Origin of the sequence: Maribacter sp. TH_r10 (assembly GCF_033101095.1) — a bacterium.
Lineage (GTDB): Bacteria > Bacteroidota > Bacteroidia > Flavobacteriales > Flavobacteriaceae > Maribacter_A > Maribacter_A luteus.
Genome location: NZ_JAWMPY010000011.1, coordinates 57,672 through 99,517 on the forward strand (window position 1 = coordinate 57,672; position 41,846 = coordinate 99,517).

General features: G+C 39.8%; 32 protein-coding genes and 1 other RNA gene (1 of these 33 only partly in view). 12 read left to right on the forward strand and 21 right to left on the reverse strand.

The genetic code is table 11. The annotated features are described in order from the left end of the window. The 6 genes from R3X28_RS18315 to R3X28_RS18340 all read right to left on the reverse strand — a co-directional run. Positions 1 to 540: the beginning of a hypothetical protein gene (locus tag R3X28_RS18315; protein ID WP_317666293.1), read on the reverse strand. The gene continues 699 nt to the left of window position 1, outside the view; 540 of the gene's 1,239 nt are visible here — the first part of the coding sequence; the start codon lies at positions 538 to 540; its stop codon lies off the left edge, out of view. Positions 541 to 543: 3 nt separating this feature from the next. Then, entirely contained in the window at positions 544 to 1,818 is a 1,275-nt protein-coding gene (locus R3X28_RS18320; protein ID WP_317666294.1) for an OmpA family protein, read from the reverse strand. Between the two features lie 139 nt (positions 1,819 to 1,957). Next, positions 1,958 to 3,514 (reverse strand): tetratricopeptide repeat protein, encoded by a 1,557-nt coding sequence (locus tag R3X28_RS18325; protein ID WP_317666295.1) that lies wholly within the window; start codon positions 3,512 to 3,514, stop codon positions 1,958 to 1,960. Between the two features lie 160 nt (positions 3,515 to 3,674). Then, positions 3,675 to 4,733, reverse strand: a complete 1,059-nt coding sequence (locus R3X28_RS18330; protein ID WP_317666296.1) for an OmpA family protein — start codon at positions 4,731 to 4,733, stop codon at positions 3,675 to 3,677. 177 nt (positions 4,734 to 4,910) lie between these two features. Then, the gene (locus R3X28_RS18335) at positions 4,911 to 6,659 is read right to left on the reverse strand and encodes a TonB-dependent receptor (protein ID WP_317666298.1); all 1,749 of its coding nucleotides are present in this window, start codon (positions 6,657 to 6,659) and stop codon (positions 4,911 to 4,913) included. A gap of 21 nt (positions 6,660 to 6,680) precedes the next feature. After that, positions 6,681 to 9,704 carry a tetratricopeptide repeat protein gene (locus R3X28_RS18340; RefSeq protein WP_317666300.1) on the reverse strand — a complete coding sequence of 1,008 codons (3,024 nt, stop codon included), beginning with the start codon at positions 9,702 to 9,704 and terminating at the stop codon, positions 6,681 to 6,683. Positions 9,705 to 9,977: 273 nt separating this feature from the next. On the opposite strand from R3X28_RS18340, the gene R3X28_RS18345 reads away from it, so the two are divergent. Continuing rightward, a complete protein-coding gene (locus R3X28_RS18345) occupies positions 9,978 to 10,661 on the forward strand; it encodes a cell division ATP-binding protein FtsE (RefSeq protein WP_154367414.1) in 684 nt (227 codons plus the stop codon). A gap of 28 nt (positions 10,662 to 10,689) precedes the next feature. Here R3X28_RS18345 and R3X28_RS18350 read toward each other — a convergent pair whose 3' ends face one another. Then, a complete protein-coding gene (locus tag R3X28_RS18350; protein ID WP_317666301.1) occupies positions 10,690 to 11,883 on the reverse strand; it encodes a DUF1343 domain-containing protein in 1,194 nt (397 codons plus the stop codon). A gap of 268 nt (positions 11,884 to 12,151) precedes the next feature. On the opposite strand from R3X28_RS18350, the gene R3X28_RS18355 reads away from it, so the two are divergent. Further along, the gene (locus R3X28_RS18355) at positions 12,152 to 13,660 is read left to right on the forward strand and encodes a ComEC/Rec2 family competence protein (protein WP_154367396.1); all 1,509 of its coding nucleotides are present in this window, start codon (positions 12,152 to 12,154) and stop codon (positions 13,658 to 13,660) included. 2 nt (positions 13,661 to 13,662) lie between these two features. Then, positions 13,663 to 14,085 (forward strand): hypothetical protein, encoded by a 423-nt coding sequence (locus R3X28_RS18360; protein WP_179955119.1) that lies wholly within the window; start codon positions 13,663 to 13,665, stop codon positions 14,083 to 14,085. A 10-nt stretch (positions 14,086 to 14,095) separates the two neighbouring features. Here R3X28_RS18360 and R3X28_RS18365 read toward each other — a convergent pair whose 3' ends face one another. From R3X28_RS18365 to R3X28_RS18385, 5 genes are read right to left on the reverse strand one after another with little or no spacing between them, the layout of a single operon-like run. Continuing rightward, positions 14,096 to 15,157: a mandelate racemase/muconate lactonizing enzyme family protein gene (locus R3X28_RS18365; protein WP_154367394.1), complete on the reverse strand. Its 1,062-nt coding sequence runs from the start codon at positions 15,155 to 15,157 to the stop codon at positions 14,096 to 14,098. Continuing rightward, positions 15,157 to 15,957, reverse strand: a complete 801-nt coding sequence (locus tag R3X28_RS18370) for a creatininase family protein (RefSeq protein WP_154367392.1) — start codon at positions 15,955 to 15,957, stop codon at positions 15,157 to 15,159. The genes R3X28_RS18365 and R3X28_RS18370 overlap by 1 nt, the downstream gene beginning before the upstream one ends. A 2-nt stretch (positions 15,958 to 15,959) precedes the next feature. After that, the gene (locus tag R3X28_RS18375) at positions 15,960 to 17,465 is read right to left on the reverse strand and encodes a hypothetical protein (RefSeq protein WP_317666303.1); all 1,506 of its coding nucleotides are present in this window, start codon (positions 17,463 to 17,465) and stop codon (positions 15,960 to 15,962) included. Next, a complete protein-coding gene (locus R3X28_RS18380) occupies positions 17,462 to 18,535 on the reverse strand; it encodes a DUF1611 domain-containing protein (protein ID WP_317666305.1) in 1,074 nt (357 codons plus the stop codon). Before R3X28_RS18380 ends, R3X28_RS18375 begins: the two co-directional genes overlap by 4 nt. A gap of 6 nt (positions 18,536 to 18,541) precedes the next feature. Continuing rightward, the gene (locus R3X28_RS18385) at positions 18,542 to 19,603 is read right to left on the reverse strand and encodes a pyridoxal-phosphate dependent enzyme (protein WP_154367386.1); all 1,062 of its coding nucleotides are present in this window, start codon (positions 19,601 to 19,603) and stop codon (positions 18,542 to 18,544) included. Positions 19,604 to 19,870: 267 nt separating this feature from the next. Between R3X28_RS18385 and R3X28_RS18390 the strand changes: the two genes are divergently transcribed. Next, on the forward strand, positions 19,871 to 20,788 hold the full coding sequence (locus R3X28_RS18390; protein ID WP_317666307.1) for a serine hydrolase: 918 nt from the start codon (positions 19,871 to 19,873) through the stop codon (positions 20,786 to 20,788). Positions 20,789 to 20,806: 18 nt separating this feature from the next. Next, positions 20,807 to 23,626, forward strand: a complete 2,820-nt coding sequence (locus R3X28_RS18395; RefSeq protein WP_317666309.1) for an Npt1/Npt2 family nucleotide transporter — start codon at positions 20,807 to 20,809, stop codon at positions 23,624 to 23,626. Positions 23,627 to 23,633: 7 nt separating this feature from the next. On the opposite strand, the gene R3X28_RS18400 is transcribed toward R3X28_RS18395, so the two are convergent. Both R3X28_RS18400 and R3X28_RS18405 read right to left on the reverse strand, forming a co-directional pair. Continuing rightward, positions 23,634 to 24,896, reverse strand: a complete 1,263-nt coding sequence (locus R3X28_RS18400) for a serine hydrolase (RefSeq protein WP_282054487.1) — start codon at positions 24,894 to 24,896, stop codon at positions 23,634 to 23,636. After that, a complete protein-coding gene (locus R3X28_RS18405) occupies positions 24,896 to 27,808 on the reverse strand; it encodes a PEP/pyruvate-binding domain-containing protein (RefSeq protein ID WP_317666313.1) in 2,913 nt (970 codons plus the stop codon). The genes R3X28_RS18400 and R3X28_RS18405 overlap by 1 nt, the downstream gene beginning before the upstream one ends. Positions 27,809 to 28,273: 465 nt before the next feature. Between R3X28_RS18405 and R3X28_RS18410 the strand changes: the two genes are divergently transcribed. Continuing rightward, on the forward strand, positions 28,274 to 28,582 hold the full coding sequence (locus tag R3X28_RS18410) for a hypothetical protein (protein WP_154367376.1): 309 nt from the start codon (positions 28,274 to 28,276) through the stop codon (positions 28,580 to 28,582). Positions 28,583 to 28,709: 127 nt separating this feature from the next. Continuing rightward, a complete protein-coding gene (gene ppgK, locus R3X28_RS18415) occupies positions 28,710 to 29,471 on the forward strand; it encodes a polyphosphate--glucose phosphotransferase (protein WP_154367374.1) in 762 nt (253 codons plus the stop codon). Between the two features lie 31 nt (positions 29,472 to 29,502). On the opposite strand, the gene R3X28_RS18420 is transcribed toward ppgK, so the two are convergent. The 3 genes from R3X28_RS18420 to R3X28_RS18430 form a co-directional block, all read right to left on the reverse strand. Continuing rightward, complete coding sequence (locus R3X28_RS18420) at positions 29,503 to 30,408, reverse strand: hypothetical protein (RefSeq protein ID WP_154367372.1); 906 nt, start codon at positions 30,406 to 30,408, stop codon at positions 29,503 to 29,505. 120 nt (positions 30,409 to 30,528) lie between these two features. Then, positions 30,529 to 32,325, reverse strand: coding sequence for a translational GTPase TypA (gene typA, locus R3X28_RS18425; protein WP_154367370.1), 1,797 nt, complete (start codon positions 32,323 to 32,325; stop codon positions 30,529 to 30,531). Positions 32,326 to 32,436: 111 nt separating this feature from the next. Further along, positions 32,437 to 32,979, reverse strand: coding sequence for a hypothetical protein (locus R3X28_RS18430; protein ID WP_154367368.1), 543 nt, complete (start codon positions 32,977 to 32,979; stop codon positions 32,437 to 32,439). A gap of 74 nt (positions 32,980 to 33,053) precedes the next feature. Between R3X28_RS18430 and kdsA the strand changes: the two genes are divergently transcribed. Further along, on the forward strand, positions 33,054 to 33,875 hold the full coding sequence (gene kdsA / locus R3X28_RS18435) for a 3-deoxy-8-phosphooctulonate synthase (protein WP_317666330.1): 822 nt from the start codon (positions 33,054 to 33,056) through the stop codon (positions 33,873 to 33,875). A gap of 11 nt (positions 33,876 to 33,886) precedes the next feature. On the opposite strand, the gene R3X28_RS18440 is transcribed toward kdsA, so the two are convergent. Together R3X28_RS18440 and R3X28_RS18445 are read right to left on the reverse strand one after the other, a co-directional pair. Continuing rightward, entirely contained in the window at positions 33,887 to 34,246 is a 360-nt protein-coding gene (locus tag R3X28_RS18440; protein WP_282054495.1) for a DUF1801 domain-containing protein, read from the reverse strand. Between the two features lie 111 nt (positions 34,247 to 34,357). Continuing rightward, the gene (locus R3X28_RS18445; RefSeq protein WP_317666319.1) at positions 34,358 to 35,689 is read right to left on the reverse strand and encodes a sensor histidine kinase; all 1,332 of its coding nucleotides are present in this window, start codon (positions 35,687 to 35,689) and stop codon (positions 34,358 to 34,360) included. A 222-nt stretch (positions 35,690 to 35,911) separates the two neighbouring features. Between R3X28_RS18445 and R3X28_RS18450 the strand changes: the two genes are divergently transcribed. From R3X28_RS18450 to creD, 3 genes are read left to right on the forward strand one after another with little or no spacing between them, the layout of a single operon-like run. Next, positions 35,912 to 36,520, forward strand: a complete 609-nt coding sequence (locus R3X28_RS18450) for a hypothetical protein (RefSeq protein WP_317666321.1) — start codon at positions 35,912 to 35,914, stop codon at positions 36,518 to 36,520. After that, positions 36,521 to 36,817, forward strand: coding sequence for a winged helix-turn-helix domain-containing protein (locus R3X28_RS18455; RefSeq protein ID WP_154367362.1), 297 nt, complete (start codon positions 36,521 to 36,523; stop codon positions 36,815 to 36,817). 47 nt (positions 36,818 to 36,864) lie between these two features. Continuing rightward, positions 36,865 to 38,208: a cell envelope integrity protein CreD gene (creD, locus tag R3X28_RS18460; protein WP_317666324.1), complete on the forward strand. Its 1,344-nt coding sequence runs from the start codon at positions 36,865 to 36,867 to the stop codon at positions 38,206 to 38,208. A gap of 66 nt (positions 38,209 to 38,274) precedes the next feature. Here creD and R3X28_RS18465 read toward each other — a convergent pair whose 3' ends face one another. Next, positions 38,275 to 39,480: an NAD(P)-dependent oxidoreductase gene (locus R3X28_RS18465; RefSeq protein ID WP_317666326.1), complete on the reverse strand. Its 1,206-nt coding sequence runs from the start codon at positions 39,478 to 39,480 to the stop codon at positions 38,275 to 38,277. Between the two features lie 413 nt (positions 39,481 to 39,893). Here R3X28_RS18465 and ssrA point away from each other — a divergent pair. After that, positions 39,894 to 40,292: a transfer-messenger RNA gene (ssrA, locus tag R3X28_RS18470) on the forward strand. 242 nt (positions 40,293 to 40,534) lie between these two features. Here ssrA and R3X28_RS18475 read toward each other — a convergent pair. Further along, entirely contained in the window at positions 40,535 to 41,725 is a 1,191-nt protein-coding gene (locus R3X28_RS18475) for a leucine-rich repeat domain-containing protein (protein WP_317666328.1), read from the reverse strand. Positions 41,726 to 41,846: the final 121 nt, after the last annotated feature.

The following is a 41,846-nucleotide window of genomic DNA, read 5'->3' on the forward strand; positions in this document are numbered from 1 at the left end:
AAGAATCACTGAACGTTTCTTTTTATCAAAAATCCAGGTGCCATTTATGTTGGTTTCATGGTATTCTTCTTTTTGAACAAAAGTGAATACATCAGGTTCTTCAAAAGTCATAACCGAATTAGTATCTTGGTATGGCATATTCTTGAATTCCCATATTCCCAGTAGTCCGGAGTTTTTGTTCTCTTCCATGATTTTATTCAAGTCCAGTTTGTCATAAAAAACTTTTGCCCCGTCTTTTAGAACGATCAACTCACGATCGTCCAATTCCAAAATCTTTCCTTCACCATTGAAATCTTTATCAAACCCTGATTTCATTACGACGGAATGCTCTTTCTTGTTGTAATCCCAAGTACCGACTTCCACTCCCATCATAACCATTTTGCCATCACCCATAAAATCAGCGACCATATAAGGTTCTTCTACCTTATTATCGACTTCAACTTTTTGTACCAGCCAATTTCCTACGATTTGTGATTTTTGTGCATTGGCAAATTCTACCAAAATTGAAAAGACCATTAGTAATAGATATACTTTTTTCATGTTTTAAAATTTTACAAACTCTACACGTCTATTATTTGCTTTTCCTTCTGGGGTACTATTATTATCAATGGGCTTAGACTCTCCAAAACCGTCTGATTTAAGTCTGTTCGGAGCAATTCCCATTTCAATTAATTTATCCATGACTGTTTTTCCCCTTGCCTTGGATAAGGTCATATTTGAAGTCTCACTGCCATCACTGTCCGTATGGCCTTCTACACTAAAGTTAAGATCGGGTTGTTTTTGCATTAGCTGGAATATCTTGTTGATCGGCCCCATACTTTCAGCTTTAAGTGTTGCTTTATTCACATCGAACTTGATTCCGTTTACAATAATCTTCCCTTCAGAAAGTACCCTGTCGTAATATTTTACACCACCTTTGGCAATACGAATGTTTTTAAAATAAAAAGCCTTGTCTTCCCCTAAATCAGCCCAATAGGCTTGTAAAGTAAGACCCGACGGATTTCCTGAATAATGGGGAATATTTATAAGGCGTGTATCATCCATATACACTTTTAGTTTGCCTTTTGTGAACGCAATAGAAATATGTATCCAACGAGCATCGTCAGAATTGGTATGATCTATACCGGGCATTTCCCCATTTACCCCTGCCAATTTTTCAGTCACTCGACCAGAACCTATATCCATATACATAGCGGAAGGGGCATCCTTCTGATTCTTATCATCAAATAAACTCACAGATATTCTATTTCCATTTACAGGTTTGTAGAAATCAAATTCTATGGTAAAAACTTCTGGTAAGTAATCTTCTTTTGAATTTTTCAAGTATGGAACAATCGTAGGGTTTCCATCAATAAACATCATTACATTTTCACCATCGATATTAGCGATTTCAACTTGCCCTTTTACTAAATCCCATCGACTTGGAAATTCCCCGTTTTCTTCATCGATACTTGGGCCGTCTTCAAAAATCACGGTATCACCGGGAATAAAGTCAAATTTGCTCCAAACCACATTAGGTCCTTTTTGCCTTTGCGAATCGGAAGTTTCTGTACCATTTTCTGTTGAGCCGGACTGATTTCCCTTCTGTTCGCTCCCTTTGGCCGTACTATCTTTTTCCTTTCCATCGATGGCATCCTCTGCCTTATCGAATTCTTCATCGATCTTGTCGTTGACCCTTTTTTCCGAACGGTTTTCAGCTTCCTGTTCTATTTTGGCCTTCGCTTTTTTAGTGAGTTTTTTTAAAAATTGACCATGGGAAACTTGCGGCGCAAACAAGAAAATGGCCAATAAGACAGATAATCTTAAGAGTGATTTCATAGTTTAGGTTTTATATTAATTTAAGGTTGAAATTACCTTACCCTATACTATGGATCGTCATCAAAAAGTGTGATTTATATCACCCGAAAGGATGATTTAAAGGTGTAAGCTTCAAGTAAATAAGGGGATACTGAACAAATTATACGATAGCGACCTTCTTCATGGCCTGAACCCTGTTTTTTACATCCAATTTGGAATAGATATGTTGAATATGTGTTTTAACCGTATTTTTTGAAACAAATAATTGCTCCGCTATTTCATCATTATTAAAACCATCTGAGATCAACTGAAGTACTTCTATCTCTCTTTTGGATAGATCGAATTGATCCAAGTTCGATATCCATTCATTTTCATCTTCATCACTTTTAGATTGCATTTGTGCACGTAGATCGTTTATTTGCCCCATATATTTTTTAAGCTCAATATTTTTCCTTTCCAAATCCAACGCCCTGTTTTTGCGCAATAAATTAATGAACACTAATAAAAGTGATATAATCAAGGCACTGACGATAGCACCTATCCATAATGAAAGTGACCTTCTTCTGGTCTTTTCCAAACTCAATTTATTCGCTTCTGCCAAATTTTTGATCTGAGCATCTTTCTTTGCACTTTCATATTGTATTTGCGCGGCGATCATATTCTTCTTTGATACCACATTCACTATACTATCATGGTATTTAGTAGCTTTTTTATACGCCTGTAGGGCCTCTTTGTAATTATTGGTTTTCGTATGGTAAGTTGCCAACGCATCATAACCCAACTCAATATTCTGTCGAGATTGTATTTTTAAGGCATTTTGCAATCCGGCATTAATAAATTCCAATGCTTGGGGATATTCTTCTGTGAAGGTTTTATTTATTCCGATATTAATTTGGGTGTTGCTTAAATATCGTGTGTTATTGAATTTTTTCAATAACGGAATCGCCTTCTCATAATTTCTGGTAGATTCCTTGAAATTCCCTTCTTTTTGGGATAACAGGCCCTGATAATTATATATCAAAGCTACTCCTTCTTTCCTTGGGTGGTCAACGGCAAGCTTCAAGGCCCTATTGAAATAAACCCGGGCCGAATCGAATTTTTTCAGATTAAGATACACCTCCCCTATATTGGCAAAAGCATACTCTTGTCCCCTAAAATTATCGCTTTCCCTTTCAATCATCAAGGCCCTTTTGAAAATGGGAAGCGCTTGATCGTATTCTTCGGTATCTAAAAAAACATTGCCTATACCGCTTAGTGCTATAGCAATGCTTTTGTCATCATTTGTTGCTTCTGAAAGCCGTAAAGCATTTAAGTAATTATCGTAAGCCTCACTCTCTAAATTCAATTTTCTATAAGATACCCCTATACTGTTCAGACATTTGATCTTTGACAAGGTATCCGTACTTTTCTCAAAATAACTCAATGCACGTTTGTGATACGTAATTGACTGAATATAATCATGCTCATACCGTGCCGTGATGCCCAATCTATTGTAGCATTTACCTATTCCATTTATATAAAATATGGACTCGGATATGAGCAGGGCTTCGTCTAGAATATCTTTTCGTATAGCACCCTGATAGATGGAAGTTTTATACAGATCGATTAGTTTCTCGACCTTCAAGGTATCATTTACCTGACTTTTCAGTACACTGAACTCGTTGGAAATATCGACAAGGGATTTGCTATTCTGGCCATATGATTTTCCTAGAAGCAAAAACCAGAATACTAAAACAAAAAGGAAATCTTTAAAACGAATTAACGACAATGGTAAACTACATTTTAAGGTGTAACCAAAGTTAACGAATTAACATTTGTTTCTTTAGGTTTTTATTAACATTTGTTACATAAAAAAGGTAGCCCCCAAAGATGACAATTCACTTTCTTTCAGTGATTATGAACTCTACCCTGCGGTTCTGTTTTCTTCCATCTTCAGATGCATTACTGACAATGGGTTTGGCTCCACCATGGCCCTGCCATAAAATGCGGTTTTCTGCGAGCCCTAAGGCAATTAAATACGCTGCAACTGCTTTTGCCCTAGATTCTGACAAGGTTAGATTGTATTCTTCTGAACCAATAGAATCGGTGTGCCCATGAATTTGGATATCCAAAGTGGGATCCAGTTGTAAGACATCATAAATATGTTCTATTTCTTTAGAGGATTCCGGCAATAACCCTGCTTTATCAAAATGAAAGAAAACATTTTCAAAGACATGGTTTTGATCCAATGTGATTTTCCCTTTTTCCGGTACATTCACAATAGTCCTCGGCTTTTCGGCAAAATCGGTTTTTTCGGCCGACTCCAATAATACCATATCAATATAATAGTATGCCCCTTGTTTGGCATTTCGTTTGGTTTTGAACAATCGGGTGCGCTTATTGTTCTTGAAATTCCCGAAAGTCAGGAACCGCTCATTACCTTTTGCCACGAATTGGGAATGGACCAAGATCCAATCCTTGGTATCATCCAAAAAGTTCGAATACCCTATTTCCATGTAGTGATATTCATTTTCTGTGTCTTTGTACAAATGCATTTTCGAAAGCTCTTTCCTAATGGGAAAATCCAACTTGTTCTTTGAAAAAAGAAGTCCGAATTCCTTTATGGCAAAATCCGATCTCTCAGCAAGACTTACATAAAATGAGATCTTATATTTTTTCCCTTTTTTAAGAGGTTGCAATAACCCAGCTTGAATATACTCCCGATAATCCCCCGGCGCATACAGATACAACCCTGCATACCCTATACCGAAATCCGCGGGCTGTGAACCGTTAAAATTTTCGGGGGTTCCCATTGCGGTACTACAACCATTGAAATAATCAGTGGAACCGGTTGTCGGGGTAGACCAACCTTCAACATCTTCATTAAAACTGCCCAATGTCTGAGGGCAACCAACATGCGCCTCAAAACTAGGATTTACGATCAGGTTTTGAGTCATACCCAAAGCCACGCAAAAGATGCATGCTACCCAAGAGATATGTTTTTGAAAGGGAGACAATAGAAATACCACTATTTACGACACCTCTAAAGTAGTAAATTCTTACGTATTACATCATTTTGACACGGGTTGCAAATGACCGTTTATCGATTATCAAAGAGCTGTGCTCACCAACTCTCAAAAATCGAATTTATAGGTGGCACCCCCAAGAATCTGAAATCCCTGAACGGCAAAATTCGCCCATTTTTGATAGTCATTATTGGTCAGGTTCGCCCCTTTTACAAAAAAGGACAATTGATCGTTAACCCGATACCCTATATGGGCATTGGCATCAAAATAACTATCCAAGGTTATTAAAGTAGCATTGATCTCCCCTGGTATTGGATCTTGAATGGCAACTGTTGAGAAATCTTCCCGCTCGCCCACAAAAAACAGATTTATACCCATATACCATTTTTCATCAATCTGATAATCCATGAACAAAGATCCTTTTAGCTCTGGAAGGTTCCAAGCCGGATTGTCCGTTTCGGTGTCATAATCATATACTTCAGCATTTACACCAAGAGTAAAATTTCGATTTACATCAACATTCAGTTCTGCGAACAAACCTATGGTTTTTATATCATCATAAAACAATTGGAAAGAGTTGCCGTAATAATACCCTTTTTCATCATCCCTAAAACTGTTTTCTGGATTCAAAATGAACAATGGGGTCCGATTTTCAGCAGTATACGATCCTTTCACATTATAACTTAAGTTGGGCAATAACTGCCCTTTGAACCCCACATAGGCATTATATTGCGAATCGGTTGGTTGAATGGCCAAGGTTGGCGACACGTAAGGGTTCTCTTCTACAAAACCATAATATGAATTTTGTTTCAACTCCCCTTTCACCCCTCCGTAGACAATAACATTGTCCTCTAACAGGCGATATGATGCGGCAACTGCCGGATAGATATAAAAGTTGTTTTCACTTGCTTCCATATCCATACCATAGACAATGTTAAGACCCAAATCTACCGTAAGATCATCCCTGAGCATACGTATTGTAGGGTTTACCCCTATCTGGAAATTACTATAATCTATTCCCTGCTCGTTATCGGTATCATCTACATCGGCATTGGCAAAACTACCACCAACATAGTCGAGATTTACATTAATACCCAAAACTTCTTCCCCAACAGGGAATTCAAGACCGCCACCAACGATAAACCTATTTTCCCCGGATTCAACAGCATCCCAGAAACGTCTATATTTAATATCGGCATTTTTAAAATAGGAATCTTCCACGTTTACATAAACACCGACCTCGCCCATAAAGTAATTCTGTTTTGAATCTATATCATTTATGGTTTCAGCATCATAGGTATCTTCCGGCAATCCGTACCAATTGTACATTTGATGTTGTAGACCCACATCGGCACCCCAGTTAATATCACGGTCCCTTTTTGAGTAAGAAGCATCAATTTCAGTGTTCGCATACTTACTGTCCAGGTCAACATTATCTATATTGGCCAAAGATGAATAATGATCAAAACCAACATCCAGTCTTTCATCCCTATTGATTGCCCTACTGGTGTAAAATTTGGCCATTAGGTTGCCTGGGTTCCCAATACCTGCCGAAGCATAAGAATTATATAGTTCAGGAGGAGGTAATTTCTGTACCGCCGAAGCCTTCCCTTTTGCAGGAGTAAAAGTGGAAGCCACAGGTACCGAAAATATACTGTATTCTATTTCCTTTTTCTGAAGCACGATCGAATCGTTCAGATTGGGAACGGATTTAATCTTAAATGCGTCGGATATGGTGGGTGAATACGCCTTGGTCACCGTAACCGTTTCCGTACCGATATTATCTTCCTCTTCTTGGGCCTGGACCATTTGGGAAAGCCCTAAAAATATAATGATCAAATATAAATGCTTAAACATAATGTGTTCTTTATAGGGATATTAATTTCCGTTGGGGTCTACTGATGAGTTTCGCTGGGCTTCCTTGGATTTAATAATGGCCAACTCCCCTTTTGCCTCAGCAACGATTTCCGGATATTGACTAAAATTAGTGATCACACTTTCGAGAATATAAGTGGCTTGGTACGCATCATCCAAAGCATAAAAATTCTTGGCCATAAGCACAAGACCTTTACCTCCCCATTCTTTATAGCTCGAAAAATCCTTGGCCAATTTCTGTACCGAAGTGTTGGAAGCTTCATGTTGCCCTGCCTCATTCTTAAAATAAGCATCATAATAAAGAGCCTCTGCGGCAGTCTCACCACTGGCAATTTTCAATACTTCGGCATAGGCAGTTTCCGCCTTGGCCATATCATTGGTCTGAACTGCAGAACGGGCAATCATAATATGGGCATCACTTCTTATACGATCATCGATACTTGAGGTAGCCAAAACTTTTTCGGCATACGCCAATGTTTGTGCGTAATTACCTTGTTCGTAATACCCTTTCATCAAGTTAGATTGGGCGAAGGTCCTATTCTGTTGAATATCGGCCTGTTCTTCCAATCGTTGTAAATAAGGCAATGCGTTATTATAATCGTTCTTACCAATGTAAATCTCACAAACCCTTGTAAGCGCTTGTTCCGTATACTCGCTACCACCTAAATCGGCGACCTTCTTAAAATATGGCAATGCCTTATCCCTTTCATCTTTGGCGAAATATAATTGAGCCAAATTAAAGTTGGCTTTAACGGCATGCATTCCATTCGGAAATTGTTTTAAATAACTTTCATAACCCCTAATGGCCGCATTGGTATTGCCCTCCATATGTTGTTTATCGGCAGACTCAAAACTTGCATTGTCCAATTCGGTATCGGTAACCTCAACAAAATCCAAATCACGTACCCATGCCGCATATTCGTCAACACGTCCCAAATCAACGTACACCAATTTGGCGGTTGCCACGGCTTGGATGGCCTCTTGGGTATTGGGAAAATCACGAACTACCTGCTTAAATTCCTCCAATGCCTTTACATTTCTGTTGGCATTGTAATGAACCAATCCTTGCCGCATAATAGCTTGGGGCACCAATGAACTTCCCTTATAGCCTTCGATTAGACGGTCATAAGTGACCAATCCTTTATTTTCCTGACCTGCGGAAATGTACGAATTACCCAGTTCAAAAAGGGCATCATCCTTTAAAGTGGATTTTGGATATTTTGAGACAAATTTATCCAGCTCCTCGATTTTCGATTCACTCTTACCCACGAAGCCATAGCTCAGGGCTTTTTGGAATGCAGCGTAATCCTTTTCAGGACCGGTAAGTGCCAATGACTTATTATATGTTTCTATAGCCGGCCAATATTTACTGGTCACAAAATAGCTGTCGCCCAATCGCAGATAAGCATCATTCAGTTTATCTTGATCGGTTACACCAGATTTGGAAAAAGCATCAAAGTATGTAATGGCATTGTTATACTCCTTCAATTTAAAATAAGTGTACCCCAAATTATAATCCACATCCTTTGACTCCTCAGTTAGTGAAGCATTGGAATTCTCTTTAAAATCCTTGAAATTGGACAAGGCCTCATCAAAACGGTTCATTACATACAATGATTCCGCATTCCAGTAATTTGCCCTTGCTTTAAATAACGCGTCCTGGGCACTTGACAAAGACTTACTGAAATTCTCATGGGCAGCCGCATAATCCCCATCTATGAACAATTCAACCCCACGATAAAAGGCCACCTTTTGATAGGTTGTCTTACTAGCGTAGTTTTTATTCTTTTCAAGGAGTTCCATAGCACCTTCAAAGTTCTTCGAGGTAATATAGGAATCTACCAACAAGCCTTGCATTTCCTGAGTGTGGGCATCATTGGGATATTTCTCCAAATAATCCAAAATTACTTTTGGAACCGGCTCATAGGCATTACCTATTTCATAGCTTAAACGAGCATAATTCAAATAGGCATCCTTTTGTATTTCTTGGGAAAAATCCATTTGGGAAGCATTTCGAAACGCATTCAAGGATTCCTGTTTCTTATCCAATTTTAAATAACATTCCGCCAAATGGTAATAGGCGTTTTGGGAAACACTGTTGGTGCCACCTATAATTTTATTGAATTGCTGAATGGCATTGGCGAAATCACCTTGCTTGTAAAAACAATATCCCAACAAGTAATAATCCGTATTGTTCCATTTTCCCCTTTTTCCTTTATACGCTTCCAAATAGGGAATGGCATTCGCATATTGCCCTAGATTAAAGTAACTCTCCCCAATGATCTTGTTGAGTTCGGAAACCTCATTCCTATCCGATTTGGGCAATTGTTTTTTGGCCAAGGCAATGGCCTCTTCAAATTTTCCCAGTTTAAAATTCATATCGGCCTGGTAGTACGATAATTTCTCATCTAACAATTCTGGATCGGTGATTTGGTCAAAACGTTCATTGGCCCCTTCATAATCATCCTGCTGATAGGCGATATACCCAAGGTAATATTTCGCTTGGGAACCATAAACCGGTGAACTGACCACCTTGTTCAGATAGCTTTCGGCCTGTTTGCCCTTTGCGGAAGAAAATAATGAATATCCATAATTGAAATTGAACTTGTCCATCTCCTTTCGAGATAAGGCACTTTGATCCACTTTATTGTACCATTTTAAGGCATACGGATATTTACCGGTTTCAAAATAATAGTCGGCAACATCAGAATAGGCCGAATTACGTTTTGTGGAAGTCGGGTACGTTGCCACAAAATCTTCCATTAGGCGGTCGGCACCCAATTGGTTCAGCCTTACCGCGGCATTTGCAGCATAATAAGCACTGTTCGCTTCGGTCTCATAATCTTTAGTAGATAGTTTAACCTTCTCGAAAATAGTCTGGGCTGCTTGGTACTGCTCATTATTGTACAGTGCCAGGGCATCTTGGTAGTCTTTTTGTTCGTGGGTGTAGATTTTGGTTTCTTGGGCGGTTCCCAAGTAAAACATTCCCATGAAAATGGGAATAAAAACGGTGATTCTTTTCAGCATAGTGTTCTAACTATTTTAAAAAATTCCGTGATGGAATTCAATAACTCCTTATACGAATTTCGCCTTGCCGGCAACAACTTTTAAGATATACTCAAACAAAAAAGAATTTCTTGTTACGAAATTCCGTATTCTTATCGTCTAAAGACAATAACGGCAAATATTATACCTAAGTATAACCTTAACATAAATGTAACAAGGACAAAGTAAAATATTTTACTTGGGGCTCCTTTGATTTCATCCAGAACTTATTACTTTTATATCAACAAAGTTACTATGTCAGAATCAATTTTAGCATTAAAAGATGTCGGAGTTTTCCAAAAGGAAAATATGGTATTGAACGAGATTAGCCTCGACATTAAAAAAGGTGAGTTCGTCTACTTGATCGGAAAGACCGGAAGTGGAAAAAGTAGCTTTATGAAAACCCTGTACGGGGATCTTCCCCTTCGACATGGGGAAGGGAATATCGTTGGTTTTGACCTTAAGACCCTAAAAGAAAAGGACATACCTTTCTTACGAAGGAAACTGGGAATCGTTTTCCAGGATTTTAAATTGTTGCCGGATAGGAATATCAACAACAACTTACAATTTGTACTCAAGGCCACCGGCTGGAAAGACCAGGCCAAGATGGACACGCAAATTACAGAAGTGCTGGACAAGGTCGGTATGAAAACCAAAGGATTCAAATTTCCTCACGAACTATCCGGGGGGGAACAACAACGTATTGCCATTGCTCGTGCCTTATTGAACGACCCCGAGCTTATTTTGGCCGATGAGCCAACAGGTAACCTTGATCCCCAAACCAGTGTGGAAGTGATGAAGGTTCTTCAGGAAATCAACAAATCGGGACGCACCATTTTAATGGCCACCCATGATTATGCCTTGATCTTGAAATACCCTTCAAAAACGCTCAAATGTGACGGCAGCAAAGTCTTTGAAGTGGTTCAAAACGCTGTATAACTGACCAGAAACACCCTGCTATTTCAAATTACGACCAATAGATTTGAATGGCACGAAACTTGGGTTCGTAGTCACTGTAATTTTCCAAGGACCCTAGCATTTGCAGGCTTCCTTTCTGCTCAACCCAACACCTTAATCTATCCGTCCCGTTAATGATATCAATGGGCATATTCGTATAATCATATTCGTACGGTGGTTGCAACCATTTAAAATCCCCTTCCATAAGATGGTATAACTCCCGCAACAACCATTGACCAACACGCCAAGGCTGAAAAACGTTTCTATCGGTTACATGAATTTGAAATCCACCACAGACGCTATCAGCATGTTTATTGAATGTCGGCAAAAAGGTTATCGGTCTTATGGCAACACCTTTTAATCCCGACTTTTCCAAAGCTTGCTTCAAATGCCGATCATACCAACCAAAAGGTTCTATTGATGGATGACCCACCAACTCCAAGGATTGTGTAGTCCCCCTTCCCTCGCTAAGTTGGGTACCCTCAAAAAGGACAATCCCAGGAAAAGTCATGGCACTTTCATATCTGGATAAATTTGGTGAAGGCAATAACCACGATAAACCCGTATCTTCAAAATACATGTTCCGTTCCCAGTTACGCATTTTTATCACTCTATAATTCATTGGTTTATCGGCCCAGTACTTTTGATGCATTAGCCCAACTTCCCCAATGGTCATTCCATGCCGTACCGGAATAGGGTGCCGGCCAATGAAGGAAGCGTATTTGGGATCCAGAACATTGCCTTCCAAAGTTATGCCGTTCAATGGATTTGGCCGATCCAAAACAATGACCTCAATATCCCTGTCGATACACTTTTCCAATAAAAGCGTCAAAGAGTATATGTAGGTATACATACGGCAACCCACATCTTGTAGGTCTACAAAAAAATGATCTATACCATTGAGCATTTCATCGGTTGGGACACGAGTTTCCGAGTAAAGTGAATATACCGGAAACTTAAAATGTGGGTGTACATAGTGGTCCGTTTCGATCATATTATCCTGTGCATCCGTAGAAAAGCCATGTTGCGGACCGAATAGCTTAATGAACCTGGATCCGAACAATTCTTTAAAGCGTACTGCCGCAGGTACAAAACCCTTGTCGACCGAGGCATTATGACAAAGTAACGCTACGTTTCCTTTGAATTCCTTTTGAAGATGGAAATCATTACATAAAACATCCAACCCTGTAGCTACCTTGACCATTTCTTTAAAATTTCAATCGATACTGTAATTGATAAAACAAGGCTTTAAAAACCTCTCTTCTTCTTTTATAAAATTACGGATTTAAAAGAAAGGAAGGGTTTCAAAATGAAAAGTAAGAGCCTTTTTGGAAGGTTCCAAAAAATTCAATTATCCACAAAACCAAAATCATGTAAAACTGGTCCACACCTACAAAAATCAGGTAACTTCTTACAATAAAACCTTTTACCGACCTAATTATTCAATAACTTTAAGAAAAACCATAAAAGTTATGCCTCGATTTGAATATACAGGGTTTAAATATGCCCAATATCCTTTTGCATACCTCTATAAAGATGACAATGGAAATAAGGGCGAAAAAAAGATACACCAGATCATCTTTGGGGATTGGGTCGGTATTCTTAAACCCGAAAAGACCAATGGCGATTATTTATTCGTTCGCGTACGTGGGGAAAATGGTTGGATGCATAAAGACGACCTTCGCGATGACCGTGTTCTGGAAATTGTTTTCTTGGATGTTGGCCAAGGTGATGGGGCATTGGTCGTAACCCCGGATGATGAACATATCATAATCGATGCCGGATTGGGCGACAATATGTGGCGCTTTCTCAAATGGCGTTACAATGAATTCAAAACTGAATGGACTTTTAAATACGCGATTGCCAGTCACCCTGATCAGGACCATTATGGGGGCTATCATTTTCTGGCAGGCGAACCCAATGTGTTCTTCAATGAATTTTTACATAATGGGTTACTCGAATATCAAAAAAACATTAAACCTTCCTACTTCGGGGAAACGGAAAAAACAGATCGTACGTACTACACAGAACTGTTCGATAGCAAACAAAAAGTCATCGATTATCTAGCCCATGAACCCAATTGGAAGCATCCTTCCGGCAACGAACAATGGGATAAGAATTACGCCAAGCTTCTAAAGCGCATGTTAGACAACAACAAAATCAATGGGGAAATCCGCATGCTCAGTGAAGCTGATAAATATCTTGATGGGTTTGAAAAGGACAAAACACTTAATATACAAGTCCTTGGACCGGTGACCGAAACGGTCAACGGTAAAAAGGCATTGCGTTCCTTAGGGAATAAGGGCAAAACCAAAAACGGACATTCCATTGTCTTTAAACTGAATTATAAGGACATCAATATCTTTCTTGGTGGTGACCTGAACATCAAGGCCGAAGAGTTTTTAATGGAAAAACATACGGGAATGAAATTGGACTTCAACTCTGCCACGGAGGAAAACGAATTCATTGAAAATGCGCGTCGTTTTTTCGAGACCGACGTTTCAAAAGCCTGCCATCATGGTAGTGCGGATTTCACCAGTTTGTTCCTTAGATGCTTAAACTCAGTGGCCACGGTAATATCTAGCGGTGATGAAGAACAACACTCCCACCCCAGACCGGATACCTTGGGTGCCATAGGTGTAAACGGGCGAGGGGACAGGCCTTTGATCTTTAGTACGGAGTTGGCCCGATCACACAGGGAAGATGAAAGAAAAACCCTTTCAGAAATCAATGAACTAGAAATTAAATTGGCAACCGCGACCACAAATGCCCGAAGACTTAAACTCATCGACCAAATCCAAGAAAAGAACGAAAAGCTTAAGGAACGTAACGTCACGGTATACGGCTCAATAAATCTCCGCACCGATGGGGAACGGTGTATCATTGCCCAGAAGTTGGAAAAAGGTGGCGGAAGCAAAGTTTGGGATATTTATAAATTGGAAAAAAACAATATGGGACGTTTCAAATACGTTCCTAAATAATTATGATAAAAAAACAAAAAGACGCCCGACCCGATAAGAAAGTAAGTCCGTTAATAGGACTATTACTATTCTGTATCTCAATCATTTTAATGCTCGTTACCGGCCCACTGGGTTTCATTTATGGGATTTTCCATTCTTTATTCACTCAAGGATTTTCAGGTATTGGGGAATTCCTTTTGAAAATCGCCATATCAATAGACCAGTTGGGAAATGTAATGATGCAGCATTTATTGAACCAACTTTGGATTAAAAAAGCAGGTTATCGATTTGGTAATCGGGATGAAACCATTTCCAGCGTACTCGGAAAGAACAAACAAAGTGATACATTGACCGGTTTCGGAAAAGCCATTGATAAGATCTTGGATATCATTGACCCCAATCATTCCTTGAATTCCATTGATTATTACGTGGAACCGAACCATTAAGAAAATGGCATTAAAAATCTATCACACCTAAACCTGGTCTATCAGTTGGGTACAACACCCCTTTCTCAAGGCGAAATATATCCTTATAAGGGTCTGAAACCAGCTCTAAATGTCCGTCAAGATCCGCATACTTCACATTTTGTCTCGACAAAGCAAAATGTAAACCTGCCGCTATACCGAGTCCACATTCATCAATACACCCGACCATGGCCTCCAACCGTGCCGCTTTGGCAACGGAATCAATGTGGGTTCCGACCATAATACCCCCTACTTTCTGCAGTTTTATATTCACCATATCCACCCGTTCATTCTGTGCCAAACGAAAAGCGTCGGTCAAAGTCTTTAAGCTTTCGTCAGCCATCACAGGAATATGCACCTGATCTGTAACCTGTCCCAAACGCTCTTCCACTTCCTGCTTGGTAGGTTGTTCAAAGATCTCTATTCCTATATCCTTTGTGGCCTTTACAAAAGCGACCGAATCCTTTACCGAGTACCCCTGATTCCCATCAAAACGAAGGGCAATCTGCGGAAATTTTTCATGGATTTTGGTCATTTTATCAATATCATCCTGAAGGTTGTCCCCTCCCTTTACCTTTAAGATTGTAAAACCTTGCTGCACATATTCCCGTGCATGCCTTAAGGTCTCTTCCACAGGCAAAATACCAATGGTAATACTTGTGGCAATACTATTGCGATATCCTCCCAAAAATTTATACAAAGGCACTTCGGCCTTTTTGGAAATCAAATCGTACAACGCCATATCTACCATGGCCAATGCAGAAGATCGCTTACCCAGCAATTGCTTTAACTCCATCAATACAAAAGCATAGGAAAAAGGATCTTTACCAACTAAATATGGAGCTATTATGGTGGTAATGGCATGTTCAACATCCTTAGGGTTCTCTCCTGTCACCACCAAATCGGGTGCGGCACAACCAAAGCCCAGCCATTTGCCATCGGTCTCCAATTTCAGGATAAAATTGGTCGTCTTGCTAATGGTCTCGTAGGCAATGGTATAAGGCACGGATAAATCAATATCCAACCGTTCGTATGAAACCGCCGTGATTCTCATCAATATCTTTTTTGATACAATTCGTCCAATGGGGTATTCTTGATCGATTCAACAAAACGCACCATATTCTTGATCATGACCTCCCACATTTTCTCTCCTTTCTCCTTTGATGCTTTTGTGGCATCTCCCATGATTCCACTTTCAGAGATCTTATCGGTACGTACATACCAGCTTATACTACGGTCATCATCAAAATCGAGGTAATCGCTACCGAATTTAAGGGTCGATTCCAAGGCTTTATCCATTTGCACCATTTCTGGACGTATGGCCAAGGTGGTACTTGTTTCAATTTCCCCTGCATGGGCATCGTTAGGGGTCTCTACCATACCCGCCAAATCCACATCACTGGTTTCGCCGGTATCCACACCCACGAAAATCTTTGCATCGCGGTTGATCATTTGGGCGGCATAGCTTAAGGTCGGGGCGTTATCCCCATGGCCGTTTAGAATAATTATCTTCTTTACGCCGTTCTTCGCCAAACTCATTCCCAAATCGTAAACGAATTTGGACAAGGCATCATTTGTTACGCTCAACGTTCCCTTAAAACCATCATGATGGTAAGATACGCCAAAGGGTATAGGAGGCAACACCAAAGGTTTAGGGTCTTTACAGGCCTCGGCCACTTTAAAGGCCATGTATTTGGCATCAAAGTAATCTACATCCAATGGTAAATGTGGGCCATGTTGTTCAATGGCCCCACAGGGTAGGATAACCGTATCAACCGTTTTTAAATAAGCTTCAATTTCTGGCCAGGTAAATTCTTCCCATAAAAAACCGGACCTTTTATTATTTGTCTTCATTGTTATTTTGTTAGAAAATAAGGGGTTTCATAATCCTCATTTTGCAAGGTGAAGGTATGCCATTTTCTATCACGCAAGCGCACTGTCCCATCAGAATATTGTGCTAAAATTTTAAAGAGCGGTTTTCGGATATACACAGGCAGGTCACTCATCATACTTCGCTCATTATCAAAGCGTAACTTCACGATTTCAGGATGCTCCTTGGCTAATTTCAACGTGTGGTCGGTTTTCTGGATCAACCCTTTCCCCATTAATAAGTAATACAAGTGGGATGCATCGCTACCGATTTGTTTTATACTCCGGGCCGACAATGCTTTTAAGCCTTTTTCAATCTGCTCCTCAGTGTACCCACATCGTTTGGGATCTTCATCCAATGCCTTCAACATTCCCACTATACGCCTACACTTTTCACAGTTACCGCAGGGCATCATTCTACCATTTTCCTCATGGGCGGCATGACAAGAGACTTGATGGGTCTGCAGTTCGGGATATCGTTTTACCAACACTTTCAAGATCAATAGTTCCGAGGTGCTTCTTAAGATTGAATATTGATACAGGTCCCAACCCTTCTTTTTATAATACCTCGTAAGTGCATTGTCAAAATATTTGCTTTGATCGTACAGGGAATTATAGTGGGATATTCCCTCATGGTTTCCCTTGACCGTAGTATCATATTCGTTCCCGATAAGTACGTTCCCGATATTTCGCTTTCGCACGATCGGTAGCGTTCCAAAAAGAAAAACAGCGACGGTCCATAAACGAATGGGATAGATATCGGCCCTGATGTTCTGAAAGTTCTCTTTGATGAAGGGCATTTGTTTTACCATCCAATTAAAGATACGATCGCTATTGCACCAAGGTTTTGCCGTATTGGGTTCAATTTCCTTGTAGTATTTGTGTGAATTTATTGCGGTAAACCAATGCCTGCCGGATTCATTAATGAAAATTGGATGGGCTTCACCGATTTCCTTTATAATACCGTAAGTCAAAAGACTATCCTTGCCCCCACTACTTAGAATCGCATATTTATTTTTATCCGTTTCATTGATTCTCCCTTCAACCTTCAAATGGGCATATTCGGTATTTATGAATTCGATTTTTGCAGCGGTATACCGCTTTAATTTCTCGACCTTCAAACTATCAAAGGGTGGTTTTAAAAATTCATTTTTATGGTAGAATTTATTCACCAATATTTCCCTAGAGGTGTTCTCCATCATATCCTTAAGGAAGCTTTTATCGGTATCGTCGAACAAACCATCAAATTGAATGGTTTCGAAAAAGAGTCCATAATTCAACGCGACCTGTGCCAACATCATGGAGGCCAAGTTAACGTCCTCGGCATTCTTCCTATCAAAATACACTTGGTCATAGGAATAAATCAATTCATTCGAAACTTGGGAACCATCTTCCTTATCAAGGGTATAAACCGCTTTAACCCTTTTGGGCTCAACAGTAATGTGATGAACCGAAAGCTTGGGAAAAACAACAAGAGACCTTATCGAAGTCATTTTAAATGTTCCTTTAATAATGAAATAAGGGGTTCCGCACTGAACCTAAGCACATCGAAAGCCGGTAATTTGGTCTCCAAGGTAATGTTCTTGCAGGCTTCCAAAATTTCCTCGTCACTTTCCATCAACTCGTGGTTAACGGTTACTGCAATTACTTTTTTACCGGAAATAACTTCCACGGCATTGATCTGTTCTTTTAGGGAATGCAGTTTATAGCCTGGAAAACCATCGTACTCCTCCCTTTTTGGGGCATGTTGCATGATCACAAAGTCGGGACGCCCGGCAGCCAATATCTCGAATCCGCCAGGATATGCGGGATTCATAAGACTCCCCTGCCCTTCGATCACAATCACATCCGGATTTTCATTTTCATACGCACTAACGACAGCATGTTCAATTTCGCCAGAAACAAAATCGTTGATACAACTGTCCATGACCATACTGTACTTAGCACCCTGCATCCATGCAGTTTGCCCCGTACCGACCATTTCTGCCTTGAGGCCTGCATTGCGGAAAGCATGTACAATGATCCATGCCGTGGTACGCTTGCCCAACGCGGAATCGGTACCCAAGATGGCCAGTTTTAAGCAATCGACCTTTTCAATATCACCAGTGAAAAAATGAAGCTTATCCCTGTCCGGAGTTTTTCTTACATCACGGATCCTACTCCCTTTCTCTTTCGCCAATGCTACCATTTCGGGGTCATTGGTCAAAAAATCGTGCAATCCGCTATCTACGTTCCACCCCATTCGTAATGCCTTTTTAATCGTTCCTTTTGCTTCAAAAGGCAAACGCCCCCCATCAGGTGCCAAACCTATCACCAGTGTTAAAGGGGTATTATCTATGGAAAGTTCCGCAACGGCCTCATCCATATTCCCGAAAATAGGAATACCGTTCGCTTTTCCATCCAAAACAAGACCAGCATCTTTCCCAGCATATTTTGTATCCAAGACGCCGATTACTTCGTAACGTTCCGTAAAGCGCACCAAACCATGGGCAGTTTTGCCATTTGGGGTATTAAAAGCATCCTCGCAATATACAAGTGCCTTACCATCAATTGTTTTTTTCATGTTCTTTTAATTTTTTGCCGTTAAAACCGCCACAAAACGGCCTGGTTCAAAATTCATTTTTTCGTCCAATTCCAAAAGTGCTATGAGTCCGGCCGTAGCTGCAGGTAATATTTTAAACCCTTCCTTTTTAGCCAGCAACGATGTCATTTCCTTCATTTTCCTATCGCTGATATTAAAGGCCTCACCATTGGATTCTTTCAACGCATAAAGTGCCTCTTCCCCATCAAAACTATGCCAGTTGATCAATGGCTCGTTGTATTTGGTCTCTTTAATGGCTACTGGATTCAAATCCTTACAGTAATCCAATCCTAAAATAAAGGATTGCACGATCGGATTCTTATGACTGGATGAAGCCGCTATCATTTTCGGTATTTGGGAAGTTTTCCCCCTTTTATATAGACTTACGAACCCCCTATAGATACCGGCGAACAATGTTCCGTTAGAAACAGGAACCGCACAATATTTTGGGGCATCGCCCAAATCCTCATAAATTTCCGTTGCTATTTGCGAATAGGCCGAAATCTGAAGTGGTGTATTGGAGCCTCCGGGATTAGCATCATACCAACCGTTTTCCGTTGCAAGCTTGCTACTTTTAACCACCACATCTTCATAACTCCCCGGCAATCTTATAATATGTGCCCCCAAGGCTTTCATTTCCTCAATACGGTCTGTATGGTAAGTCTCCGGAATATAGATTTTACATTCCACACCGGCTAAATTCGCCGCCAAGGCCACCGACACCCCATAATTGCCACATGTAGCTAAGGAAACCACCCCAAAATCCCTTCGCAGGGCATCGTAAATCTGAGCAAAGGCGATTCGATCTTTTTGGGTCCCTGTAGGGTTATCCCCTTCATATTTAATATACAATTGCCGTATACCGAATTCCCGCTCCATGGTCTTGGCTCGGTTGAGCCCCGTATCCCCAACTTCCAAATTGATGATGTCCTCGAACGACTCTAGACGATCAACCAAAGATTTGGTCTTATCCTTTACAAAAGCACTCAATTCCCTAGCTTCCCCGGAAACATTATTTTCCGAGGTTTTAACTCCGTCTTTAAGGTTCATTTTGCATTGTTCATTTATCTAATTAAGATAAGTAATTTATTTAAGCGATCTCCATATTAATTTTAATGGAACCCTATCGTCAAAACCGGTACATAGGTAATATATTTATACAATGTTAATTGAAATTTTAACACACCTTTTTATCAAAACATAGGAAAGAAGCCATTTTATCAAGAATACCGCCAGCCGTTGAAATAAAAATTTTAACATAGTGCAGACCAGCCAATTGTATACTTTTGGGTACATTTTAAAAACTAGTAGCAAACAATGAAGAACACCTTTTCTTTTTTCGCTTTTCTAATGCTGGCCACTTTAGGTTTACATGCCCAAGACAAATTACCCATTAAGATAGACGACACGAAAATAAAACCCTTGAACAGTTTATTTGAAATTTCGTTTCAGACTGAATTGGAAAAAGAACTACTGGCCAATACCAAATGGAAAGAGTTGATTTCCCAAAAGAAAATGGCCGTTGGGATCGTGGACCTACACGATCCAGAGCAAGTGAAGTTCGCCCGAATAAACGGCAACCATATGATGTATGCAGCCAGCTTACCCAAAATAGCCATTCTATTGTCCGCGATGGATGCAATTGAAAAAGGGGAATTAAAGGAAACCACAGAAGTAAGAAAGGACATGCGCCTAATGATCAGCAAATCTAACAATGCCGCATCGACCAGAATGATAGACCGCATTGGTTATAACAAAATCGAAGCGGTAATGACCGACCCAAAGTACGAATTCTATAATGAGAACAAAGGTGGCGGACTATGGGTAGGTAAACGTTATGGTGGTGGTGGAGATACAAACAGAGAGCCTTTGAAGAACCTTAGCCATGCAGCAACCGTAACCCAAGTCTGTAGATATTATTACTTATTGGCAAACGGAAAATTGGTCAATGAAAACCGTTCAAAACAAATGTTGTCGATAATGGAAAACCCGGAACTGCACCATAAGTTCGTCAATACCCTTGATAAGATCGCCCCCAATGCGCGATTGTTCCGCAAATCCGGTTCTTGGAAGACCTATCATTCCGATTCTATATTAGTTTGGGGAGAAAATCCGAACAGGCGTTATATCCTAGTAGCGCTAGTAGACGACCCAAGTGGGGAACAAATTATAAGGGATTTGGTGAAACCCGTAGAAAAAGTATTAATGAAGCGTATATCTTTGGCCAAAAACTAGGACAAGGTACTTTAGCAAATGATAATCCAAAAATTAATCAAAAAAGTATTTGATGTACGTGAAGGGGAATTCAAGGTTTCCCTATTGATGTTATCCTTTATATTTTTGATCATAGCCGTTTTACTGATTATAAAACCTACGGTAAACGCACTTTTCTTATCGGAATTAGGCGTTGAACAATTGCCTTATGCTTTTCTATGGGTTTCTATCGCGGCGGTCATAAGCTCTTTTTTCTATTCAAAAGCCTTGGCCAAATTTTCCCTTCATAAAATAGTTAAATTCACCCTCATTATTTCGGTTTCTGTCTTAATGGGATTGGGCATTCTATTAAAATTGGGCATCGTGAGTGGATGGCTATTGTATTTCTTTTATGTCTGGGTGGCCATTTACGCTGTTTTGTCCGCATCACAATTTTGGGTATTGGCAAATTTGGTTTATAATGTAAGGGAGGCGAAAAGACTATTCGGTTTCATTGGATCCGGGGCGATTCTTGGAGGAATCTTCGGAGGTTACCTAACCTCTATCCTTGCCTCTTTAATAGGAAATGAGAATCTAATATTTTTGGCAGCCTTTCTTCTTTTGACATGTATTCCGTTACTCAACAGGATTTGGAAGTCCAGGGTTAAAAAGTTAGGCAAATTCAAAGAAAAAAAAAGGACGGCCACAATTCCCGAAAGACCTTTAAAACTAATTCGGCAATCCAAACATCTTACCTATATAGCCTTAATCATTGCAGTAAGTGTTCTTGTAGCCAAACTTGTAGACTATCTGTTCAGTGATTTTGCGGCCGCAGCGATTACCGATGCGGATGAACTTACATCTTTCTTCGCTTTTTGGTTTTCAACCTTCAACCTACTTTCCTTGGTGATCCAATTGTTTTTCACCCACCGTATTGTAGGTATATGGGGCGTCGGTTTCTCTCTACTCTTATTGCCATTGGGCATTTTTGGTGGATCACTACTTTTCATTATTCTTCCGGAACTTTCCGCGGTAGTAGTCATAAAGGCAATGGACGGGATCTTGAAACAATCCGTGAACAAAAGTGCTACAGAGCTTTTAACCCTGCCATTACCTTTTGATTTGAAAAACAGAACCAAATCCTTTATAGATGTTGTGGTCGATAGTATTGCCACGGGAATTGCAGGGTTTCTTCTGATTTTCGTTGTTCGGGGCCTTGACCTGCCCTCATTTTATATTGCAATTCTCATCATTGTTTTAGTGGCATTGTGGCTTTACTTTATCCTCCAGGTACGTAAAGAATATTACAAGACTTTTCGAAACAATTTGGAACTTATAACAGAGCGGATCGGAAAAACCAATAAGCGTGTGAAACGTACTTCCGTTATTGCCGGTATGCGTGCGGTTTTCAAGAACGGATCAGAGGGACAAATCCTATTCATGCTTGAAAAATTAATGGAAATCAATGACAAAAGATTTGAAAATGATGTACAAGAACTTCTTTCACACCCATCGACCAAAGTACGTACGGCGGCCATACAAAACCTGTATTTTTTAAATAGTTCAACAGTCGTAACCGAAATATCAGACCTTTTGAACACTGATGACGAAGCTTTGACATTAGCTACTTTGGAGTACCTTTTATTGCATGCTGAAAAAAATAGCAAAATGGTCTATGACCGATATTTGGACCATGACAACCCTCAGATCGCTACTGCCGCCCTTTACTGTCTCGCTAGGGAGGCGCACGACAATAATTCACTGAAGCAGTCTTACGATTTAAAGAATAGGATAAAAAAAGAAATTACTAAACTTAAATCGGCCGACAATCATAAAAACAATTTGACCATTCTTATTAAAACCATTGGTGCATCGAATATTCCAGAATTCTACCCTTTTATTTCCGATCATTTCAATAATGAGGATAGCACCATTGTACTAACAGCGATTGAAGCATCTGGAAAGACCATGCATCCTGCGTTCATTCCCGATTTAATAGATTTATTACCGAGTAAGTTATTTCGCGCCCAGACCATTGATTCATTAAAAAATTATGGATCGAATATTTTGGTTGTGCTTGCTTCCACAATCAGGCAACGTTCAGCACCTCTGGCAACATGCCGTTTTATCCCAATGGTCATCAAATCATTCAAAACCCAAGAATGCGTTCATACCCTTTTACAACTTTTGGAAGATACCGATTTAGGTATACGGTTGGAAACGATACGGGCCTTGAGTGACATTAGAAAGACAAACCCGGAATTAAGGTTCAACCGAAATAAAGTCGTTACACAAATTTTTGAGGAATGTAAACTATACCACCATACTTTATCGGCCATGCATACCCAAATCATAATTTCTTATCGGAACCGTAAAAAGTCACGAAAGGAAATCAGCGATCAAGAAAGAGATGCACGTACCAGCTTGCTAGACCTTTTGGAAAGGAGATTGGATGCAGGCCTAGAACGCATATTCAAACTCCTAGGGTTACGCTATCAACAAAAAGATGTTGAAATTGCCTACGAAGGACTTCTCAGCAATAAACAAGAAGCGCAAACCAATGCCATTGAATTTTTAGACAATCTTCTCACCGGTGAATTAAAAAGAAAATTATTACCCATCATCGAGGATTCTGCCTTGGAAATATCATCTGAGGAAGAGCTACGGAAAATAAAACACAAAATACCTACGGAAATAGAGTGTTTTCAATCCCTTCTTCAAGGAAAGGACCAAAGGATAAAACTTGCCGTCCTTTATCTGATCAAATACCAAAAAGACAAAAAATACCTGGCTATGGCCGAAGAGGAAACCAAAAGCGATGATTTTAAAATACGAACATTCGCGAAAGATGCGGTCGAGGCGCTGCAGGGCTTACCTTAGTCCACCCTTACTCCATTCGTATCAATTTATCAATATTACCTGCTAAATACATATGATCGGAAGCTGAATTTTTCCTAAGTACATTCGTCATGAGCACAACCAAATAATTGCAATTGTCAGGATGTTCAACTATGGCAACCGAATTCATATAATTGGAGACATTCCCCATATATTTTCCACATTCCTCTCCTTTACTTCGGTCACATTTATAAAGGCTTCCTGATTTAAAATAGACCGCTGCTTCTTTCAAGGCAGGTGCTTGGGCATATCGTATTCTACGGTCTGTCATATACATTAACCGCTTCATTTCCAGACTACTATTCTCATCAACAACTTTTCCTTGCTCTAATTGTACCAAAAATTTCATTAGCCCGTAAGGGGTACCTATACTGCCCCCTTTGTCTCCTACATAGGTATTGGCCCCTCTGGTGAAAAAACTGCCCAATCGCCATTCATCCGCTGAAATCCCCAAATCGCGCAAAGGAAGATTCACTACGTCATTCCCTAAATCGGTCAATTCCTTTTTTGGGGTTCCCTTAAAATAGGCTTCGCTTTCTTCTTGGGTTAAATCAGGGTACTTATCACCGAAAGCGGCCATCAACATTACTTCGCGCCAAACAATACTCGCCGCGCCGTTATTACTGACCGAAAGCATATGATCTACCCATTCGTACAAATTAAAAACATCACTGGCAACGACTTGCCTTTTTACCAATGTATTCTTTTCAATATTGTAAATGGGTATGGTATGTTCGTCGGTTAACCCCCACACACCTGCTTTTACCGACTTATTCCTTAAAAGTTGCGTACGCTTTTCCCATGAATCGGGATATATTTTAGCGAGTTGTACAAATAACCCATTCAATACGGCCAATTTACCCACACTCCCTGGTTGGTAACCTGCAGTTTCATTTCGTTCGGCATATCTAATATGGTCAACATCGGAAATATCCAAGACCGTTAGGGAATAACTTTTATCAAGACCTCGGAATAGATTGTTTATTTCTTTTTGAAAATCGGCATCAGTCGACATTAAAGCCGTTGCACTATCCTGGTTTCTGGAAAGCAGGTTCAGGTGAATTTCATCGTAAGTTTTGAACGCACCTGCCGGTAACGGCGTTGTACTTTTGACCTCACCACTTTTTATGAGTTCCAAGCGTTTCAATCTTTTAATTCCCGTATGTTCAAAACCATCAATGGGGTAATAGTGCAATGTGGTGAATGCTGAACAGGAAATAAATAAAATCAGGTATAATATTGGCTTTTTCATTAGATTTTTTTCGAAAGTGAAACTTCTTTGTTTAGATCGATTATCGGAGTTATGGATTGCAGGTAATCAGAGCTCAATGCCTTTTTGTTTTCGACAAATGGACGAATCTGGAACAACCAAAGTTTATCATCCTTAAATCCCAATTCCACATCATAGGCACCGCTGTAATCCGATTTTGTTTCTTTGGGTATGGTCGTACGAATGACCTGTGCCAGTTCTTGAATGTCATTTCTATTGTTATCATTGACAATCGGTTTTTCAAAAGTGGCCGAACGCTTAGTTGTTCCCCCATTATTTGGCAGTCGGTTAAAATATAACTCACGCGAAGGGGCCAAAAGACGATAACCCCCATTATGAAATAGGGTATAGGTTTCGGCCGATTGGCCATCGACAGCACCACCGGCCCCACGACTGAAAGCAATGGTAAGATCCATATCATCTCCCGAATTAATACCTTTAGTGATCAACACTCCCGAATAATCAACATCAACCGAAGGGATAACCAAAATAGAAGGGAAAACGTTTTCCGGGTTCAATAAATATTTTTGACGCCATTTAAAGCTGCGCTCGGTATAGGGAGAAGCCCAAACATCCTTTATCCCGTTCAAGATCCTTTCCTTGTCCAGAACATTGAACAAGGTGAGGTTAAGCCCCGCACCCGTAAATTCCTTAAGATCTTCCATGTTGGTATCACTTCTAAGAAATACGGGGATTTCACCTAAGGGTTGCCCCAATACTTTTTTGAAATCGGTTTCCAATTGGGTTAAGAAGTCTTGTTTTAAGGGCATTTTACCAATGGCCTCCCGCAAGATACCCAATTGTCCCAATTGATATTTCTCCACTTCCAACTCCGGTATCTGGTTGGCATGCATTCTTTCCGCTTCCGCGAACATATCATTCAAAAACGCCCAATACGATGTAGATCGCCCCGGCATTTGCTGATCCATATGATCCCTGAATACCCCAAATGGTATAACCAGACCTTCAACTACCTTATCTGGGAACATTTTCTTTAATTGCCCTAAGTTGGCCGCCTTAGGTCCGCACAACTTACCGGAATCGTTGGCATCAACACTACGAAGGTCCAAAATTAGGTTCTGGTCCAATCTTATCTGCCCTACTGGAATCTCAATTTTACCGGCACTTCGTTCTTTTTTAACAAAAAGAGCCCGCTCTTGGTCCGTCATGTTTTTTTCCAGTTTCATTATGATATTTCCCTTATCGGAAACAGCATAAAAAACCAATTGGCCATTATATTGTTTAAGGCTTTGTAAGTTATCATCCGACAGGGCAGCATTGGGTATTCCTAAATTTCGTGCAAGTAATTGTACATGTGACACCATGTTCCCCTCAGCAACAGTCACAATCCCCGCTACCGGTTTCAAGTCTGATGGGGATCTTTGAAAAACATAGATCTTATCCGAAGTCACTTCCACCTCTTCCGGTGAACCGGATACCACCACCAGCTCTCCAAAAGCATACCCTGGATTAAGTCCACGTAAGGTACTTTGGTTGGGAATATCCAAAACCATATTGGTAAGGGCCGACTCCCGGGCTATAAAATCTCCCAACTCCCCTACACTCTTCCCTAGGTATAAAGCAATTGAGCCACGTATGCGATCATCTATAAATCCATATGCCAAGGGTTCAAATTGCCCATAGGTGTTGGTTACTTCTTGATAATTGGCTTTGACCATGGCCGCACTCCATTCAACCGCACCCCTTGCTTTTTCCATAAAGGTAGTCAATTCGGCAAGGGTCATCGATTCGTTTTCAGATTGGCTCAATGTGTTTTCTATCTGCGACCATTCCCAGAGCTCCAAAAATCCGGCACCGGTAGACGCCGATCCGAGATAACAGATTTTTTCCAACTGATCCTTTACACTTTGGGGCTGCCATTGTTGTGCGTTCTTAAAAATGATTTCCTCCAACTTCAATGAAACATCAAGCAATTGAAGTCTGGCTAATGGTCGTTTTTCATTTAAAATTCCTTCGCGTATCCCTAACAACAATTGGGAAGCTTCGGAAATCAGGATTGATGGACGCGACTCGGAACCAAAATCGCCAATGAACCGCTCAATGGAATTGCCCAAAGTTGTCCCCTTTAACAAAGGGGCTTTCTGTAACAGTTTGGTCACATCTACCGGCTTGAAAAAAACAGTCATTGTAGCGATCAGCCCATCTATCTTTTTGTTGAGGTCAGAACTTAGTTCGGCAGCATGTTTCTGGCGAAAATTTTTAACCTTTACTATATCGGAAAACTCAGGCTGCCCATGTATTTTCACTCTTAAATCCATAAAAGGCAAAAATTCATCTGAAATCACTTTGGACTGGCTTCGCATTTTCTGTGCAACATCATCGTCACCAGTATGAGGAATATCCTTTAACGATTGGCGTATTAAAAAATAATTCCCTTTTAAGAATTCGTCCTTAGTTAAAAGCCATTTATAAAAATTAATCCCCCAAGCTTCTTCATCCTCTACCTGAACGGAGCCCCTGTAATATTGACCTTTTTGAAGTATCCATCCATTATCTACGGATTTTAAGTACTTTTCGAGTTGGTACTGTATTAATCGGGAATGGTTAAAATCGGCGTCCCAGAGCGCCTCAACATCAGTAAATGCCAATATTTGACCCAAATAAATATGATGCTCCTTACCTAGAGCGACCACCTCATCTTTGTATCTTGCATGTTGTACCCCTGGACCAATATTATCAGGGCAGGGATCCTTAGGTGCCCGTATACTCCCATCGGTACAAAACCAGCGTATATCTTTATAAGGACCCCTTAAATCATTTTTATACCGAGCTACATTCTCGATTATGGTGTTTACCGGAATCTCTTTTTGTGACAAAACGGAATTCATGGTTCCAACAACAAAAACAAAATAGAAAACAATCTTTAATTTCATCGATTTCATATTAAAAGCAACCAAAGATAATGTCTATTTTAACGCATAAGCCAATAATAATCACATGCAATTAAAAAAAGACAATAAACCACTCTACGACAATAATTTACATTGATATTCCAATGTATAAAAAAAAGCCAAAAATTAGTGTAAATTCAAAAAAATGTATTTCATTTGTCGTGTAAAAGCAATACTAATTTTGCTTTATCAACAGTATGAAATCATTTGGGCCAAACCTATCTTCGGGTTGTTCGATTTGTGCTTTAAAAGCTTCCGATTTTATTCAAAAAAATCGGGTGACATCCATTTTTATTTTTGATTTTCCGCTCTTCATTTCTTCTTTACTTTTTAATTACTCGATGAGGTAAACCTTACTTTTTTGGAGCTGGACTCCCGGAATGGAGTTTAGCACCTTATAGACCCGTAGTACCATTTTTTTAAATCATTAATTAAATACCATTTATTATGAAAACACTTTTTATATCCTTGTTTTTAATCGTTAACGGCCTTGGAGGGGCAATTGTGCAAGAATCAGAAAAAATAACCGCTACTTACGAGGGGTTTGAAGACGGCACGTATTATTTTACCGATAATGACGGATTTTCAAATGAATTTCAACATGTTACTGAAGGAGTACTTGAAAGTTACGACCTGACCGATGAAATGTACAAAGGAAAATTATTTATAGTAACTTATATTTCCGAAGTTGAGACCGATGATCTTGATGAGGAAATCACCGTAAATACCATAACCGAATTAAAGATTAAAGAATAACCGTCAAAAGGGGCTACGCGCCCCTTTTTTATTTAAAAGTGGTTTCACATGAGTCAATTTCAGGACAACCTCTTGTCCTATAGCCAATTCTTTTTGTTACTTTGCGTCCGTAACATAAACAAAAAAAATGGTAGTTCTTGGTATTGATATTGGAGGTTCTGGAATGAAAGGGGCGTTAGTAGACTCGCTAACAGGTGAAATGTTGACCGAAAGACACCGGATTCCGACCCCTGAATCAAGGAAACCTGCAGAAATGGCCCAGGTCGTAAAGGAAATCGTTGAACATTTCAATCACAAAGGCCCAATAGGTGTCGGGTTTCCTACCGTTATAAAGAACGGTATCTGTAAATCGCCGGGCAACCTACACAAAAAATGGTTAGGAGTAAATGTTCAGGAATTATTCGCAGAGGCTACCGGACTTCCGGTAACGGTCATTAATGATGCAGATGCCGCAGGGTACGCCACAATGAATTACGGAATAGGTAAAGGTAAATTGGGTTTAGTTCTGATGATCACCATTGGAACGGGTCTTGGAAGTGGGGCTTTTTTAGATGGGGAACTTATCCCTAATTTCGAACTGGGCCAAATACCTTATAAAAAATTTAAAAAAATTGAATCATGGGCTTCTGCCGGAGCCAAGGAACGTGAGGACCTCAGCTATGAAAAATGGGGAAAACGCTTCAATACTTTTTTGGAACTGGTAGAACTGATTGTTTCGCCAGACCTGATTATCCTTGGCGGAGGCACCTCGAAAAAGTACAATCAATTTAAAAAATGCATCACCATCGACACCCCTGTTGTACCGGCAGAATTAAGGAATGAAGCTGGCATCATTGGAGCCGCAGCTTCAGCCATGCACCAGGCCCCGAAAGATTTCGTAAAGGAATAAAGAACTTATCAATCTATACTAAAAGGCTTATTTAAAGGCCTTTTAGTATAGTCGCATTTTCAGGGACCGCAAAGAAATCATCGTTTATATCTTTCACAAACTGCATATCGGTAATATCTATTTGGGTAATATATTCACCTTGCTTACCTTCATTTGTCGTCCAATGGGTCTTTAGCTCTTTTGGTAATAGAACCCCACTTACATTCAACAATTCTCCTACTTCCATGAATTTTTCTGGATTGTGTCCGCCATTTTTAAAATATTCTGGATAAGAAACAATGTACCTAGTTGCTGTCAACAAATGGGTTTCTTTGTCAAATTGTAATATATAATAATCATCCGGGGCATCACCGGTACCAGCAGCAAAAGTTACTTTTACCACATCATTGACCTTGTTCTTATACACTACCTCAGGTAATAATTCCAGATGAACACCTTCTCCATCCAAAACAAATGGGTGCCCCATTAAATAAAGAGGAGTCAATGCCCAGAATTTGGTATCATAAGCAAAGGCCGTGGAATCTTTGGCCTTTACCCAAGCCGTTTTGCCATCCCAGCCATATTTAGCTGTACTATCGGTAACACTCGTATGAACGGCCTTATTGCGCCATACATCGACTACCTGATAGCTATCGCGTTGAGTTTTACCCTCTAAAGGCTGATAATTGAATCGAAAAGATAACGCCCCATTACTAAACCATTTACCTAATCCGCCATGTGCTTCCATTCCTGCCCAAACTATTTTTCCTGCATCGGACTTCCCCAGTCTTTCTTTCGCTTTTGAAACACGTTTTTTAACCCAAGATTCAGGAATAGAATAATCTTGAACCATTACCTTATGGGTTTCTTGTTCTTCTGGTTTATTTTCTTTGGGTTGTTCCTTACACGAAGACAATAAAATTACCATTGTGAACATACCGATTATCATTACTTTCATAGAAATCATTTTATATTTAAGGCAAACAGTCGCAACCAACCTTACAACCTTTCATAATATTGAAATAAAAAGGCCCTGACAGTATCGTCAGGGCCTTTATAAATTTGAGTACGAGTGATTTTAAGCTATTTTATTTCGCTTACGATCCACTTCGGTCAAGTGTATTTTACGCAATCTCAAGAATTTTGGAGTTACCTCTACATATTCATCTTTCTGAATGTATTCCAAAGCTTCTTCCAATGAGAATTTGATAGCGGGCACGATCTTTGCCTTATCATCAGCTCCGGAAGAACGTACGTTGGATAGTTTCTTGGTCTTTGTGATATTAATGGTCATATCATCACCTCTAGAATTTTCACCGATAACCTGTCCTTCATAAATATCCTCTCCCGGGTCTACGAAGAACTTACCTCTATCCTGTAATTTATCGATGGAATAAGGTATGGCCTTTCCGGTTTCCATAGAAACCAAAGAACCATTCTGTCTTTGGGGCACATCACCTTTCATTGGTTGGTATTCGAAGAATCTGTGCGCCATAATGGCTTCACCAGCGGTAGCGGTCAATAATTGGTTACGCAAACCTATAATCCCCCTAGATGGAATAACGAACTCACAATGCATACGATTTCCCCTAGCTTCCATACTGGTCATTTCCCCTTTACGGATAGAAACCATTTCTACGGCCTTACCTGAAACTTCGTCCGGCAAATCAATGGTCAAACGTTCAACGGGTTCACATTTAACACCATCTATTTCCCTTATGATTACTTGAGGTTGCCCTATCTGTAATTCATAACCTTCCCTTCTCATGGTCTCGATCAATACGGAAAGATGCAATACGCCACGGCCAAATACCATGAACTTATCGGCACTATCGGTTTCTTCGACTCGTAGGGCCAAATTCTTTTCCAATTCTTTTTCAAGACGTTCCTTGATATGTCTTGATGTTACATATTTACCATCCTTTCCGAAAAACGGACTATCGTTGATGGTGAACAACATACTCATGGTAGGCTCATCAATGGCGATGGTCTTTAAACCTTCAGGGTTTTCGAAATCGGCAATGGTATCCCCGATTTCAAATCCTTCAAGACCTACGATCGCGCAAATATCGCCGGTAATTACTTCTTTAACCTTTATTCTTCCAAGGCCTTCAAAGGTGAACAATTCCTTGATCCTCGATTTCACGATGCTTCCATCACGTTTCACCAAAGATATTTGCTGACCTTCTTTTAACGTACCGCGTTGTAACCTTCCGATAGCAATTCTTCCTGTAAATGAAGAGAAATCCAAAGAAGTGATCAACATTTGGGTGTTACCTTCCTTAGGTTCAAATGTTGGTATATGTTCAATTACCATATCCAACAAAGGTTCTATTGAATCAGTTTCATTTCTCCAATCATCGCTCATCCAATTGTTCTTTGCCGAACCGTACACCGTTGGAAAATCCAATTGCCATTCCTCGGCCCCTAATTCAAACATTAAATCGAACACCTTCTCATGTACTTCCTCTGGGGTACAATTTTCCTTGTCAACCTTGTTGATTACCACACATGGTTTTAACCCAAGATCAATAGCCTTTTGCAATACAAATCGCGTTTGTGGCATAGGACCTTCGAAAGCATCGACCAACAACAATACCCCATCGGCCATATTCAACACCCTTTCAACTTCACCACCAAAATCGGCGTGACCAGGGGTATCAATGATATTGATTTTCGTATCCTTATAAGTAACCGAAACGTTTTTGGAAGTAATTGTTATTCCACGTTCACGTTCAAGATCATTATTATCCAAGATCAATTCTCCCGTATCCTGATTGTCCCTAAAAAGTTGACAATGATGCATAATTTTATCTACCAAGGTGGTCTTACCGTGGTCTACGTGTGCGATTATCGCGATATTCTTTGTTGACATAACTTTTATTTAATAGCGTGGCTATTTTCAGCGGGCAAAGATACTGCTATTTTCTATAGTTCATCATAAAACGACCTTAATTCTTATATAATTGATTTTTAGCGATTTACTTTAACGTTGTTTACGTATGACCCAACCAAGCTTTGCAGCTAGCAATATACCGAAACCTTGATCGTATTCGTCAAAGAAATACGCAGGGCCCGCTTCAAGTCTAAACTGAAAACCTTTAGGCGCTGTTCGCTGTAAACCATAAACAAAACCAAATCCGGCAAAATAGCTACTAGAATAGTCTAAATCACCAATTATGGCTTTACCGCTTTGAACGGCAATAGTTGGAGCCAAGTAATTACCGGTGTTACCTGAAATATGTTTTCCCTTATTCAACCTACGTTCAAAATTGTAATAATGACGGTACTGAAATCTACCGATAGGATAAATGCCGAAACCATCCTCAAAAAAAGTTGATTCCCTATAAGCAAATCCAACGGTAAGCTCTGCTGCCAATGTCGCATTCGCAGAAATCCCAGCTTCATAAACTACCCCAGGGAGTAGAAAATTCAATGAAAATTGATTATCCTCAACATTTTTAGGAGATTGCGCACCCATGGAACAAATAAAAAATAAAGCCAATAAAAACGATAGTGAATTTTTCATGGAGATAGTTTAGTTATTTGTCGATATTTATCAAATACCTCGCCAAAAGCCTATCTTTGAAAAAAAATATATTGATGGATCTAAATCGCATTCCCCAATTAAAATACACAACCAAGAACAATTTCTTTCTCCTTGCAGGCCCTTGCGCCATTGAAAGCGAGGAAATGGCCCTGCGTATTGCCGAAAAGGTAATTACCATAACGGACAGGTTGGAAATACCCTATGTTTTTAAAGGTAGTTTTAAAAAGGCAAATCGGAGTCGAGTAGATTCATTTACCGGAATCGGAGACGAAAAAGCATTGAGGATATTGCGAAAAGTATCTGAAACTTTCAAGGTGCCTACCGTAACGGATATACACGAAATATCAGATGCCGATATGGCCGCTGAATATGTTGACATACTACAAATACCGGCTTTCTTGATACGCCAGACCGATTTGGTCGTGGCGGCTGCAAAAACCGGTAAGGTGGTAAACCTTAAAAAGGGACAGTTCATGAGTCCGGAAAGCATGCAACATGCGGTAAAAAAAGTTACCGATTCAAAGAATGAGCAAGTAATGGTCACCGATCGGGGTACCATGTTCGGGTATCAGGATATGATCGTCGATTTTAGGGGCATACCCACAATGAAGCAATACGCACCCGTTGTTTTGGATGTTACCCATTCGTTGCAGCAACCCAACCAATCATCCGGCGTAACAGGTGGGCGACCCGACATGATTGAAACCATTGCAAGGGCAGGAATCGTAACCGGTGTAGACGGACTCTTTCTTGAAACACATTTTGACCCTGCCAATGCAAAGAGTGATGGGGCAAATATGTTGCACTTGGACCATTTGGAAAAATTATTGACCAATTTAGTAAAGATTCGAAAAACTGTGAACGAATTGAAATAGGATAAGGGTCGTTACTTATAAATTTTTTTATCACGTACGGAATAAGCATCAAGCAAGACCTCTACCAAGATTTCATCGTTTATCTCTTCCAGAGATCTATAACGCAACGATTTCATCATTTTTCGACCGGCAGTGGTCATAAATTCCAAGTTTTTGGTCAAATGCGCCGCATTCCAAAAACCTACATCAACATAATCCTTGCTCTGGTTTAGGTAACAATAGGGCTTGTCACCTATATAATAAAACGGGATACGGTACTTAAATTTTAAGTCGACCTCCGGAATAGTTTTCTCAATGACCAATTGCAAATGCAACAACATACCCCTAAAAGGTTCTGGTTGGTTGATGATATAGGCTTCTGCGGGATTCATTATGCCATAAAGGTAAGAACAAATTATTATCAGAATCAGAAACGGACTCCCCATAATACAGCGCCAAAACCCGATTCTCAAGCGTAGGCTCCACCATAAATTTCAAGGGAATTAATTTAAAGCAAGGACTGGCTCACTTACTTTACCGGCTTCGAAACCATTGATCACATCCCTTTTATAGAGGGAGAAATAAAATGTTGACCCCTCTCCCAATTCGCTTTCAACCCAAATCTCACCTCCCATTTTACCGATTATTTTCTGAACTACGGCCAAACCGATTCCGCTGGAATCCTGAACAGGGTTCGTATTTAATTTTTGAAACAGTTTAAATATTCGATCAAAATGTTCCGAAGAAATCCCTTCCCCATTATCACTTACATAAAACTTAAAGCGGTCTACCTCATCGATAACACCAATATGGATCAGAACCTCGGATTTATCATTGTATTTAATCGCGTTCTGCACCAAATTTTGGAATACCTGCAGGATCTGTGCCTTATCGACCAGTAAGCGGGGCAAAGCGCTATCTTTAATAATATGGATGTTATTCGCACTATTGGCCTGGACCATGGTATCTACCAATGTGTTCAAGTCGAGTAATCGGGTAACCTTCTTATTATCAACACCCAAGGAATATTGTAGAATTCCGTCTATTAAAACATCCATTTGTGCCACCTGATCCATCAACAAGGTTAAATTATCGCCGGCACTGGCAAGACTTCCCTTTTTCAAATCATCCTTGACCCATGCGGCAAGAGAGTGTACATTTCGTAACGGCCGTTTCATGTCATGGGAAACCACAAAGGCGAATTCCTCGAGATCCCTATTCTTACATGCCAATTCCTTTGCCCTTTTCTCCAGATCCAAGTTTCTTTGCTCCACTTCGGATTTCAATCCTAAATTGGCCTTCTTCAATTCCAATTTATAGCGAAGAAACCCATTCTGGATAAAAAAGGAAAACAAGAAAATAGTAGCCAAGGAAAGTAATATAGGGCTATGAACGGATGCAGGAATGTCGCCCAACCATAATCCTAGAGCCATATGAACAAAAGTGGTTAGGGTGAAAACTATAACATACATACGGTTGGTCTGAAGCAAAATACCTCCGAAAAGTACAATATAAGCGCCTAGAAGATAATCTAACCCAAAGGCATTGAGCGATAGCGTATAAATAAGATAATGGGCAAACAACAGTAAGGAGAAAAAAACTACATGCCCATAATTTTGACGGCACCACAATTTATTTAGGCCGGGGATAAGGGCAACCAAAAAGAAAAATAAACTGAAAACTTCCCTCCCATAAGGGACTTCTATACGATCTACATTTACAATCCCTATTATCATGGAATAAATCCATAATCCCGGGGCCATCAAAAACAGTATCAATTTTGAATTGCTAATTTCAAAATCATCCATTTTGCCCATATTTCCAAGAATCCCCATTTCCTATAATTTTTACCAAAAATAAGTGCAGAAAACACTGCTGTATGGTCAATTGCGTTCAAGGCGATTCAACTGTAGATGAAATACGGATATCCTTAGATGAGTATAATTATCATTATTATGAAAAGAAACATATGGTAGAACAACTATATCGAAAAAAAAGTTGAAGTATTAGGAATACTTAAAATAAATATTAACTTTGTTTTTCAAAGTACTTTTAAAATGAAATCAAAAAAATACCTTGACGATATATCCGAAATCAAAGAATTGATGTCCCGTTCTTCGCGATTCATATCCCTTAGTGGCCTTTCGGGTATACTAGCCGGACTGTATGCTATAACCGGGGCTATTTTGGCCTATGTTTATTTAACCCCCAATAGTGAGGACTACATAGTTCTGCATAGCTACAAGTTCAAATATTTAGTTGCCATTCTCATTGCGGTCGCAACGTTGAGCATAATAACCGCTTTTCTCTTGACTACTAGGAAAGCCAAACAAAACAATGAAGCTATCTGGGACGCAACTACAAAAAAATTATTGGTCAGTTTCTTAATTCCGCTGATTACGGGAGGTATCTACATTATAATTAAACTGCAAAGCCAACACTATGGATTAACAGCTTCCTTAATGCTTATATTTTACGGCTTGGCTTTGGTAAATGCCTCGAAATATACGCTGGGCAATGTAAAATATCTGGGTTATGCCGAAATTATCCTAGGATTGTTATGTGCTGCCCTACCGGGATACGGGCTTTGGTTCTGGGTCGCTGGTTTTGGCGTTTTACATATCTTGTACGGTAGTATGGTATACTTTTTAGAAGGAAAAAAATAAATGGGCCTCATTGACAACATCAATAAACTTTTCGATCACAGAATCAGGCTTGGTATTATGTCGATTCTTATGGTAAACGAGTATATAGACTTCAATGGTTTAAAGGAATTACTCAAAGTGACCGATGGCAATCTTGCCAGTCATACCAAAACATTGGAAAAAGCGGAATACGTTAAAATTGAAAAATCCTTTATCGGCAAAAAACCCAATACCAGATATACCATTACCCCTTTGGGCCGGCAAGCATTTCAGAAACATATTAACGCCCTAGAACTCATTATTAAACAACACGAATAATTTTTTTATCAATCTACTTTGTTTTTCAAAGTACTTTTAATTTAAATATGGAAACAAAAAAACAAAAAATCGGAAATTGGTTCAAAACAAGTATCTCGGCCAGAATGTTAGTAGTAGGTTTCATTTTTCTGATCCTTCTCATACCCCTCAGCTTCGTTAAAGATTTAATTCGGGAACGTGAAACCAGACAAGCGGAGGTAATTCAAGAAATCAATGAAAAATGGGGCAATGAGGTTGTTCTTTATGGTCCTATCGTCAAAGTACCTTATAAAACCTATACTGAAGAGAAAATCTTTGACGAGCAGACCAAAACCTTTACGAAAAATTACAAAGAAGTCTTGAACCACGCCTATTTTCTACCCAAGAAACTCGATATTAAATCCAAAGTCAACACCAAACAACTGGAACGTGGTATTTACGAGACTGTGGTTTACTCTGCCGATATTACAATGAACGGAAAATTTCCCGAGTTCAACTTTTCTACGGCCGACATACCGGAAAAAGACATTGTTTGGGATAAGGCCACACTTCTTTTACAAACCTCCAATCTTAAGGGCATACGTAATGAGATACAAATAACAATGAATCAACAAGAGTATACGTTAAAACCCAAATTCGATGAATCTTATATGAGCACACTTGAATCGGGTTTCTTAAAAGGCCTGTTCGCCAAGGATAAAAACCCTGCTTTCTCATTTAATGTCCTAATAAACGGTAGTGAATCACTCCGCTTTGTACCTGTTGGAGGCGAAACCTCCGTCAGTATGCATTCTGATTGGCATTCCCCAAGTTTCAACGGAAACTATCTTCCCAATGACGAAACCAAGAAAATTTCCGACAACGGTTTTGAAGCATATTGGACCGTTCTTGAAACCAACCGGCAATTTGGACAGCAGTTCTTCAATAATTTACCCAACTTGAACAAATTCGCCTTTGGCACCAGTTTGATCATCCCTATTGACGACTATCAGAAAACAGAACGAACGAGCAAATATGGTATCTTGATCATAGGTCTTACCTTATTGGTATTTCTTTTGATTCAAATAATCAGCAAGATAGCCATCCATCCTTTTCAATACTTTATGATCGGTTTGGCTTTGGTCATGTTCTATACTTTATTGATATCCATTTCGGAACACCAGAACTTTCTACTGGCTTATGTAATCGCAGGTGTATCTGTGGTTGGTTTAATTACGGCCTACTCTAAAACAATCCTGAAGAACAAAAAATTTCCTTTACTGGTTTTCGGTTCATTAACAGCGTTGTATGCTTTTATATTCGTCATCATTCAGTTGGAGAATTATGCGCTATTGGTTGGCAGCATAGGTCTGTTCATAATATTGGCGATCGTAATGTTCACCTCCAAAAAAATCGACTGGGGCAATCAATAATCCTTTCAAATAAAAATCCGCTAATCTTGACCGGATTAGCGGATTTAAATATTTTATAACCGAACTTTACTCCTTCCCATCCACATAATCTTGCAAATAGGCATAACGCGGAGTTAACTTACCCTCTTTGGTCATTCGGGCACGTTCTAAAATTCCGTCCTTGTCATTATTGAAAAAAGCAGGAATCACATGTTCTACAAATGCTTCCCCGAATCCCCCACTGGCATCACGTGGTAGTTCGGCAGGTAAATTATCAACCGCCATCACGGCAATTGCCTTGTGATTTTTATAATCGGTTTCGAATTCCGATTGAGGGTCATACCCATAAACGGGATCGGCTATGGTCGATGCTTTAATGGTACTGGCCACAGGGCCATCGATATCACAGCTGATATCGGCCACCGTATTTATCTTGAAATCGGGTTGCTTGGCATCTTCCCTCGTAAAAAGGTATGGAGCGCCGTCACCGTAAAAATGCCCTGCAATATAAAAATCAGTTACCCTGGCGAAGCGAAAAAAGTTAGACTCATAGTCTTGTGGATTAGCAAAAAAGTCCTTATCAGTACCTGTTGTACCGTCTTTGCGTTGGTTATAATCCATGACATCGATTTGACAATATACGGGCTCGTTGAATTCATCGTTAAGGAATTCCTTAACCCCAACTTCTCGCAATAGCATACCTTCCAACATTTCCCTTGCACCATTGCCTACCCTACCTTTTCCGGTCAAGAGGATTTTTATATTCGGAAGTGTTATTTTCTTCAATTCGGAAATCAATGCTTTTTGGTCTGCCAATTGCTCCGCCTTTGGCATGGCATATAACCCATGTTTTAGTCCGTATGCCCGAAAACCATTATAAGCCCCGACTATACCGGCATACCTGCCAAAAGCCACCAAGCGCATACCCTTTTCGTTTGTAATCACCTCATGATCGTACATTTCGATATTCTTATCCAAGAATGCACGTAATAATTTTCTATTGTACGGTTGCTTTTTAATGGTATGGGAAAAAAAGAAATATTTCTTATTGGGAATCAATGCACTTATAGGAACTTCTTTCACCCCTAGCAACACATCACAATCCTCCATTTTTGAAGCAACCTCAATACCTGCCATTTTATATTCATCATCTGAAAAAACCCGAATAGCTGAAGGTTCAACGATGATTTCGGCATTTGGATAAGTAGCCTGGACTTTTTGACAGGCATCTGGAGATAAGACCACACGCCGATCTGGCGGGTTCTTACGTTCTTGTATGATTCCGAATCGCATAAATTGTATTTGGTATAAAATTTGTTCTAAATTAAGCAATATAGAATACAATTGACGATTTTATATTAATGAAGCGTAAAAGTGCTTATATAAAATAATTGTAAGGATGGACAAAGTTTTTACTAGCTTTGCGGTCTTGCCTATTATAGTTTAAAAAACGTAGGCCGCGTTAGGGATTGAGGTGAGTACCGTGTACTCCCGAAAGCCCGACCTGAAGACCTGAATGGTTTTTAAAACCTTGAAGGTCCTGAAGGAAACGCCCAACTTCTTGAAGCATGACAAACAAGTGTCCTTTTCGAAGTTGAATTGATATAAGTTCTTTGAAAAAAAGATGAGAAAATCCAATCCTGACGTTCACCTAAAGGCTCTGTTAGGATTCATTAACGAGAATCTAAGATTCTCTATCTCATTATGGGGCCGACTGGTTTTGACAGCGAGACCAATGGCAATGTAAGCATGTCGAGCGCTGGGATACAGCTCGTTAATATCATTTTCCACACTTTTAATTGGCGAAAATAACTACGCTCTTGCCGCTTAATCTGAATTATAGTAAGATTAGCCTCGTCCCTACAAGGTAGGGAAGCGAGATGTTCCTGAATAGCCTCTGTCGACGGCGATTCAATCCGGAGCACCATAAATGTCGATATAAGGATGGTATTCGCTTTGGTACCATCACCAAAATCTAAAGAAGCTAAGTATGTATTAGGCTGTTTCCGGTCAGGTACATATCGAAAACCAAATGGAAACTAAACATGTAGAAAGCTTTGTAATTGCTTGTTTGGACGAGGGTTCGACTCCCTCCGGCTCCACTCCAAAAGCCACCTTCGGGTGGTTTTTTGCGTTACAGCTACGGGAGTCGAAGACCAGCGCACCTGCTCGCTCCTTCGTTAAAAAGGTCTACTAGACCTTTTCTTTACACTCGGCCGTCTCCGGCTCCACTCCAAAAGCCACCCGAAGGTGGTTTTTTGCGTTACGCCTACGGGAGTCGAAGGCCAGCGCACCTGCTCGCGCCTAAGCTAAAAATGTCCGCAATTTCATAAAACCTGGAAAGGCATTAGTTACACCCAACACCAATATTTGTCCTTAAGAATAGAACACCCCCATTTCCCGATTGTAGATCACAAACACTCTGTGGTACATTCCGTAATGGATTATTCCATAGATTCAAATAGATTAAATTAGTCATCAACCCCATTTCCTTGGGGATTTCAAGTATGGTATTATCCTCTAAAGATAAAGATTCAAGGCTTGTTAATTGCCCGATTTCGGGTGGCACGGAAACAATATTATTACTGTCGAAGCTCATTGATACCATGTTGCTCATTTGTCCTATTTCCGTGGGTAATGTAATAAGTCGATTTCCATCGGCAAATAATAATTCAAGATTATTCAATTGCCCAAGTACAGGTAATATTGTATCCAGTTCATTTTCTCTCAAATCCAATTGACTCAAACGTTTTAACCGACCTATTGCAGTAGGAAGATTGGTAAGTTCGTTACCAAACAAGTTCAAGTATTCAAGATTCTCCAACTGCCCTATTTCTGTTGGGAGCGAAGCTATTTGATTGGAAGAAAGGTTCAAATTACTCAAATTAACCAACTTTCCTATTTCTGGCGGTAAAGTAGAAAGTTGGTTTCCTTTAATTACCAAAAGATCGAGACTTACCAACTCCCCGATTTCCTTGGGCAAAACACTGATATTTTTTGAATGGATATAAAGCTCTACCACACTCCCATTATCTGTACTAACCCCATCCAGGTTACCTAAATCAACAGCATTATCCATATCCCAACCTAAGGTATTCCCGGGGTTGGCATCTAAAATAGCCTGCAAAACCTGTTTTTGACTTAAAGGTGCAGATATATTCACCGTATATACGGCCTTACTACCATCTTCGGCTGTAATCGTATAATCTACCGGATCTGTAAAATTCCGCGCCGTATCAAAATCAATGGTCGCTTGTTCAGATAATTTTATTTCAGGTAACAAACCTTTAATATTCGTGCCACGTGGCATGGTTGCTGTTATGGTTTTACTCGCTTCATCTATAGTTGCAACCACATTAATATCAATAGGATTATTGGTCAATAGAAATACAAAGCTGATAATTTTCTTTTCAGAACTTTTTTCGGGTATTGGATCATCCCCTTTACTGCAACCAAAGCTGGCTAAAACCACTATTAAGCAAAGTAATCTGAAGATATGATTGGGTGTTATATGATTTGTAATATATATATTTCTCATTTTTATTTTTCGTGATTTAACAAAATCCTTCAAGGTGTACATACAATCAAAAGCGTACATAAATAACCCTGCAGGGCCACTATGGGATATTTTTTATTCTACCCGAATAGGTATATACCAT

Excerpts from the sequence above, each read along its gene's own strand:
- R3X28_RS18320 (WP_317666294.1), bottom strand. The coding sequence starts at position 1,818 with ATGAAATCACTCTTAAGATTATCTGTCTTATTGGCCATTTTCTTGTTT.
- R3X28_RS18330 (WP_317666296.1), bottom strand. The coding sequence starts at position 4,733 with ATGACTCAAAACCTGATCGTAAATCCTAGTTTTGAGGCGCATGTTGGT.
- R3X28_RS18335 (WP_317666298.1), bottom strand. The coding sequence starts at position 6,659 with ATGTTTAAGCATTTATATTTGATCATTATATTTTTAGGGCTTTCCCAA.
- R3X28_RS18340 (WP_317666300.1), bottom strand. The coding sequence starts at position 9,704 with ATGCTGAAAAGAATCACCGTTTTTATTCCCATTTTCATGGGAATGTTT.
- R3X28_RS18345 (WP_154367414.1), top strand. The coding sequence starts at position 9,978 with ATGTCAGAATCAATTTTAGCATTAAAAGATGTCGGAGTTTTCCAAAAG.
- R3X28_RS18350 (WP_317666301.1), bottom strand. The coding sequence starts at position 11,883 with ATGGTCAAGGTAGCTACAGGGTTGGATGTTTTATGTAATGATTTCCAT.
- R3X28_RS18355 (WP_154367396.1), top strand. The coding sequence starts at position 12,152 with ATGCCTCGATTTGAATATACAGGGTTTAAATATGCCCAATATCCTTTT.
- R3X28_RS18360 (WP_179955119.1), top strand. The coding sequence starts at position 13,663 with ATGATAAAAAAACAAAAAGACGCCCGACCCGATAAGAAAGTAAGTCCG.
- R3X28_RS18365 (WP_154367394.1), bottom strand. The coding sequence starts at position 15,157 with ATGAGAATCACGGCGGTTTCATACGAACGGTTGGATATTGATTTATCC.
- R3X28_RS18370 (WP_154367392.1), bottom strand. The coding sequence starts at position 15,957 with ATGAAGACAAATAATAAAAGGTCCGGTTTTTTATGGGAAGAATTTACC.
- R3X28_RS18375 (WP_317666303.1), bottom strand. The coding sequence starts at position 17,465 with ATGACTTCGATAAGGTCTCTTGTTGTTTTTCCCAAGCTTTCGGTTCAT.
- R3X28_RS18380 (WP_317666305.1), bottom strand. The coding sequence starts at position 18,535 with ATGAAAAAAACAATTGATGGTAAGGCACTTGTATATTGCGAGGATGCT.
- R3X28_RS18385 (WP_154367386.1), bottom strand. The coding sequence starts at position 19,603 with ATGAACCTTAAAGACGGAGTTAAAACCTCGGAAAATAATGTTTCCGGG.
- R3X28_RS18390 (WP_317666307.1), top strand. The coding sequence starts at position 19,871 with ATGAAGAACACCTTTTCTTTTTTCGCTTTTCTAATGCTGGCCACTTTA.
- R3X28_RS18395 (WP_317666309.1), top strand. The coding sequence starts at position 20,807 with ATGATAATCCAAAAATTAATCAAAAAAGTATTTGATGTACGTGAAGGG.
- R3X28_RS18400 (WP_282054487.1), bottom strand. The coding sequence starts at position 24,896 with ATGAAAAAGCCAATATTATACCTGATTTTATTTATTTCCTGTTCAGCA.
- R3X28_RS18405 (WP_317666313.1), bottom strand. The coding sequence starts at position 27,808 with ATGAAATTAAAGATTGTTTTCTATTTTGTTTTTGTTGTTGGAACCATG.
- R3X28_RS18410 (WP_154367376.1), top strand. The coding sequence starts at position 28,274 with ATGAAAACACTTTTTATATCCTTGTTTTTAATCGTTAACGGCCTTGGA.
- ppgK (WP_154367374.1), top strand. The coding sequence starts at position 28,710 with ATGGTAGTTCTTGGTATTGATATTGGAGGTTCTGGAATGAAAGGGGCG.
- R3X28_RS18420 (WP_154367372.1), bottom strand. The coding sequence starts at position 30,408 with ATGAAAGTAATGATAATCGGTATGTTCACAATGGTAATTTTATTGTCT.
- typA (WP_154367370.1), bottom strand. The coding sequence starts at position 32,325 with ATGTCAACAAAGAATATCGCGATAATCGCACACGTAGACCACGGTAAG.
- R3X28_RS18430 (WP_154367368.1), bottom strand. The coding sequence starts at position 32,979 with ATGAAAAATTCACTATCGTTTTTATTGGCTTTATTTTTTATTTGTTCC.
- kdsA (WP_317666330.1), top strand. The coding sequence starts at position 33,054 with ATGGATCTAAATCGCATTCCCCAATTAAAATACACAACCAAGAACAAT.
- R3X28_RS18440 (WP_282054495.1), bottom strand. The coding sequence starts at position 34,246 with ATGAATCCCGCAGAAGCCTATATCATCAACCAACCAGAACCTTTTAGG.
- R3X28_RS18445 (WP_317666319.1), bottom strand. The coding sequence starts at position 35,689 with ATGGGGATTCTTGGAAATATGGGCAAAATGGATGATTTTGAAATTAGC.
- R3X28_RS18450 (WP_317666321.1), top strand. The coding sequence starts at position 35,912 with ATGAAATCAAAAAAATACCTTGACGATATATCCGAAATCAAAGAATTG.
- R3X28_RS18455 (WP_154367362.1), top strand. The coding sequence starts at position 36,521 with ATGGGCCTCATTGACAACATCAATAAACTTTTCGATCACAGAATCAGG.
- creD (WP_317666324.1), top strand. The coding sequence starts at position 36,865 with ATGGAAACAAAAAAACAAAAAATCGGAAATTGGTTCAAAACAAGTATC.
- R3X28_RS18465 (WP_317666326.1), bottom strand. The coding sequence starts at position 39,480 with ATGCGATTCGGAATCATACAAGAACGTAAGAACCCGCCAGATCGGCGT.
- R3X28_RS18475 (WP_317666328.1), bottom strand. The coding sequence starts at position 41,725 with ATGAGAAATATATATATTACAAATCATATAACACCCAATCATATCTTC.